Origin of the sequence: Demequina lignilytica, from assembly GCF_030418375.1 — a bacterium.
GTDB lineage: Bacteria > Actinomycetota > Actinomycetes > Actinomycetales > Demequinaceae > Demequina > Demequina lignilytica.
On the sequence record NZ_JAUHPZ010000002.1, the window covers coordinates 393,426 to 451,096 of the forward strand.

The following is a 57,671-nucleotide window of genomic DNA, read 5'->3' on the forward strand; positions in this document are numbered from 1 at the left end:
CCGGCAAGACCGCGATCGCGATCGACACGATCATCAACCAGAAGGCGAACTGGGAGACCGGTGACCCGACCAAGCAGGTGCGCTGCATCTACGTCGCCATCGGCCAGAAGGGCTCGACCATCGCCTCCGTGCGCGGTGCCCTCGAGGAGGCCGGCGCGCTCGAGTACACGACCATCGTCGCGGCCCCCGCGTCCGACCCGGCCGGCTTCAAGTACCTCGCGCCCTACACCGGCTCGGCCATCGGCCAGCACTGGATGTACGACGGCAAGCACGTGCTGATCATCTTCGACGACCTGTCGAAGCAGGCCGAGGCCTACCGCGCCGTGTCGCTGCTGCTGCGCCGCCCGCCGGGCCGCGAGGCGTACCCCGGCGACGTGTTCTACCTGCACAGCCGTCTGCTCGAGCGCTGCGCGAAGCTGTCGGACGAGATGGGCGCGGGCTCGATGACCGGCCTCCCGGTCATCGAGACCAAGGCGAACGACGTGTCGGCGTACATCCCGACCAACGTCATCTCCATCACGGACGGCCAGATCTTCCTGCAGTCCGACCTGTTCAACGCGAACCAGCGTCCCGCGATCGACGTCGGCATCTCGGTGTCCCGCGTCGGCGGCTCGGCGCAGGTGAAGGCGATGAAGTCGGTCTCCGGAACGCTGAAGATCGACCTCGCGCAGTACCGCTCGCTCGAGGCGTTCGCGATGTTCGCGTCCGACCTGGACGCGGCCTCGCGTCAGCAGCTGACCCGCGGCGCCCGCCTGATGGAGCTGCTCAAGCAGCCCCAGTACTCGCCGTACCCGGTGGAGGAGCAGGTCGTGTCGATCTGGGCCGGCACCAAGGGCAAGCTCGACAAGATCGCCCTGGGCGACGTGCTCCGCTTCGAGCGCGAGCTGCTCGACCACCTGGGCCGCAACACCTCGATCCTGAGCGACATCGCGTCGACGGGCCTCCTCTCGAAGGAGAACGAGGCGGCGCTCGAGAAGCACGTCGACGACTACGTCTCGACGTTCCTCGAGTCCGAGGACACCGCGCTCACCACGAGCTCCACGGTGGACGACGGCGCCGAGGTCGCGGTCGAGCAGGAGCAGATCGTCACGGAGAAGAAGTAGCCGATGGCCGGACAGCAGCGCGTCTATCGCCAGAGGATCAGGGCGACCAGCTCGCTCAAGAAGATCTTCCGCGCGATGGAGCTCATCGCGGCCTCGCGCATCGGCAAGGCCCGTCTCCGTGTGGACAAGGCGACGCCGTACACGCGCGCCATCACCCGCATGATCAGCGCGGTGGCCGCCCACTCGACGGTCGACCACCCGCTGACGACGGCCCGCACCGACACGGGACGCGCGGCGGTGCTGGTGATCAGCGCCGACCGCGGCATGGCGGGCGCCTACTCGGCGAACGTCATCCGTGAGTCGGAGCGTCTGCGCGGCCGCCTGATGGCGGACGGCAAGGAGGTCGTGCAGTTCGCCTCCGGCCGTCGTGCCGTGTCGTACTTCGCGTTCCGTCGTCGCGAGCTCGCCGGCCAGTGGACCGGCGGCTCCGACGCCCCGAGCCGCGAGACGGCGCAGGAGATGGCCAAGGCCCTCTTCGCCCGCTTCATGGCCTCGAAGGAGGACGGCGGTGTCGACGAGATCTACCTGGTCGGCACCCGGTTCGTCTCGATGGTGACCCAGCAGGCGATGGTGCTCCGCCTCCTGCCGCTGGAGCTCGTCGAGGGCGTCGAGGAGACCGAGGCGGGGGAGATCGAGCCGCTGTACGACTTCGAGCCGACCCCGGAGCAGGTGCTGGACTCGCTCCTGACGCCGTACATCGAGTCGCGCATCTACGGCAGCCTGCTGCACTGCGCGGCCTCGGAGCTCGCGAACCGTCAGCGCGCGATGAACACCGCCACCTCGAACGCCGAGGACATCATCCGTAACTACACCCGGCTCGCCAACCAGGCGCGCCAGGCAGAGATCACCCAGGAAATCAGCGAGATCGTCTCGGGCGCCGATGCGCTCGCGGCCTCGTGACCGGAAGCGAGAGATCCATGACCACCACCGCAGAGACCTCCCCGGCCAAGGCCGCGGACGCGCCCGTCGTCGGCCGCGTCGCGCGCGTCGTCGGCCCGGTCGTCGACATCGAGTTCCCGGCCGACGCGATCCCCGACATCTACAACGCGCTCACGGTCGACATCGACCTCAGCTCGCAGGGCGAGGACGAGGGCGTGCTCCACATGACGCTCGAGGTCGCGCAGCACCTGGGCGACAACATGATCCGCGCGATCGCCCTGAAGCCGACCGACGGCCTGGTGCGCGGCGCCACCGTCACGGACACCGGCGCCCCCATCTCCGTCCCCGTCGGCGACGTCACCAAGGGCCACGTGTTCAACGTGACCGGTGAGGTGCTGAACGCCAAGGAGGGCGAGACGATCGAGGTCACCGAGACCTGGCCGATCCACCGCAAGCCCCCGGCCTTCGACCAGCTCGAGTCGAAGACCCAGATGTTCGAGACCGGCATCAAGGTCATCGACCTCCTCACCCCCTACGTGCAGGGTGGAAAGATCGGCCTCTTCGGCGGTGCGGGCGTCGGCAAGACCGTCCTCATCCAGGAGATGATCTACCGCGTCGCCAACAACCACAACGGTGTGTCGGTGTTCGCGGGCGTGGGCGAGCGCACCCGTGAGGGCAACGACCTCATCGAGGAGATGACCGACTCCGGCGTCATCAAGCAGACCGCCCTGGTGTTCGGCCAGATGGACGAGCCGCCGGGCACGCGTCTCCGCGTCGCGCTGTCCGCGCTGACCATGGCGGAGTACTTCCGCGACGTGCAGAAGCAGGACGTGCTGCTGTTCATCGACAACATCTTCCGCTTCACGCAGGCGGGCTCCGAGGTGTCGACGCTGCTCGGCCGCATGCCCTCCGCGGTGGGCTACCAGCCCAACCTCGCGGACGAGATGGGCCAGCTCCAGGAGCGCATCACCTCGACGCGTGGTCACTCGATCACCTCGCTGCAGGCGATCTACGTCCCCGCGGACGACTACACCGACCCGGCGCCGGCCACCACGTTCGCGCACCTCGACGCGACCACCGAGCTGTCCCGTGAGATCGCGTCGCGCGGTCTCTACCCCGCGGTGGACCCGCTGGCGTCGACCTCGCGCATCCTCGACCCGCGCTACGTGGGCCGCGACCACTACGAGACCGCGAACGCCGTGAAGTCGATCCTCCAGCGCAACAAGGAGCTGCAGGACATCATCGCGATCCTCGGTGTGGACGAGCTCTCGGAGGAGGACAAGATCATCGTCGCCCGCGCGCGCAAGATCCAGCAGTTCCTCTCCCAGAACACGTACATGGCGACCCAGTTCACCGGCGTCGAGGGCTCGACCGTGCCGCTGTCGGAGACCGTCGAGGCGTTCTCCGGCCTGGTCAACGGCGCGTACGACCACATCTCGGAGCAGGCGTTCTTCAACATCGGTGGCCTCGAGGACCTCGAGCGCAACTGGGCGCGCATCCAGAAGGAGATCGGCTGATCATGGCCGGTTCCCTGACCGTCGACGTCGTCGCCCCCGACCAGGTGCTCTGGTCGGGGACGGCGGAGCGCGTCGTCGCGCCGACCGTGGAGGGCGAGATCGGCCTCCTCACCGGGCACGAGCCGGTGCTGTCCGTCCTCAAGGGCGGCACCGTGCGGGTGCGCGGCGGCGCGGACGGCGACGCCGAGTTCGCCATCGACTCCGGATTCCTGTCCTTCGACCGCGACGTCATCACGATCATCGTCGAGCCGCACGTCAAGAAGGCGGCCGAGGAGACCCCGGCGCCCGACGCGGCCTGACATGCGGGTGGTGATCGCGCGCTGCGCGGCCCGCTACTCCGGCAGGCTCGCGGCGCACCTGCCGCTCGCGACCCGGGCCATCATGGTCAAGGCAGACGGCTCGGTGCTGCTGCACTCCGACGGCGGCTCGTACAAGCCGCTCAACTGGATGAGCCCGCCCTGCACGCTTCGCACGGCCGTCGTCGACGAGACGGCGGCCGAGCGCGGCGTGGTCGAGCTGTGGGTGGTCCAGCACGACAAGACCGACGACCGGCTCGAGATCGAGCTCCACGAGGTCCTGTCGGACACCGAGCACGAGCTCGGCAGCGATCCGGGCCTGATCAAGGACGGCGTCGAGGCGCACCTCCAGGAGCTGCTCGCGGAGCAGATCGCCCTGCTGGGTGACGGCCACACGCTGATCCGTCGCGAGTACATGACCGCGATCGGACCGGTCGACATCCTCGCGCGCGACTCCAGCGGCGCGTCCGTCGCGGTGGAGATCAAGCGCCGCGGCGAGATCGACGGCGTGGAGCAGCTCACCCGGTACCTCGAGCTGATGAACCGCGACCCGCTGCTCGCGCCCGTGCAGGGCGTGTTCGCCGCGCAGGAGATCAAGCCGCAGGCACGCGTGCTCGCGGAGGACCGCGGCATCCGCTGCGTCGTGCTCGACTACGAGGCCATGCGCGGCGCCGAGGACCCCACCACACGCCTCTTCTGACGCCGCCCCGGCCCAGCCCGGCGCCCGCATCGTCCCCCCTCCCTCCCCCCGCGGGACACTCCGCACGGAGTCGGTCCCGGATCTGCGGTGTGTCGGCCGATGTCGCGCCGCGACACGCCGGGAAACCGGGACGCATTCCGTGCGCACTGTTCGGCGGTGGGCGTGGGGGAGGGCGAGCGCGACGGGGAGAGCCGGGGAGGGGGCCCGACTCGAATCGTTTCGGCTAGGATTCCGGCATGACGTCGACCTTCCCCGCGGGCTTCCTGCTCGGCTCCGCCACCGCCGCGTACCAGATCGAGGGCGCGGTCGCCGAGGGCGGTCGCGGCGCATCGATCTGGGACACCTTCACCCGCACGCCCGGCACCATCACGGGCGGTGACACCGGCGACGTGGCCTGCGACCACTACCACCGGTGGGAGAGCGACGTCGAGATGATGGTCGAGCTCGGGCTCGAGGCGTACCGCTTCTCCATCGCCTGGCCGCGCGTGCAGCCGGCCGGCACCGGCGCGTTCAACCCCGAGGGCATCGCGTTCTACCGCCGCCTGGTCGAGCGCCTGGTCGAGCGCGGCATCACCCCGATGGTGACCCTGTACCACTGGGACCTCCCGCAGGCGCTCGAGGACTCGGGCGGCTGGCTCAGCCGCGACACGATCGACGCGTTCGTCGTCTACGCGACGCGGATGGTCGAGGAGCTCGGCGACCTGGTGACGCACTGGGCGACCTTCAACGAGCCGTGGGTGAGCTCGTTCGTCGGCTACGCCACCGGGTCGCACGCGCCGGGACGCGTCGACGACGAGGAGGGCCTCACCGCCGCGCATCACCTGCTGCTCTCGCACGCCCGCGCCTACCGGGCGATCAAGGAGACGCGGCCCGATCTGCAGGTGGGGATCGTCAACAACTCCCACACGCCGCGGCCCTGGGACCCGTCGAACCCGGCGGACCGGGCCGCCTCCGCGCACATCGACGCGCTCGCCAACGGGATGTTCCACCAGCCGTTCCTCGACGGCACCTACCCCGAGGTGCTGCGGCCCAACACCGCGCACCTGACGGACTGGTCGTTCGTGCACGACGGCGACCTGGAGGAGATGCGGGGCGCGGTCGACTGGTTCGGCCTCAACTACTACGCGTCGCACGTGGTGCGCCACAACCCCGCCAAGGGCGCCGCGACCTCGGACGTCGCCACCCTCGCGGACGGCCACAAGGCGGGCAGCAGCTCGCCGTGGCCGGGCGACGAGGAGATCGAGTTCATGCGCCCTCCCGGCGAGCTGACGGCCATGGGCTGGAACATCGACCCCGGCGCGCTCACCGCGCAGCTCCTGCGTCTCCAGCGTGAGGCGGGCCTCCCGATCTACGTCACCGAGAACGGCAGCGCCTGGGACGACCAGGTCGACGGCGACGGCGACGGCCGCATCCGCGACCGCGACCGCACGCGCTACCTCCGTGCCCACCTGCAGGCGGTGCTGGACGCGATCGACGAGGGCGCCGACGTGCGCGGCTACATGGCGTGGAGCCTGATGGACAACTTCGAATGGGCGCAGGGCTATGCCAAGCGCTTCGGGATCGTCCACGTCGACTACGACACCCAGGTCCGCACCTGGAAGGACACCGCGTACTGGTACCGGGAGGCCATCCGGGCCCGGGGCATCGTCCCTCTCGAGGCGGGCGAGGCCGCCGCCGAGACGCCGCCGCGGACGTTCTGACCCCGACCGAGCCCGCCTAGACTGGGGCGCATGCCGTCCGGACGTCGCTCGAACAAGCGCCCGTACGGACAGCCGCACCAGGAGCTCGACGTCGACCGGGTGTGGGGCAACCGCGCACGGATCGAGCGCGGGCCCGGCGGTGAGGACTACTACGTCGCGGTGCCGCGCCCGACCGACCGGAGCTTCGTGTGCCCGGGCTGCCAGGGCGAGATCGACGGCGAGACCCCGCACGTGGTCGCGTGGGCGGTCGAGGGCATCATGGGCGCGGAGGCGGCGGCGGAGGCCCGCCGCCACTGGCACACGGGATGCTGGAGCTCGTTCGGGAGGGCGCGTGGCTGAGGACGGGACGATGCGGGAGGCGACGATGCAGGAAACGGCGGGAGACGAGCCGGTCGAGCTGCGCTCGATGAGCGTGCTGCGGGCCGACCGGGAGGACATCGAGCTGGTCACCGAGGACGGGCTGCGCCTGGTCGGCGAGCTCGCCCTGCCGGCAGACGGGCCGGTGACGGCGACGCTCATCACGCTGCATCCGCTGCCCACCCACGGCGGCTTCATGGACTCCCACGTGTACCGCAAGGCCGCGTGGCGGCTGCCTGCGCTGGCGGGCGTGGCGGTGCTCCGCTTCAACACTCGCGGCACGTCGTCGCCGCGCGGCACGTCCGAGGGCGAGTTCGGCGAGGGCGTCACGGAGGCGGCGGACGTGCGCGCCGCCGTCGACTTCGCCGTCGCGCGGGGTCTGCCGCACCGGTGGCTGGTCGGCTGGAGCTTCGGAACGGAGCTGACCCTCATGCACGGCGCCGACCTCGACGTCGAGGGGGCGATCCTGCTGTCGCCGCCGCTGCACCGCGCCACGGATGCGGATCTCGAGCGCTGGGCGGAGTCCGGCAAGCCCGTGACCGCGCTCGTGCCCGAGCACGACGACTTCCTCCAGCCCGCCGAGGCGAGGGAGCGGTTCGCGCGGCTCACGCAGCTCGAGCTGATCGACGTGCCCGAGGCGAAGCACCTGTGGGTGGGGGAGAGGTTCGTGCGCGAGGTGCTCGACGTGATCGTCGGACGCGTCGCGCCCGACCGCGCGCCGCTGCCCGTCGCGGTGCCCGCGTCCATGGTGGAATGAGACCAGGCCGCACCCGAAGGAGACGCCTGTGAGCATCGTTCCCGATGGCACGCCCCTGGTCCTGCTCAACGCGTTCCCCGTGGACCGCTCGCAGTGGGACCCCCTGGTGGACGCGCTCGCGGGCCGGGTCCCCGGCGACATCATCACCTTCGACGTGCCCGGGATCGGCGACATGCCGCTGCCCGACGAGGAGCCCTCGGTCGAGCTCATCGCGGACGCCGCGGTGCTCGCGATGCGCGAGGTGACCGGGCATCCGGCCGCGGTGTGGGTCGGCTGCTCGATGGGCGGCTACATCGCGATGGCCGTCGCGGAGCGCCACCCCGAGGCGGTCGCGGGCCTCGGGCTGCTGGGCACGCGGTCGACGGCCGACACCGACGAGGCCCGCGCCGGTCGCCTGGCGATCGCCGAGAAGGTCGACGGCGCGCCTGGCCATCCGGACCCGCGCGGCGCCGCCGAGGGGCTCGTCGGGACGCAGGGCGACGGGCGTGAGGCGCTGGTGGCCACGGTCGCGGCGAACATCGCTCTGCACGAGGGCGACGGGATCGCCTGGGGGCAGCGGGCCATGGCCGCGCGCCCCGACCGCACCGAGGTGCTGCGCGCGCTCGACGTGCCCGCGTTCGTCGCGGTCGGGGAGAACGACGGGATCGCCGGTCCCGCGGAGGCGGCCGTGATGGCCGACGCGCTCGGCGTCGACCCGGTCGTGCTCGGCGGTGTGGGCCACCTGTGCGCGCTCGAGGCGCCCGGTCCCGTCGCCGACCTGGTCACGGGGCTCCTCGACTCCGTCTGAGCGGCCGAACGCCCCCGATGTGAAGAATGTGTAAATTCTCCCGCCCTGGCGTGGTGCGCCGGGTGCCATGGTGCGACCATGGAATCCGCGGGGGTCACCTCACCCTGAGGGGGGTGTGAGGCGGCCCCCGCTTCACACGTCCGGGCGTGCGGCCCGCGTCAGGGGATCCGGCTCAGCCCGGCCAGGCCGCGCCGGCCTCGAGCCGCGCGGCGAGGGCCTCGGCCAGCGGCATCGACTCGCCGTCCCTGGCCCCCCGTCCGAGCTCGAGGGGCGCGTCGGACGCGCTCAGCGTCACGCCCCGGAACCGCTCCGCCAGTCCGCCGTGGGCCGCGAGCACGTAGAACAGGCCATCGGTGCCCACCGCGACCGACCGGTCCCGCTTGAGGTACCAGCCCTCGACCTGGGTACGGAAGCGGGTGGAGCCGCTGTACGCGCGCGCCGTGAGGCGCTCGGCCGGGATCCCGGCCTCGACCGCCTGCTCCGCGAACCTCGCGACCAGGGCGCCCGCCTCGCGGGCCTCGTGCTGACGCCGACGCTCGAGCGCGTCGGCCATCCGCAGCCGCGCGTCCCGGTCGTCGGCGTCGCTCACCGGTCGCCCGCGTCGGCGCCCACCTCGGCCTCGGCCTGGGCCGCGAGACGGCTGGCCTTGGCGAGGTTGCCCACCGGGTCGTTCGTGAGGAGGCCGCGCAGGTCGTCGAGGTAGGTGGTGATCGACTCGCGCTGGCGGTTGAGCTCGTCCACCTCGCGCTGCGCCATGGTCCGCTCGCGCTCGGCGTCGGTGACGGCCTCGGAGATGATCGCCTCGGCGTGCTCGCGGGCCTCGGACACGATCTCGTCCGCGTTGTTGCGCGCGTTGGTGAGCAGCGTCTGCGAGTGCGCCTCGGCCTCGCGGCGCACCTGCTCGGCGCGGGCGAGCGTGGCGCTGAGACGCTCCTCGGCCTCGGCGGTGCGGCGCTTGGCGTCGGCCACCATCGCGGCGGTCTCGGCCTTGGCCTCCTCGTGCCGGCGGGTCAGCTCCTGCTCGGCGCTCTCGCGGGCGTTCGCCACCTCGAGCTCGAGGTCCTCGCGGGCGCGACGCGCCTCCTCGCGGGCGGCCTCGGCGTCGGCCTGGGCCTCCTCGCGCAGCGCCGTGGTCTCCGCCTGGGCCTCCTCGCGCAGCGCGGTGGCCTCGGACTGGGCGTCGGCCAGGAGGTCCTTCGCGTCCCGCTCCGTCGAGGCGCGCAGGTCGGAGGTCTCCTTGAGCGTCTTCGCGTGAGCGGACTCGGCCTCGCGGTTGAGGCGTGCCGCCTCCGCCTCGGAGGCCGACCGGAGCTCCGCGAGCTCGGCCTTGACGGCGGCCCGCAGGTCGGCGGTCTCGCTCTCCGCGGTCTGACGCAGCTGCAGCGCCTCGGTGGTGCTGGCCGCCTTGAGCGCGGCGGCCTCCTCCTCGGCGGCACGGCGCAGGTCCGCCGCGGCGCGGCGGGTGTCCTTCTGGTGGGCCTCCGCCTGCGCACGGAGGTCGTCGGCCTCGGTCTGCGCGGCCGCGCGGAACGCGGCGATCTCGGCGTCCACGCTCTCGTGCAGCGCCTCGACCTCCTCGTCCGCGGCCTCGCGGGTCTGGGTCGCGTAGGTGTCGGCGTCGCGGCGCTGCTGGGCGGCGTAGGCGTCGGCCTCGCGGCGCTGCTGGGCGGCGTAGGCGTCGGCCTCGCGGTGCTGGTCCGCGGCGTAGCCCTCGGCGGCCTGGCGCTCCTTCACGGCGTAGGCGTCCGCCTCCCGGCGCTCGTCGGCCGCGTAGGCGTCCGCCTCGCGCTGCTGCGTGGCCGCGTAGGCATCCGCATCGCGACGGGTGTCGGCGGCGTAGGCCTCCGCCTCGCCGCGGGTCGCGGCGATCCACGCCTCGGTGTCCTTGCGCAGCTGGCCGGTCTCGGCGTCGGCGGTGCCGCGCGTCTCGGCGGCGTAGGCGTCCGCCGCGGCGCGGGTCTCACCTGCGTAGGCGTCCGCCGCGGCGCGGGTCTCACCGTCGAAGGCCTGGGCGGCCCCGCGCAGCTGCGCGGCCCACGCCTCGGTCTCCTCGCGCAGGGCGGCGGCGTCCTGGTCGGCGGTGCCGCGCGTCTCGGCGGCGTAGGCGTCGGCGGCGTCCTGCGTCTCGGTCGCGTAGGCGGCGGCGGCGCGACGCTCCTCGGCGGTGGTCTCCTCGGTCTCGGCGCGCAGCTGCGTCGCCCACGCCTCGGTGGAGCGGCGCAGCGCGACGGCCCAGCCGTCGGTGTCCTGGCGCTGCTGCGCGACCACGGCCTCGGTCTCCTGGCGGAGCTGCGCGGCGTAGGACTCGGCGCTCTCCCGGAGCTCGACGGCCTCGGTCTGCGCGGCGGTGCGGGCCGCGGCGATCTCGCGCTCGGCCGTCCCGCGCTGGTCGGCGATGTCGCGGTCGGCCTGGTGCCGGAGCTCCGCCACCTCCTGCTCGGTGGTGTGGCGCAGCTCGGCGGCGTAGGCGTCCGCCTCGCGGCGCTGGTGCGCCGTCTCGCGCTCGGCGAGGGCGCGCAGCTGGGCGGCCTCCTCCTCGGCGCGCTTGCGCAGCTCGGCGCCGTCGGCCTCGGCGCGCTCACGCGCCTCCCGTGCGTCGTCGTCGGCCTGCGCCAGCGCGGCGGCGGCGTCGTTGCGCAGGGTCGCGGCGTCCGCCTCGGCGGAGATGCGCATGTCGGAGGCCTCAGCCTCGGCGATCGCGCGGGCGTTGGCTGCCTCGCGCTGCGCCTCGTCGAGCAGGCGGGTGGCGTCGGCGTCGGCCTCCTGCTTCAGCGCGGCGGCGGCGTCGCGAGCCTCGGCTCTGACGCGGGCGGCGTCGGCCTTCAGGCGCTCCGTCTCGAGCCGCGTGGCCTCGGTGAGCTCGTCGGCCTCGGCATGCGCGGCCGCGAGGAAGCTGGCGGCCTCGTCGCGGAGACGCGAGGACTCCTGGTGCGCCGCGGCGAGCTTCTGCTCGGAGTCGGTGCGGGCCGAGTCGACCAGGTCGGCCGCGTCGCGCTGCGCGGTGACGCGCAGCTCCGTGGTCTCCCGCTCGACGGAGGCGCGCAGCGCGTGGGCCTCGCGCTCGCCGGTGGCGCGGACCTCCGCTGCCTCGGCCTCGGCGCCCGACCGCAGGCGGTGGGCCTCGCGCTCCGCCTTCTCGATCGACTCGGCGGCCTGGCGCTCCGCGGCCTCCTTGACCGCGCCGGCGGCGTGCTCGGCCTGGGTCTTGATCTCGTCGGCCTCACGGCGGCTCTGGGCGAGGATCTCCGCGACCTCGTTGTCCGCACGGGCGCGCAGCTGCTGGGCCGCCACGTTGGCGCGCGCGACGGTGTCCTGCGCGTGGGTGGTCGCCCGGGCGACCACATCCGACGACTGCTCCTCCGCGGAGCGCAGGAGCTGCTCGACGCGGGCACCGAGGCCCTTGTAGGTGGGCTGCTCCGCCTCCCGCAGGGCGCGCTGGCTGTCCTCCAGCGAGGAACGCGCCTGCTGGGTCTCCCGCCGCGCGGTCTCGGCGGCGGTGGTCGCCTCCTTGACCGACTCCTCCAGCCGCGAGATGTGGGCGGCGACGGCCTCACGGTCGTACCCCCGCATCGTCACAGGGAACGGCAGGTTCTCTTCAGCCATGGCTCTCCTCGATTGCGTCGGCGGTGACGCCGACACGGTCACGCACTCGCCCTCAGGGTAGTGCGACCCCCGACGATGGAACAAAGCGACGAGAGGCGTCGTTGGTGCCATGTCTCGTAGAGTGAAGGTCGACGAACGGAGAGAACAGGTGACATTGCGGACCACGGCGCTGATCGCCGGCGCGCTCGGGCTGCTGCTGTTCATCGGCGGTCTGATCGCGGATGCGGTGCGCCCGTCCGATGTCGGGGAGCCCCGCGCCACGCTGGATACCTCGGTCGTCGTGCTCGAGCCGGACATCCTCGCGCTGTCGCCCGAGGCTCAGCTCACCGTCGAGGGCAGCGGCGAGATCGCCGCGTACGTGGGCCGCACGTCCGACGCCGAGGCCTGGATCGCGACGCGCGATGTGACGTTCGTCACCGGCGTGCCGGTGTGGGAGGAGCTCGCCGTCGAGGCCCGCGACGCACAGCCCGTGGAGAGCTCCGCGAGCCCGTCTCCTAGCGCCTCGGCCTCGGCCTCGGCGGAGCCGACCGCCGGCGCGTCGCCCTCCGCCAGCCCGTCCGCCTCGCCCGCGCCCTCCGAGGCGCCGGTCGCGGACATCTGGCGGCAGCACTGGACCGCGACCGGCACGCTGGAGATGCCCGTCGCGCAGGTGCCGGTCGGCAACACCCTGGTCATCGAGTCCGTCGACGGCACCCCGCTCGAGGCGGTGCAGCTGACCATCCCCCGCGCGATCGACGACGCCTGGGTCGCCCCCCTCAAGTGGTGGGGAGCGATCCTCGCGGTCATCGGCATCATCGCGCTCGGCTCGCTGATCTTCGACATCCGCGCCGCCCGCGGTCGAGGGGAGTCGTGGGCCGCAGCCCGGCGCCAGGCCAGCCCGGCGCGTCCGGGAGGCCGGCGGCACCGCCGCGAGGAGCTCGCGGCAACCGGCGGGATCCCGGTGGTCGCCGAGGGCGACGTCGCCGAACCCGCTGTCCATGCCGACGGCGAGGACGATGCGGACCGAGGCTCCGAGGCACCGGAGCCGGAGGCGGCGGCACCGGATGGCGACGACGACGAGGACGGGGAGGTGACACGATGAGGCGCAGGAGCGTGATCCTGGCGGCGCTCGCGGTCGCACCCGCGCTCGCGCTCGCGGCGTGCACCCCCTCGGTGCCGCAGCCCGTGGCCGCGGTGCCCGCGCAGGAGACGTCCGCCGTGACCCAGGTGCAGATCGACAGGATCGTGCCTGAGACCTTCGCCGAGCTCGCCGCCGCGGACGAGGCGGCGGATGCCTCGCTGCTGGGTGAGCGGATCACCGGCGACGCGGTCACGGTCCGGACCATGGAGTACGCGATCGCGGAGGTCGACGGCGCAGGCGATCCCGATGTGATCCCCGAGGACATGCAGGCGGTGTACGTGACCGACGCCGAGACGTGGCCCCGTGTGATGGTGGGTGTCACCGAGGCGCCCGACGAGTCGACCACGCCCGTGGTGGTGCTCTGGGTCCAGGAGGACGTCGAGAGCGACTACCGGATGGTCGGCTGGGCCCACATGATCCCGGGCGCCACCCTGCCCGCCATGCCCGGCGTGAGCGTCGGCGCCCCCATGGTCGACCTTCAGGACGCGGAGCTGCAGCCGCAGGAGGTGCTCCACGGCTACCTGGACTACCTGCGCAAGGGCAACGGGTCCGACTACAAGGACGCCTTCGAGGACGACAGCTACCGCGACCAGATCTTCGCGAACCGCAAGCAGCTGCGTGAGACCGCCGAGAAGGCGAGCGGCACCTACAAGGAGACCTACGAGCCGAACCTCGAGTCGACGTATGCGATCGGCACCTCGGACGGCGGCGCCCTGCTGTTCGCACCGGTGACCGTCGAGGGGCTCTTCACCGTGGAGGACGGCGCCACCGTGACGCTGTCCTCGCTGGACAAGTCGCTCATCTCCGGCAGCGTCGAGGACACCGTCCGTCATACGTACACCGACCTGCTGGTGATCAGCATCCCCGCGGACGCCGATGCGCTGCCCGTCGCGGTCGCGGCCGACCACCAGCTCACCGCCGTCAGCGCCAAGTAGAGGAGACCATGTCCGAGACCCCGCTGCCGCTCCGCGGCGCCGTCGATCTTGCCGCGCTCGCGGCCCAGTCCAAGCGCGAGGAGAGCGGCCTGGCCACCGTGGACGAGGCCGGTCTGCAGGCGCTGGCCGAGCAGTCGCTCCAGGCGCCGGTGATCATCGCGTTCGTCTCGAGCCGGGTGCCGGCCAGCGACCAGGTCGCGACCCAGCTGGACCGGCTCGCCAGGAGCCAGGGCGGGATCTCCGTCGCGGCGTGCGACGTGGACGCCGAGCCGGCGATCGCCCAGGCCTTCCAGATCAGCACCGTGCCTGCGGCGGTCGCGCTGATCGGCGCGCGGCCCGCCCCGCTGTTCCAGGGCGCGGCGACGGCCGAGCAGCTCGAGCAGCTGGTCGGCCAGGTCGCGCAGGTGGCGCAGCAGGCCGGTCTCGGGGGAGCGGCCGCCGCAGAGCAGCCCGCGGCGCCCGAGGAGCCGCCGCTCCCGCCGCTCATCCAGGAGGCGTACGACGCGGTCGAGCGGGGCGACCTCGCCGCCGCGGAGGCCGCCTTCGACAAGGCGCTCACCGAGAACCCGAAGGACGAGGAGGCGCGCGCCGGTCGTGCCCAGGTCCGTCTGATGGCCCGGTCGCGGACCGCGGACCTCGGCGCGGTGCGCGCCGCGGCGGCCGCGGCGCCGGACGACGTCGACGCGCAGCTGGCGGTCGCCGACATGGACGTGCTCGGCGGGCAGGTCGAGGACGCCTTCGTGCGCCTGATCGACGTGGTGAGGGTCACGGCCGGCGACGACCGCGACCGGGTCCGCGCGCGCCTGCTCGAGCTCTTCGACGTGGTCGGGGGCCAGGACCCGCGCGTGCTGCGCGCGCGCCAGACGCTCGCCTCCGCCCTGTACTGAGGCACGCCCCCGGACAGCCCGCACGGAACGCGGGACGACACGCCGGTCGGCACCGCGCATCGTCCCCGCCCTCGCGGCGTGTCGCCGCGAGATCCGTGCGCAGCGTCCGGTGCCGTGACCGGCGGGGGGTCAGCCCGCCGGTCGGAGGATGACCGCGCCGAGCGGCGGCACCCGCAGGCGGGCTGTCGCCGGGAAGCCGTGGCGCTCCTTGGCCTCCGCCTCGACACGGCCCATGTTGCCCACGCCCGAGCCGCCGTAGACGTCGGCGTCGGTGTTGAAGACCTCGTCCCAGGCGCCGGCACGCGGAAGCGACAGCCGGTAGTCCTCGTGCGGCACGCCCGCGAAGTTCACCACGACCGCCACCGGCTCGCCCGCATCGTCGAACCGCAGGAAGGCGAGCACGTTGTGGACGGTGTCATCGGCCTCGATCCAGCGGAAGCCCGCGGGGTCCGAGTCCCGCTCGTACAGCGGCGGGAGCTCGCGGTAGAGCCGGTTGAGGTCCCCGACCATGCGGCGCACGCCCTCGTGGAGGCGGTCGTCGAGGTGCCACCAGTCGAGCGACCGGCCCTCCGACCACTCGGCGTACTGGCCGAACTCGCACCCCATGAAGAGCAGCTGCTTGCCCGGGTGGGTCCACTGGTAGGCGAGCAGCGAGCGCAAGGTGGCCATCTTCTGCCAGTGGTCGCCCGGGAAGCGGTCGACCAGCGAGCCCTTGCCGTGCACGACCTCGTCGTGGGACAGCGGCAGCATGAAGTGCTCGGAGAAGGCGTACATGAGCGAGAACGTCACGGTGTGGTGGTGGTACGAGCGGTGCACGGGCTCCTCGCCCATGTACCGCAGCGTGTCGTTCATCCAGCCCATGTTCCACTTGAGCCCGAAGCCCAGGCCGCCGGCGTTCGTGGGCGCCGTCACGCCCGGCCACGCGGTCGACTCCTCGGCGACCATCACCACGCCGGGCGCGTTGCGGTAGGCCGTCGCGTTGGCCTCCTGCAGGAACGCGATCGCGTCGAGGTTCTCGCGGCCGCCATGGATGTTGGGCCGCCACTGGCCGGCCTCGCGCGAGTAGTCCAGGTAGAGCATGGACGCGACGGCGTCGACGCGCAGGCCGTCGGCGTGGAACTCCTGCAGCCAGTACACCGCGTTGGCCACCAGGAAGTTGCGGACCTCCGCGCGACCGAAGTCGAAGATGAAGGTGCCCCAGTCGGGCTGCTCCCCGCGCAGCGGGTCCGGGTGCTCGTACAGCGGCGTGCCGTCGAAGCGCCCGAGCGCCCACTCGTCCTTGGGGAAGTGCCCCGGCACCCAGTCGAGCAGGACGCCGATGCCGGCCTGGTGGAGACGGTCGATCAGGAAACGCAGGTCGTCGGGCGACCCGAAGCGCGAGGTCGGGGCGTAGTAGCCCGAGACCTGGTAGCCCCAGGAGCCGCCGAAGGGGTGCTCCATGACGGGCAGGAACTCGACGTGCGTGAAGCCCATCTCGGTGACGTAGTCGACCAGCTGGTCCGCAAGCTCGCGGTAGCCGAGCCCCTGGCGCCACGAGCCCAGGTGGACCTCGTACACGCTCATCGCGCTGCGGTGCGGCTGCGACGTCGCCCGGTGCTCGAGCCAGGCCGCGTCGCCCCACTCGTAGGCGGGCTCGTCCACGACCGAGGCGGTCGCCGGCGGCACCTCGGTGCGGCGCGCCATCGGGTCGGCCTTCTGGCGCCAGTGCCCGTTCCGGTCGAGGATCTCGAACTTGTAGGCCGTGCCCGGGCCCACCCCGGGGATGAAGAGCTCCCACACGCCCGAGGCCCCCAGCGTGCGCATCGCGTGCGTGGCGCCCTGCCAGTGGTTGAACTCGCCGACGACCCTGACGGCGCGGGCGTTGGGCGCCCACACGGCGAAGTCCGTGCCCTCGACCTGGCCGAGCGAGGACTCGAAGCGGTGCACGTTCGCGCCCAGCACGGTCCAGAGCCGCTCGTGGCGTCCCTCCCGGATGAGGTGGAGGTCGAGCTCGCCGAGCAGGGGCAGGAACCGGTACGGGTCGTCGCCCGTGGCGGTGTGGTCCCCGTACGTGGTGTGGATGCGGTAGTCGGGGATGTCGGTGCCGGGGACCAGCGCCGTCCACACGCCCTCGTGCTCGTGCGCCGCGGGGAAGGTGCCCGCGAGGGTCTCGATCTCGACCGCGTCCGCGAGCGGCCGCAGCACGCGGACCGTCACCCCGGACGGGCCGGGGTGCGGGCCGAGCACGGCGTGAGGGTCGTGGTGCATGCCGCGCGCGATGTCGCTCAGCACCGCCGTGTCCACCTTCTTGGTCATCGGGTCACCGCCTGCTGGTCGTGGGTGGAGGGGGAGGGGAGGGACGATGCGCTCATCATGGCCTCACGGCGGCCACGTGGGCCATGGTGACGGCCGGGTCGAGCCGGACGTAGAAGTCGCGGCCCCAGGTGTAGGTCGCGCCGGTGAGCTCGTCGTCCACCACGATCCTGGCGTCGTCCTCGAGCCCCAGCGCCGCCATGTCGAGCGTGACGACGCCCGACTGCACGTGATGCGGGTCCAGGCTCGCGATGACGATCACCGTGTCCGCCTTGCCGGACGGCGACTCCTCGGCGGGGACGTGCCGGGTGAAGCACAGGAACTCGGGGTTGGTGGTGCGGTGGAGCGTGAGGCCGCGGAGGCGGCGCAGCGCGACGTGCCGACGCCGCGCATCGTTCAGCCGCGTCAGCAGCGTCTGGATCCCGTACCGGTCCGCATCGTCCCAGTCACGCGCCTTGAACTCGTACTTCTCGTTGTCGATCTGCTCCTCGACGCCCGGCCGTGGCACGTTCTCCACGAACTCGTAGCCGGTGTAGATGCCGTAGGAGGGGGCGCCGGTCGCGGCGAGCACGGCACGCGCGCGGTAGAGCGCCGGCCCGCCGTGCTGCATGTCGGGGGTGAGGATGTCGTGCGTGGTCGGCCAGAAGTTGGGCCGCATGTAGAAGGACGCGTCACCCGAGACCTCCTCGAGGTACTCGCCGAGCTCGGCCGCGTTCTGCCGCCACGTGAAGTACGTGTAGCTCTGGTGGAAGCCGATCTTGGCGAGCGTGTGCATCATCGCGGGCCGCGTGAACGCCTCGGAGAGGAAGATCACCTCGGGGTGGTCCTGGGCGATCTCCCGCAGCAGCCGCTCCCAGAACGTCAGGGGCTTGGTGTGCGGGTTGTCGACGCGGAACAGCGTCACCCCGGCGTCGATCCAGACCTGGAGCATGTCCCGGATCGCGTGGTAGATGCCCTCGGGGTCGTTGTCGAAGTTCAGGGGGTAGATGTCCTGATACTTCTTGGGCGGGTTCTCGGCGTACGCGATGGTGCCGTCGAGGCGCTGGGTGAACCACTCGGGGTGCTCCGTCACCCACGGGTGGTCGGGCGAGCACTGGAGCGCGACGTCGAGCGCGACCTCGAGGCCCGTCTCCCTGGCCTTCTTCACGAACGCCTTGAACGTGCGCATCGTCCCGAGCTCGGGGTGGATCGCGTCGTGGCCGCCCTCGGCCGCACCGATCGCGTACGGACTTCCCGGGTCGCCCGGCTCCGCCTTGAGCGAGTTGTTGCGGCCCTTGCGATGGGTGATGCCGATCGGGTGGATCGGCGTGAGGTACACGACGTCGAAGCCCATCGCGGCGATCGCGGGCAGGCGCTTCGCGGCGGTTGTGAAGGTGCCCGAGTGCCACTCGCCCGTGCGCTTGTTCCGCCGCGCCCCCTCCGAGCGGGGGAAGATCTCGTACCACGCGCTGACGAGCGCCTTCTCGCGCTGGATCAGGATCGGGTACTCGCGGGACGTCGACACCGAGTCGCGCAGCGGCGCCGCGGTGAGGATCGCCTTGAGCTCGGGGGAGAGCGCGGGCTGCAGGCGCGCCTCGGGGTTGACGGAGCCGTCCCGCAGCGCGTCGATCGCGGACTGCAGGACCGCCTGCTTCGCGGGCGCGCGGCGGACCTCGGTGAGCGCGCGGGTGAGGACGTTGACGCCCTCGTCGAGCATCAGCTGGACGTCGACCCCCGCGTGGATCTTCACCTCGGCCGCGTGGGCCCAGGTGGCGACCGGGTCGGACCACGCCTCGACGCGGAACGTGTGGAGGCCCTCCCGCCGCGGGATCCATGGCGCCCGGTAGGTGCTCGTCCCCCAGTCGTCGAGCGGCATCGGCAGGCGCTCGCGGCGGCCGTCGGGCCGGGTGATCACCACGGTGGCGCCCTCGGAGTCGTGCCCCTCCCGGAAGATCGTGGCGGTGATCGGCACGGCCTCGCCGACCACCGCGCGGGCGGGCCAGCGCCCTTCCTCCAACGCCGGGCTCACCCCCACGATCGGGATGCGGCCGACAGACGTCTCGGGAGAGGGGTCCATGGTCCGAACCTACTCGTAAACATGCGCGGGTGGGTACCCGCCCCGCACCCGCGGGACGGCGCGGTCGCACGGGTCGCGACGATGCGCCGCACGGGCCCGTCGGCGTCGCGCGGTCCGGCCGACGGGGGCGGGCGAGGTCGCGTGGTGGACCGGCGTCCACGGGGGAGCTCAGGAGGCCCGCGCTGTGTGCGGTCACAGATTGATAACGCTCGGATACGAATGGGTCACGAGCGGATCTCCGGTTTGCCTGCGGCTCGCGTCCTGTGTGAGACTGTGAACGGTCCCAGTGAAGTGGTGGGGGCGTGCGGAGCGCCTCCCGACGCGTGGGCTCGACGGCGAGACCGCGGACGCGGCTCGGATGCGAGCCCGAAGGAGCAGCATGACGGCAGCAGCGGGGTGGCCCCGTATCGACGGTCTCGTCTACGGCGGCGACTACAACCCCGAGCAGTGGCCCCGCGAGACGTGGGACGAGGACATGGCGCTGATGCGCGAGGCCGGGGTGACCCTGGTCTCGGTCGGGATCTTCTCCTGGGCGATGCTCGAGACCAGCGAGGGCGAGTTCGACTTCGGCTGGATGGACGACCTGCTCGACCTGCTGCACGCGAACGGCATCGCCGCGGACCTGGGCACGCCGAGCGTCTCCCCGCCCGCATGGTTCTTCCATCGCTACCCGCAGGCCCGCGTCGTGGACAAGGACGGCACCGTGATGGGCTTCGGGTCACGCGGGATGGCCTCGCACGCCTCGCCCGAGTACCGGGAGGCGATCGTGCGCGTCGCGACCGCGCTGGCCGAGCGCTACGCGGATCACCCGGCGGTGGTGATGTGGCACGTCCACAACGAGTACGGCGTGCCGGTCGCCGAGGACTTCTCTCCCCGCGCGGTCGCCTCGTGGCAGGCGTGGCTGCAGCGGCGCTACGGGGCGCTCGACGCGCTGAACGCGGCCTGGGGCACGGCGTTCTGGGGCCAGCGCTACGCGGAGTGGGAGCACGTCGTGGCGCCCGCCGCGACGCCGTCGATCGCGAACCCCGCGATGAAGCTCGACTGGGCGCGCTTCACCGACGACCAGCTGCGCGAGTGCTTCCGCCTCGAGCGCGACGCGATCCGCGCGCACGCCTCGCAGCCGGTCACCACCAACTTCATGGCGCACCAGTCGTGGAACACGGATCTCTGGAAGTGGGCGCAGGAGGTCGACGTGGTCGCCGACGACCACTACCTGTGGTCGCCCGACCCGGACGCCCACGTCGGGCTCGCGCTGTCCGCGGACCTGACCCGCTCGGTCGCGGGCGGGAAGCCGTGGATGCTCATGGAGCACTCGACCTCGGCCGTGAACTGGCAGGGGCGGAACACCGCGAAGCGGCCCGGCGAGATGCGCCGGAACGCGCTCACGCACCTCGGTCGCGGCGCCGACGCGATCATGTTCTTCCAGTGGCGCGCGTCCCGGTCGGGCGCGGAGAAGTTCCACTCGGCGATGCTGCCCCACGCGGGTCCGCGGTCGCGGGTGTTCCGCGAGGTGGTCGAGCTCGGCGGCCACCTGAAGGACCTCGCCGAGGTGCAGGGCTCCGAGACCGTCGCCGACGTCGCGATGCTCTACGACTGGGAGTCCCTGTGGGCGCAGGACCTGGAGTGGCGCCCGTCGGACGACGTCCAGTTCCGTGAGCGCATGCGCGCGTTCTACGAGCGCCTGTGGCGCGACAACGTCACCGTCGACTTCGCCCACCCCGAGCACGACCTCTCGCGCTACCGCATGGTGGTGGCGCCGGCCTCCTACCTGCTGACCGAGGCCGCGGCGGCGAACCTGACCCGCTACGTGGAGTCGGGCGGGACGCTGGTGGTCAACTTCTTCTCCGGCATCGTGGACGAGCACGATGCGGTCCACGCGGGCGGGTTCCTCGCCCCGCTGCGGGACGCGCTGGGAGTGACGGTCGAGGAGTTCCTCCCGCTGCGCGAGGGCGAGACGGCCACCGTGGTGTGGGGCGACGACGGTCCCGTCGTGGGGTCCGATGTGTGGCAGGAGGACGTCCAGGTGCACGGCGCGGAGGTGCTCGCCACCAATGCGAGCGGGCCGGGCGCCGGGATGCCCGCGGTGACGCGCCACGCGCACGGCTCCGGGGCCGGCTGGTACGTGGCCACGCGGCTCGGTGTCGACGCGCTCCGCACGGTCTTCAGCGGCGCGTACCGGGACGCCGGCATCGTGCTCGACGGCGCACCCGAGACGCTCGAGGTGGTCACGCGGCGCGGACCGGACGCGGACTTCGTGGTCGCCGCGAACCACGCCGACGAGGAGGCGCGGCTGCCGGTGGCGGGCGTCGACCTGCTCACGGGGGACGGATCGGACGACGGGTTCACGGTTCCGGGGGGCGGCGTCGCCGTGGTCCGGGTCGTGCGCGCGTCCGAGGGAACGGGGGCATGAGGACAAAGGTTTCCAAATCGTGATCCGCAGATGTCGCGTTTGTGACCTCGACGGCTCTGCAAGCGCTTACACTAGGCTGCACGGGGTCGCTGACAACCCCACCCACGCACCACCCAGTCGCAAAGACGCGAACTCGCCAGAGGCGCGCGATGTGGCCCTCTCTCTGGAAGGAAGATCCATGCGTAAGAAGATCGGAATGGCGGCCGCGATGGCCACCACCGTTGCCCTGCTCGCCGCCTGCTCGTCGGGCGGCTCCACCGAGGAGACGTCGTCGCCGGCGGCCTCCGAGACCACCCCCGCCATGTCCGGTGGCGAGCTCACCATCTGGGTCGACGAGAACCGCGAGCCCGCGGTCGCCGCCGCCGCGGAGACCTTCAAGGCCGAGACCGGCGCGACCGTCACCCTGATTCAGAAGAACTTCGAGGACATCCGCGCGGACTTCCTCGCCCAGGTCCCCACCGGTGAGGGCCCGGACATCACCATCGGCGCGCACGACTGGCTGGGCGCGCTCGTCGAGGGCGGCGTGGTGAACACGGTCGACCTCGGCGCCAACGCCTCGAGCTTCGCCCAGGTGGGCCTCGACGCCATGAGCTACGACGGCCAGCAGTACGGCATGCCGTACGCCCTCGAGGCCATCGCGCTGGTCCAGAACGTCGACCTGGTCGGCGAGGAGGCTCCGGCCACGTGGGACGAGATGATCCAGAACGGCATCGACTCCGGCGCGGAGCGCCCCTTCTGCATCACCACCAACGGTGAGGTGGGCGACGGCTACAACATGTACCCGTTCCAGACCTCGTTCGGCGCCCCGGTGTTCGTCCAGGAGGGTGGCTCGTACACCTCCGAGGTCGGCATGGGCGGCGACGCCGGCACGGCCTTCGCGACCTGGCTCTCGGAGAACGGCGAGGCGGGCGAGGGCTACCTCTCGACCACCATCGACTACGCCATCAACAACGAGCTGTTCAACTCGGGCAAGTGCGCGTACACGATCCAGGGCCCGTGGGCGCTCGGTGACTTCACCGACGTGAACTTCGTGGTCAACCCCGCGCCGTCGGCCGGTGGCGAGACCGCCGCTCCGTTCGTGGGCGTCCAGGGCTTCTACGTCTCCTCGCAGTCGGCGAACGCCCTCCTGGCGAACGAGTTCCTGACCAACTACGTCGCCACCACCGAGGCGATGCAGGCGCTCTACGACGCCGACCCGCGTCTCCCCGCCTTCGAGGGCGTGGACACCGCCTCGGCTCCCTACCCGGACGCGATCGCGGGCTTCCAGGCCTCGGCCGAGAACGGCGTCCCGATGCCGAACATCCCCGAGATGGGCCAGGTGTGGGACTTCTGGAACGCCGCCGAGTCGGCGATCATCAAGGGCGCTGACCCGGAGGCGACCTGGACCAAGATGGTCGACGACCTGACCGCGGCCCTCGCGGGCTGACACTCCATCGCCGTGGGGCGGGGCGGCTTCCGCCCCGCCCCACGGTCGCGGTGCAGGCAGGCATCGCACCCCATAGGCTGAGGATGATCGAAGGAGACGGGATGTCCACCGGACAGGACGTGGCTCAGGCGGAGCCGCAGCAGCGGCCGCGCGAGTCGCATGCGAGGCAGATCAGCGGCTTCGGCGTCGGCTTCATCGTCAAGCTCGTGCTGATGATGCTGGTCAACGCGCTCGGCGTGGCGATCATCATGTCCGCGTGGAACGCGCAGGCGTGGAACATCCTCGCCATCTCGGTGATCTTCCTGATCGTCGCCGACTGGGTGTACTTCTCGAAGCGGATGCTGCCGCTCAAGTACATCTACCCGGGCCTGGTGTTCCTCCTGGTCTTCCAGGTGTTCGTGATGGCGTACACCGCGTACGTCGCGACCACCAACTACGGCGCCGGGCACAACGTGTCCCAGGCGCAGGCCGTCGAGTCGGCGCTCATCCAGGACGAGCGCCAGGTCGAGGGCTCGCCCGTGTACCCGATCGCCGTGGTCCGCGACGGCGACACCCTCGGATTCGCGATCGGCGACGACGGCACGGTGAGCGTGGGCACCGAGGAGCAGCCCCTGTCCGAGGTCGCCGACGCCACGGTCGACGACTCGGGACGGCCCGCGTCGGTCCCGGGCTGGGAGATCGTGCCCCGCGCCGAGCTGCTCTCGGACCAGGCCCTCGCGCAGGAGGTGACGGCGCTCCGCGTGCCGGTCTCGGATGAGGCCGACGACGGCTCGCTGCGCACCCGCGAGGGATCGACCGCGTCGATCTACCGCTCGTCCCTGGAGTGGGACGCTGAGACGGAGACGCTCACCAACACGGACACCGGCGTGGTCTACACGCCCAACGAGGAGGGCACGTTCGTCGGCGACGACGGGTCGACCCTCCCGGTCGGCTACATCGTGAACGTCGGCTTCGACAACTTCGTGCGCGCCGTCACGGACTCCGACCTCGCGAAGCCGCTGCTGAGGGTCACCGTGTGGACCTTCGCCTTCGCGTTCCTCACCGTCGCGACCAGCTTCCTGCTCGGCCTCTTCTTCGCGCTGATCTACAACGACGACCGCCTGCGCGGCAAGAAGACCATGCGCATGCTCTTCATCCTGCCGTACGCCTTCCCGGCGTTCCTCACCGCGCTGCTGTGGCGCGGCATGCTGAACCCCGAGTTCGGCGTGATCAACAAGTGGTTCTTCTTCGGCGCCGACATCAACTGGCTCGGCGACCCGTGGCTCGCGAAGTTCTCGCTGCTGTTCGTGAACCTGTGGCTCAGCTACCCGTACTGGTTCCTGGTCTGCACGGGCGCGCTCCAGTCGCTGTCCTCCGAGACCATCGAGGCCGCGAAGATCGACGGCGCGGGCAAGTGGCGCCAGTTCCGCTCGATCACCTTCCCGCTGCTGATGGTGTCGACCGCGCCGCTGGCCATCGCGTCGTTCGCCTTCAACTTCAACAACTTCACCATCATCTACATGCTGACCAACGGCGGTCCACGCTTCCCTGATACGAGCGTGCCGCTAGGCGCCACCGACATCCTCATCTCGGCGATCTACCAGATCTCCGGCGTCGCCGGAGGCCGGGCCGACTACGGCCTCGCCGCCGCCCTGTCGGTCGTCGTGTTCATCGTGGTGGGTGCCGTCTCGGCGATCGCCTTCCGTCAGACCAAGAAGCTGGAGGAGTTCTGATGAGCGCCACCGCCACCGAGCCCACCGCCCCCGCTGCCAAGCGTCGCGCACCGAGCCGGCGCGGACGCTGGTGGGCCGAGGTCGGCTGGAAGTACCCGTTCGCGCTGCTGATCATCTTCTACTCGGCGTTCCCGCTGGTGTTCGTCCTCTCGGCCTCGCTGTCGCCGCGCGGCAGCCTGGCAGGCACGGAGCGCCTGTTCGCCTCGGTCGGCTTCGACAACTTCGCGGCTCTGAACGACACGCTGTTCTGGACCTGGGTCGGCAACACCCTGATGATCGGCATCGCCGCCGCGATCGGCGCGGTGCTCATGGGCGCCGCCGCGGCCTACGCCTTCTCGCGCTTCCGGTTCAAGGGACGCCGGTTCTCGCTCACCGGCCTGCTGATCCTGCAGATGTTCCCGCAGACGGTCGCGTTCGTCGCGGTCTTCCTGCTGCTGCTGGCGCTCGGCAACGTGGTGCCGGCCCTCGGCATCGACTCGAAGCTGGCGCTGATCTGCGTGTACCTGGGCACCGCGCTGGGCGCGAACACGTTCCTCATGTACGGCTTCTTCAACTCCATCCCGCAGGAGATGGACGAGGCCGCGAAGATCGACGGCGCGACGCACTCGCAGATCTTCTGGCAGATGATCATGCCGCTCGTCCGCCCCGTGCTCGCGGTGGTCGGCCTGCTCGCCTTCGTGTCCGCGTTCGGCGACTTCATCCTGGCCCGCATCATCCTGGTCAAGCAGGAGAACTGGACGCTCGCGGTGGGCATGTACCAGTGGGTGTCGGACCAGCTGACGGCGCGCTGGGGCATCTTCTCCGCGGGCACGATCATCGCGGCGACGCCCGTGCTGATCCTGTTCCTGGCGCTGCAGAAGTACATCGTCGGCGGCCTGACGGCGGGATCCGTCAAGGGCTGACCGCAGCGGTCCACGGGCTCCGGCCTGCGTCGAGCCGCCTCCCGCGCGGCGCTTCGCGAGCGTCATGGAGGATCGGCGCACGAAACCGACGGGTCTCGTGCGCCGATCCTCCATTTCGCTGAGCGTGTGTGGCGAGGGACGATGCGCGGGTCCCTATCGTTCGCCGCGCTCGTGTGGGACCGGTAACAGTATGGTCACGAATGTGCGGCCTCACCCCGTGAGCGGTCACAGTTCCGTGTTACGTTGGGAACGGTCACAGGCCGGGAGCGGTCGCACACGGTCGTGCGATCACCCCCGGGCCCGCCGCACGCTCCACCCGCTGCCGGGGACACTCCTCGGCAGCCGCGCCCCTCAGGGCGCTCGATCACCGTCGATCACAGGGAAGGCAACATGAGACGACAGCTCACGTCAGGGGCGGCCGCCGCCGCGCTCGCGCTGGGAGGACTGGTCGCGGTCTCCGGACCCGCCACCGCGGAGGTGGACGAGCCGGTCGCGGCCGGCATCACCGTGCCGAAGGTCGAGAACCTGCCCGCGGACTTCATGAACGGCGTCGACGTCTCGTCGATCCTCTCGCTCGAGGAGTCGGGGGTGACGTTCACGGACTTCGACGGCCAGGAGGCCGACCTCTTCGACGTGATGGCCGACGCCGGGATCAACTACGTCCGCATCCGGGTGTGGAACGACCCGTACCTGAGCACCGACGCCACCAAGGGCTACGGGGGCGGCAACGTCGACCCGGCTCGTGCGACCGAGATCGGGAAGCGCGCCACCGCCGCGGGCATGAAGGTGCTGGTCGACTTCCACTACGCGGACTTCTGGGCGCACCCCGGCCAGCAGCCGGTGCCGAAGGCGTGGGTCGGGATGACCGCCGCCGAGAAGGCCGATGCGCTCTACGCCTTCACCCAGGACACCCTGCAGATGATGGCCGACGAGGGCGTCGATGTGGGCATGGTGCAGATCGGGAACGAGACCTCCAACCTGCAGCTGTCGGGCGAGAGCTGGCCCGCGTCGGCGCCGCTGTTCGACGCCGGGTCGCGGGCGGTCCGCGACACGCTCGGCGGGGACGTCAGGATCGCGGTCCACTTCACCAACCCCGAGCGCGGCAACTACGGCAGCCTCGCCGCGAGCCTCGCGAGCTACGACACGGACCCGGCGACCGACGGTGTCCAGCCCATCGACTACGACGTGTTCGCGAGCTCCTACTACGCCTACTGGCACGGCACGCTCGAGAACCTCACCGCGCAGCTCCAGGGCGTCGCCGACACCTACGGCAAGGACGTGATCGTCGCCGAGACCTCCTGGAACTACACGCTCGAGGACGGCGACGGCTGGGAGAACACCATCCGGGAGGCGACCCGGAGCGACAAGTACAGCTCGACCGTGCAGGGGCAGGCGCTCGCGGTGCGCGACGTCATCGACGCCACGGTGAAGGTCGGCGACGCTGGCCTGGGCGTCTTCTACTGGGAGCCCGCGTGGCTGCCGGTGGGCGCACCCGACCAGCTCGCCGCCAACCAGGCGCTGTGGGAGGAGTTCGGCTCGGGGTGGGCATCGTCCTACGCGGGCGAGTACAGCACCGATGCGGGCACCTGGTACGGCGGCTCCTCCTGGGACAACCAGGCGCTGTTCGACTTCGAGGGCCACCCGCTGGAGTCGCTCCGCGTGTTCGACTACGCGCGCTACGGCACCGTCGCTCCCCGCGAGGTCGACGCGATCGGCGCGCCCTCCCTCACGGTGATCGACGGCGACCCGATCACTCTCCCCTCCACCGTGTCCGTCGCCTACACGGACGGCACCTCCGAGGACCAGCCGGTCACGTGGGGAGCCAAGGCGGAGTGGATCGTCGGTCCCGGCACCTACGAGGTGCCCGGCACCACCGCGGACGGGTTCGCGACCACCGCGACCGTGACCGTCCTGGGCTCGGCGACCGAGGGCGTGAACCTGGTGGTCAACCCCGGATTCGAGGACGGCGTCGCGCCCTGGACCGGGACCGGATCCGGGTACACCATCAGCGCCTCCGACGACCCGCACGACGGCAGCACCCGCTCGACGCACTTCTACAGCGGGTCGGCCTTCACCTTCACGATCGAGCAGGAGATCACGGGCGTGCCCGCGGGCGACTACCGGCTCTCGGCGTTCGCCCAGGGACGGACCGCGGTCGACGGCGAGCACACCTACATCACGGTGTCCTCGGGCATCGCGTCCGAGAGCGCCGACTTCACGCTGGCGAACTGGACCAACTGGCAGAACCCCGTCACCGACGTGATCTCGGTGGTCGAGGGAGCGACCGTCACCGTCTCCGCGACGTTCGACCTCACGGCCGGCGCATGGGGCACCATCGACGACTTCCAGCTGGTCGCCGAGTCCGAGTCGGCGGTGGCCGACACCGCCGCCCTGGAGGCCGCGATCGCCGCGGGCGGGGGCTACGACGCCGCGGACCACACCGCCGAGTCGTTCCTCGAGCTCACCCGTGCGCTCGCGCGCGGCGAGTTCATCCTCGAGTCGTCCGCGCCCGGCCAGGCCTCGGTCGACGGGGCCACGGGCGCGATCCTCGCCGCGATCGACGGCCTCGAGGACGGCGACGGCACCATCCCGACCCCCACCGTCGACCCCGTGAGCGTCGCCGTGGTGCTCGGGGACGCGATCGAGCTGCCCGGCACGGTCACGGTGCGCGCGTACGACGACACCACCTCCACGGACACCGTCACGTGGGCGGACGTGCTCGACCTGATCACGTCGCCCGGCACGTACCCGGTGCCTGGCGTCACGGCCGGCGGTCTGGACGCCGTGGCGGCGGTGACCGTCACCGCGCCGGTGCTCATCGCGAACGGCGGTTTCGAGAAGGGCGACTCCGACGTCACGCCGTGGGAGCTGGTCGCGAGCCCGTGGCCGGACAGCACGGTCGCGACGTTCTGGGTCACCGGTAACGGGCCACACGAGGGGTCGTACTCGCTGAACCTGTGGAACGGCTATGGCGCGGACATCGCCGTCAGCGCGACGCAGGGCATCACCGGGCTCGCTCCCGGCGACTACCGGCTCACGGCGCAGCTCCAGGGCGGCGGCACCCACACGCTCGCGCTGATCGCGGGTGACCGGTCCGTGCCCGTGGTGTTCGGCGCCTGGGACGCATGGATGCCGCACGCAGTCGAGGTCACGGTCGGGGCCGACGGGACGCTCGTGGTCGGGCTCGCGGGCGGCCTCGCCGATGGCGCGTGGGGCTTCGCCGACGACTTCGTCCTCGAGCCGCTCGACGGCCCCGTGGCGGGCGACCCCGCCGCGCTCGAGGTCGCGCTGGCGGACGCCGCGGCCGTCGACCGCGCCGTCCACACGGCGGAGTCGGTGGCGGTGCTCGACCTCGCCGTCGCGCGGGCGCGGGTGGTGCTCGGCGCGGACGCGCCGACCCAGGTCGCGCTGGACGCCGCGACCGTGGAGATCGAGAACGCGCTCGCGGCTCTCGAGATCGCGCCGGCGGACGTCGAGGAGCTGACGGCGGTGCTCGCCGTGGCGGACGCCGTCGGACGGCCCCTGTACACGCCGGCCTCGCTGCGGCACCTCGATCAGGCGGTCGACGCGGCGGAGCCGCTGCTCGCGGCGAGCGCGCTCGATCAGGGCGCCGTCGACGCGGCCGCGGACGCCGTCTCCGCCGCAGTGGCGGACCTGGTCCTCAAGCCGCAGTTCGAGGACCGCACGCCGCCGGGGCTCGCGAAGAAGGGCTAGCGGACCCGAGCGGCCGAGGTCCCCGGGGCAGGCGCTCCGGGGACCTCGGCCGTCGTCCGCGGGTCAGGGCCTCGTCAGGTACAGCCGCAGCGACAGCGCCTCGAGGGTCTGCGTCGCGCCCGGCGCGACCTCCGCGCCGTCCCGCTCGTCCAGCGCATCCCACGCGCTGTCCCAGGCGAGGTGCCAGGGCGCGCCCTGGTCGGACGGGATGGTCACGTCGACCTCCTCGTCGTCTCCGTTGATGATCACCAGCGCATCGGCCTCCTCGGGCCGCGACAGCGAGCGCATGAACTGCACGACGCGGGTCTCGGGGCTCTCCCACCAGTCCTCGTCCTCGTGCTCGCCGTCGGCGCGGAACCAGGCCGAGTCCGCGCGGAAGAGCGCGTCGGTCGGGTCGCGGTCGACGCCGTCGTAGAAGCGCCCGGGCTTGAGCACCGCGTGCTCGCGGCGGAGCCGGATCAGCTCGGCGATCGACTCCCGCAGGCGCACCTGCCAGTCGTCGTGCTCCCAGTCGAACCACGAGATCTCGTTGTCCTGGCAGTACGCGTTGTTGTTGCCGCCCTGGCTGCGCCCGAACTCGTCGCCGCCCAGCAGCATCGGTGTGCCCGCAGAGATGAGCAGGGTGCCCAGCAGGTTGCGCAGCGAGCGACGACGGGCGTGCAGGATCGCCTCGTCGTCCGTCGCGCCCTCGACGCCGTGGTTGAAGGACCGGTTGTTGTCGGTCCCGTCGCGGTTGTCCTCGCCGTTGGCCTCGTTGTGCTTGCCGTTGTAGGCGGTGAGGTCGTGGGCGGTGAAGCCGTCGTGGGCCGTCACGAAGTTGATCGACGCGATCGGGCCGCGCATCCCGTAGGGCGCCGAGTGGCCGAACAGGTCGGAGGAGCCCGCGATCCGGGTGGCGAGCTCGGGCGCGCTGGGGTGATGGCGCTGCCCGGCGTGGGCGGCCCCCTGCTGCAGCCAGAAGGAGCGCGCGTAGTCGCGGAAGCGGTCGTTCCACTCCGTCATCGGCTGCGGGAAGTTGCCCACCTGCCAGCCACCGAGGCCGATGTCCCAGGGCTCCGCGATGAGCTTGAGGCTGCCGAGCACGGGGTCGGTCGCGAGGCCCACCAGGAACGGATGGTTGCTCGAGAAGCCCTGACCCGTGCGGCCCAGCGTCGCGGCGAGGTCGAAGCGGAAGCCGTCGACGCGCATCTCGGTGGCCCAGTAGCGCAGCGAGTCGAGCGCCATCTTGGTGACGATCGAGACGCCGAAGTCGAGGGTGTTGCCGGTGCCCGTGGTGTCGTCGTAGTGCTGCGGCGCGTGCGGCTGGCTGCGGTAGTAGAGGTGGTTGTCGAGGCCCTTCCAGGACAGCACCCGGTCCGAGCTCGACCCTTCGCAGGTGTGGTTGTAGACCACGTCGAGGATCACCTCGAGGCCCGCCTGGTGCAGCAGGTCGACCATGCCGCAGAACTCGTCCTGGACGGCCTGCGCGCCGGCGGCGCGGGCGGCCTCGGTCGCGTAGGGCGCGTGCGGGGCGAAGAACCCGAGCGTCGAGTAGCCCCAGTAGGAGCTCAGCCCGCCGTGCTCGAGGTGCGGCTCGGGTGCGAACGCGTGGATCGGCAGCAGCTCGACCGCGGTGACCCCGAGCCCCTGGAGGTACTCGATGGCGGCGGGGTGGGCGAGGCCGGCGTACGTGCCGCGGAGCTCCTCGGGCACGCCCGGCATGAGCTTGGTGAAGCCCTTGACGTGCGTCTCGTAGATGACCGTGTCGGTCCACGGCACGCGCGGGTGCGGCGTCTGCCAGGGGCCGGACGGCTTCTCGGTCACCACGGACCGGGGCATCAGCGGCGCGGAGTCGGTCGCGTCGCGGCTGCTGAGCAGCGCCTTCGAGCCCATCTCCGTCATCGCCGCCATGCGCCCCTCGATGCCGCGGCCGTACGGGTCGAGCAGCAGCTTCGCGGGGTTGTAGCGGTGGCCCTGCTTGGGCTGCCACGGGCCCGAGGCCCGGAACCCGTAGCGCTGCCCCGCCCTGATGCCGGGGACGAACGCGTGCCAGATGCCGTTGACCGGGCCGTGGAGGGCGATGCGGGTCTCGGTGCGGTCGTCGCCCTCGAACAGGCAGAGGTGGACCGCCGTCGCGTGCGCGGCGAAGACCGCGACGTCGGCGCCGCCCTCGACCAGGTGGACACCCAGGCGATGCGGGTTCGGGGAGGGGGCGACGGTGGGGGAGGTCATGGGCCTATTGTGCATGGTGGCTGTGACGCTTCCCAGGAGGGGCGACAACGATGTTGTGGGGGTGGGTCGCGTCAAAGCCGTGCGGGCACTAGGATTTAGGGACGGGCCCGGCGGCCCGCGACCCGAGGAGACAGTCGATGGCGACCTTCACGCTCACGGACGGATGGACCTGCGGTCCCTTCCGCGGACCCTTCGCCGCGATCGGCGGCCCGGCGGACGATGCGGCGGTGTCCCTGCCGCACGATGCGATGCGCGGGCTCGAACGATCGCCCGACGTGCCGGCGCGCGGCGCCGCCGCCTACCACCCGGGCGCCGCCGTCAGCTACCGGCGCCGCCTCGACGTCCCCGCCGCCTGGGCGGACCGGGTGGTCCGCCTCGAGGTCCAGGGCGCCTTCCGGCACGCGCAGGTGTTCGTGAACGACCAGCTCGCCGGCTCGCGGGCGGAGGGGTACGCGCGCTTCTGGGTGGACCTCACGCCGTTCCTGGTGGAGGGCGCCAACGAGCTGCGCATCGAGACCCGGGCCGGCGAGGACTCCCGCTGGTACTCGGGCGCCGGCCTGCATCGGCCGGTGGTGCTGCACGTCGACCCGCTGATCCATGTCGCCCCCGACGGGGTCCGCGTCACCACGCTCGGCGTCGACGCGGGCGTCGCCGCGGTGGAGGTCGCCGTGACGGTCGCGAACGCGGGCCATCGCACTGCGACCACCCGCGTGGAGAGCGCGATCGATGCGCCCGACGGCGCCGGCCTCGACGCCGACTCCAGCCCCGTCACCCTCGCCCCGGGAGCGGTCACCACGGTCCGGCACCGGTACCACCTGGTCGACGCCGCGCTGTGGAGCGCGGACAGTCCGTCGCTCCACGTCGCGACCGTCTCCCTCGACAGCGACGCGTCGCCGGAGGTCGACCCCGACCCGCGCATCGTCCCGTTCGGCATCCGCACCGTCACGGTGGACCCGCGCCGCGGCCTGCGCATCAACGGTGAGAGCGTGCTGCTCCGAGGCGCCTGCATCCATCACGACAACGGGCCGCTCGGTGGCGCCGCGTTCCCGCGCGCGGAGGAGCGCAGGATCGCGCTGCTCAAGGAGGCCGGCTTCAACGCGATCCGCACCGCGCACAACCCGGCGTCGCCGGCGATGCTCGACGCGTGCGACCGGCTCGGCATGCTCGTGATGGACGAGGCCTTCGACATGTGGACGCGCGGCAAGACCACGATGGACTACTCGCTGGACTTCCCGCGGTGGTGGCGCGAGGACCTCGACGCGCTGGTCGCGAAGGACTACAACCACCCCAGCGTGATCATGTACTCGATCGGCAACGAGATCGTCGAGGTCGGCACCCCTCACGGGGCCGCCCTCAACCGCGAGCTCGCGGAGCACGTGCGCGCGCTCGACCCGACCCGGCCCGTCACCAACGGGATCAACGTCGCGCTCGCCGTGCTCGACGAGGTCGCGACGAACGCCGGGCTCAACGAGGGCATGGCGAACCCCGACCAGCCGTTCAACGCGCTGTCCGCCTCGGAGTCCGCGACCCGGCGCATCGAGGAGTCCGCGGCGGCGCTCGACGTGGTCGGGCTGAACTACGCCGACTCGCGCTACGCGCTCGACGCGGAGCTCCACCCGCACCGCGTGCTGGTCGGCTCCGAGACCTTCCCCGCGCAGATCGGGACGCTGTGGCCGCTGGTCGAGGAGCACCCGCACGTGATCGGCGACTTCACCTGGACCGGGTGGGACTATCTGGGCGAGGTCGGCATCGGCGCGGTCGCGTATGCGGAGGACAAGCCCGAGCTGGTCGGGCTCGAGCGGGAGTACCCCTATCTCACCGCGTGGTGCGGCGACCTCGACCTCACCGGCTGGCGGCGCCCCGTGTCCTTCTACCGCGAGATCGTGTTCGGGCTGCGGACCGAGCCCTGCATCGCGGTGCGGCGTCCCTCGCGCGCGGCGCATACGGTGGCGCTCGCGACCCCGTGGGCCTGGTCGGACACCGTGTCGAGCTGGACGTGGCGGGGCTTCGAGGGCGCGGCCGTGGCCGTCGAGGTCTACGCCGACGCCGACGAGGTGGTGCTCGAGCTCGACGGCGTCGAGGTCGGCCGTGCCCCCGTCGGGGAGCGCATGCCGCGCGTCGCGGACCTGGACATCGAGTACCGCCCCGGCACCCTGGTCGCCGTCGCCCTGCGCGGAGGGGCGGAGGTCGGGCGCACGTCGCTGGTCACCGCGGCCGAGCCGGCGCTCACCGCGTCCGCCGACCGCACCGCGCTCGCGGCGGGCGCGCGCGATCTCGCGTACGTCGCGATCGAGCTGCGGGACGCGGCGGGGGTGCTCGTGATGGACGCCGATGTGCCCGTCACCGTGACCGTGGACGGGGCCGGCACGCTCGCGGGCATGTGCAGCGCGAACCCGTCGACGGAGGAGCGCTTCACCGATGCGACCTGGGACACCTTCGACGGCCGCGCGCTCGCGGTGATCGAGGCCGGGGAGCAGGGGGAGATCGTGGTGACCGCGACGGCGCCGGGCATGGAGCCCGCCCGCGTCGTGCTCGCCGTCCGCTGATCGCCGATGCCCTGGGGAGGATGCGGTTCGCCCGCCCGCGGCTAGGCTGGCACCTATGCGCATCCTGGTGACGGTCAAGTTCGTCCCCGACCTGCAGTCCCAGCGGTCCTTCACGGACGGCGCGGTGACGCGGACCGGCGACGACGGCACGATGAACGAGCTCGACGAGAACGCCGTCGAGGCGGCCCTCCAGCTCAAGGAGGCCGCGGGCGAGGGCGAGGTCTACGCCCTCACCGTGGGCGGGGACGATGCGGTGGCGGCGGTCCGCAAGGCCCTGCAGCTCGGCGTCGATCACGCCATCCATGTCTCCGACGCGGGCATCGCGGGCTCCGACGTGTTCGGCACGGCCGCGGTGATCGCGGCCGCCGTCCGCAAGGTCCACGACGGGGCGCCGCTCGACCTGGTCATCACGGGCATGGCCGCACTCGACGGGCTCACGTCCATGCTGCCCACCGCGCTCGCGGCCGACCTGGGCTGGTCGCAGCTCACGCTCGCATCGGGGCTCACGGTGGAGGACGGGACGGCCACGATCGTGCGCCACCTGCCCGACGCGCACGAGAACGTCGCCGCGCCGCTGCCCGCGGTCGTGTCCGTGACCGACGAGGCGAACAAGCCGCGCTACCCCAACTTCAAGCTCATCATGGCGGCGCGCTCCAAGCCCGTCGCCACCTGGACGCTCGCGGACCTGGGCGTCGACGCATCGTCCGTCGGCGCGGGCGCCGCCCGCACCGTGGTGGTGGACGCCTCGCCGCGCCCGCCGCGGGAGAACCGCGTCACCGTCACCGACACGGGGGAGGGCGGCGTCGCGCTCGCCGACTTCCTCATCGAGAAGGGGCTCGCATGACCACCGTCGCCGTCCTGGTCGAGGCCCGCGGGGGAGAGGCCACCCAGCCCACCCACGAGGCCATCACGCTCGCGCGCACGCTCGGCACGCCCGTCGCCGTGTGGCTCGGCGGCGCGCCCGATCCCGCGCAGAACGCCAGGCTCGGCATTCACGGCGCCGCCGAGGTGCGCGTGGTGCCCGCCGCCGATGAGGCGCGCCAGCCCGCGCGTGCCGCTGCGGCGCTCGCGGCCGCAACGCAGGACGCTGACATCGTCCTCATGATCTCGACATTCGTGAACAAGGAGATCGCGACCCGGCTCGCGCTGCTCACGGGCGCGGGCGTCGTGGTCGACGCCGCGGGCGTGGAGCTGGTCGACGGTCACGTCGAGACCCTGCAGACCGTGTTCGCCGCGACCTGGGACGTCCGCACGCGGATCGCGGCCGACAAGGCGATCGTCGCGGTGCGACCGAACACGACTCTCGCCTCGCCCGCCGAGGAGACCGGCGCCGCGACCACCGTCGTGGTCGACGTCGAGCTGCCGGAGGTCGCCGAGACGATCGTCTCCGTCGAGCCCGTGCCGGCGTCCGAGGGCGTGCCGCTCGCCGAGGCCCCCGTGGTGGTCTCGGGCGGTCGCGGCACCAACGGCGACTACGCGCTGGTGAGCGAGCTGGCGGAGCTGCTCGGCGGCGCCGTGGGCGCGTCCCGCGACGCGACGGACGAGGGCTGGATCTCCCACGAGCACATGGTGGGCCAGACCGGCACCACGGTCACGCCGGCGCTCTACGTGGCCTGCGGCATCTCGGGCGCGGTCCATCACCGCGGCGGCATGCAGGCCTCGGGCACCATCGTGGCGGTCAACATCGATCCCGACGCCCCGATCTTCGAGATCGCGGACTTCGGTGTGGTGGGCGACCTGAACGACGTGCTGCCGCAGGCGATCGCCCGCATCGAGGAGCACCGCCGCGGCTGAGCGGCCTCAGAACAGCGAGTCCTGCTCCCCGAGGTAGCCCGGGTTGCCGATCGGCTCGACCTTCGCCCCGACCGGGGTGTGGCGCTGGATGAACACGTGCGAGCGGGGCTGTCCCACCTCCTGGGCGAGCACGTACACCGCGTGGTGGTCCTCGTCGCCGGCCTTCACCATGCCGTCCCACCGGACCGCGACGCGCTCGGCGCCGCTCGCGCCCGCGCCCTTGCGCGCCGCGCGCACGCCGGCCTCGACGGTCGCCGCCTCGTAGCGGGTGATGGTGCTCTGACCCGTGCCCTTCTCCGCGATCATCGCCGGATCGAGCGTCGCGCCCGACGCGAGCTCCTGCATCGCGCGCTCGAGCACGGAGAAGACCAGGCGGTGCAGCGACTCGCCCCCGGGGATGCCGGCCATGGTCAGTCCTTCCTGTCGATCGAGAGGGAGAGATCCTCCCACGCGTCGACCTCGGCGCCGAGCCGGTCGAGCTTGGCGCGGGTCTGGGTGACGGCGTGCGCGCCGCAGATCAGGTGCAGCGGCGGATCGGGCTCCTCGGCGAGCCGGAGCATGGCCTCCGCGGTCGCCGCGGGCGAGCCCGGCTGGTTCCCCGGGAGCGCGTGGATGCGGTCCCAGAACGGCTTCATCACGGGCTCATAGTCGGGAAGGATCTCCTGATTCTTCGCCCCCGACGGGATCCACAGCGTGCGGATCGGGCCCGGCTCGAGCACCGTGACCCGGATCCCGAGGTGTGAGACCTCGGCGCTGAGCGCCTCCATGAACCCCGACACCGCATGCTTGGCGGCGCAGTAGTAGCCGAGGCCCGCGGAGCCGCGCACTCCCGCGATCGAGGAGACGGTGAAGATGTGGCCCGAGCGCTGGGCGCGCAGATGCGGCAGCAGCGCGGTGGTGACCTTGGCGGCGCCCCAGAAGTTCGCGTCCATGACCTCCTGGGCATCGTCCTGGCCAGACTCCTCGATGGTCGAGAAGAAGCCGATCCCCGCGTTGTTGACCAGCACGTCGACGCGTCCGAACCGTGCGAGGGCGGCGTCCACCGCCGCGGCGACCTGGGAGTCGTCCCGCACCTCGAGCGGGAGCGTCAGGACGGTGTCCGGGTAGGACGATGCCAGGCTCGCCAGGCTCTCGGGGCGGCGCGCTGTCGCCACGACCTGGTGGCCCGCGGCGGCGGCCGCCTCCGCGGTCGCCCGGCCGATGCCGGTGGAGCAGCCGGTGATGAACCAGACGGACACGTGACCTCCTCGTAGGTGTCTCCCCTCACGGTAGCGGGCGAGGGTCCCGGGTCGGTCCGCGGCTAGGGTCGCGGACGGCGCGACGCGCGGGCGCCGAACGCTGTGATGTTGACGTCACGAAGAATTAACCAGGGATTTACGTGCCTGTTCCTCTACAGGAAGGTTCGTGACACTCGGTGCTCCTAACGTGGCGTGGTCCCTACCCATGAAGGAGAAACCCATGCGACGTCGCATCACCGCGACAGCTCTGCTGGGAGCCTTGGCAGGCTCCATCCTGGTCGCGAGTCCCGCGACCGCGGACACCCCCACCGACCTGTTCTTCTCGGAGTACGTGGAGGGATCGAGCGGCAGCAACAAGGCCGTCGAGATCTTCAACGGCACCGGAACCGACGTCGACCTCGCCGGCTACTCGGTCGAGCTCTACTCCAACGGTCGCCTCGAGAGCGCAGGCGCGACCTCCACCCTGAACCTTGCCGGCACCGTCGCCGACGGCGATGTCTGGGTGGTCGCGAACGGCTCGGCCAACCCGAGCATCCTCGATGTCGCGGACGTGACCTCGGGGGTCGCGAACTTCAACGGCAACGACGCCGTGGTGCTGCGCCACGACGGCGCGATCATCGACATCCTCGGCACCCTCGGGGATGACACGGTCTGGGGCGCTGACGTGTCGCTGCAGCGAGGCACGACCATCTGCACGGGTTCGACCACGTACGTCGCCGGCGAGTGGACGGACGCGGGCGACATGGTCCACTCGGGTCTCGGGACCCACACGACCACGTGCTCCGGCACGGTGCCGGTCGACGCCGCTCCCACCGTGTCGAGCGTCTCGCCCGTGGACGGCGCGCTCGGCGTCCCGACCACGGTCGCGCCGGTGGTGACGTTCTCGGAGCCGGTCGCCGTCAACGACGCGTTCACGCTCATGTGCGGATCCGATGACCTCGCGGTCACCGTCACCGGCGGCCCGACGGAGTACACGGTCACCCCGGACGCCGCGCTCGCGCTCGGTGCCGAGTGCACCCTCTCCGTCGAGCCGACCAAGGTCGAGGACCTCGACGGCGACGCCGACCAGATGGCTGCGGCGTTCGAGTCGACCTTCTCCGTCACCGAGGGCGTCATCCCGATCGGTCAGATCCAGGGCGACTCCGACATCAGCCCCTACGCGGGCCAGGTCGTGTCCTTCGAGGGTGTCGTGGTGGCCGACCACGAGGGCGCGAGCCCCGCGCTGCGCGGCTTCTTCGTGCAGTCGCGTGACGGCGAGGGCGACGGCGACGCCGCGACCTCCGAGGGCATCTTCGTGTTCAACGCCGGCGCAGACGAGGTGTCCCTGGGCGACGAGGTGGCCGTCACCGGCACCGTCTCCGAGTACTTCGGCCAGACCCAGGTGAGCTACGCGGACGTCGAGGTCCTGGCGACCGGCGCGACGGTGACCCCGGCCGCGCTCGCGCTGCCGTTCGACTCCGCCGACGAGCCCGAGGCCTACGAGGGCATGCTGGTGACGTTCGAGGAGACGCTCACCGTGACCGAGATCTACCTGCTCGGGCGTTTCAACGAGGTGACCGTGTCCGGGGCGGGCCGCCTCGACCAGCCCTCGGCCGTCGTGTCCCCGGGCGAGGACGTCATCGCGCTGCAGGCCGCCAACGACCTGAACAAGATCAAGGTCGACGACGGGTTCGACGCGCAGAACCTCGACCCGATGGGACGCGGAGGCGACCCGCTGAGCGCGGACAACACGCTGCGCGGCGGCGACACCATCTCCGGCCTCACCGGCGTCCTCACCTACACCTGGGCGGGCAGCTCGGCCTCGGGCAACACCTGGCGCGTGCGCCCGGCCGCCGAGGAGTTCGTGTTCGACGCGACCAACCCGCGTCCGACCGAGGCCCCCGAGGTCGGCGGCGACATCACGGTGGCGAGCTTCAACGTGCTCAACTACTTCCTGACCATCGACGAGGGCTCGGACGTGTGCGGCCCCGTCGGTTACGAGCAGGGGTGCCGCGGAGCCGACTCGGTGCTCGAGCTCGAGCGCCAGACGGCCAAGCTGGTCCAGGCGCTCCTCGCGCTCGACGCCGACGTGATCGGCATCATGGAGATGGAGAACTCGCCCGGCGTCGAGCCGCTCGCGGCCCTCGCCGCCGCCATGAACGAGGAGCTCGGGGCCGAGGTCTACGACTACGTCGACACCGGCGTGGTGGGCACCGACACCATCCGGGTCGGCTTCCTCTACGACGCCACGACGGTCGCGGAGGAGGGCGCGTTCGCCGTCCTCGACAGCTCCGTCGACGCGAGGTTCGACGACGACCGCAACCGCCCGTCGATCGCGCAGTCCTTCGTGGATGGCGAGGGCGAGGTGCTGACGGTCGTGGCCAACCACTGGAAGTCCAAGAGCTGCACCGAGGCCACCGGCCTCGACGCGGACCAGGGCGACGGCGCGAGCTGCTGGAACGCGACCCGCACCGCGGGCGCGGAGGCTCTGGTCGACTGGCTCGGCACGGACCCGACCGGCGTGGACGACCCCGACGTCATCGTCATGGGCGACCTCAACTCGTACGGCATGGAGGACCCGATCCAGGTGCTGCGCGACGCCGGTTACGTCGAGCTCGGCGGCGGCGACTACTCCTACGTGTACGACGGCCAGTGGGGCTCGCTGGACTACTCCTTCGCCTCGGCCTCGATGGCGGAGCAGGTCACCGGCTCGGCCCACTTCCACATCAACGCTGACGAGCCCAGCGTGCTCGACTACAACACGGACTACCAGACCGCGGAGCAGATCGAGAGCCTCTACGCGGCCGACATGTACCGGACCTCGGACCACGACCCGGTGCTGATCGGCCTGTCGCTCGGGGACACGGAGGAGCCGACCGGCCCCTCCGGCGTCACCTTCCGCGACATCTCCGGCGTGACGGGCGCCGAGGACTTCACCGCCTTCTTCGACGAGATCACCTGGATGGGTGCCGTCGGGATCTCGACCGGGTGGAAGAAGTCGGACGGCACCTACGTGTTCCGTCCGCTGGCACAAGCCTCGCGCGAGGCCGTGGCGGCGTTCCTCTACCGCCTCGCCGGGTCGCCCGAGTTCACCGCTCCCACGACGCCGACCTTCACCGACGTCACCACCTCGAACCCCTTCTACACGGAGATCGAGTGGATGGCGGCCGAGGGCATCACCACCGGCTGGGCGGACGGCACGTACCGCCCGAAGTCGTCGATCAGCCGCGACGCGGTGGTCGTCTTCCTGTACCGCTACCTGGGGGTCTCGGGATACACCGGGCCGTCCACGCCCACGTTCTCGGACGTGCAGCCCGGCAGCACCTACTACACGGAGATCGAGTGGGCCGCCGCGGCGGGCATCACCACGGGCTGGTCGGACGGCACGTTCCGTCCCACGGCCAAGATCACCCGTGACGCGATCGCGGCGTTCCTGTACCGCGTGGCGCACGCGACCATCTGATCGCATCGACACCGACGGCGCCCGTCCCCAGCTCGGGGGCGGGCGCCGTCCGCGCCCCCGGCATCGTCCCGGCCTACGCTGGGAGCCGTGCACTACCTCGACCACGCCGCGACCGCCCCGCTGCGCGACAGCGCCCGCGCGGCGTGGATCGACGCCGCCGGCAGGCTCGGCAACCCGTCGTCGCTTCACGCGCCGGGACGGGCTGCCCGCGCGATCGTGGAGGACGCGCGCGAGCGGATCGCCGCCGCGCTCGGCGCCGACCCCGCGGAGGTCGTCCTCACCTCGGGGGGCACGGAGGCCGACAACCTCGCGGTCAAGGGGCTCCACTGGGGCCGGTCGGCGGCCGACCCCGCGGCGCGCCGGCTCATCGTCTCCGCGGTCGAGCACCACGCCGTGCTCGACGCCGCGCGGTGGCTCGCGTCCCGCGGCGACGCCGAGCTGATCGAGATCCCGGTCGACGCCCACGGCGCGATCGACCTCGACGCGCTCGACACCGCGCTCGATCACGAGTCCTCGGCGGTGTCGATCATGTGGGCCAACAACGAGGTCGGGACCGTGCAGCCGGTCCGCGCCGCCGTCGAGCTCGCGTCCGCCCACGGGGTGCCGGTGCACTCGGACGCGGTCCAGGCGATCGCGCACCTCGACGTCGACTTCCGCGACTCGGGTCTCGCGGCGCTGAGCGTCTCGGCGCACAAGTTGGGCGGTCCCGTGGGGGTCGGCGCGCTGCTCGCCCGACGCGGGCTGCCGCTGGTGCCCACCGCCCACGGGGGAGGGCAGCAGCGGCAGGTGCGGTCCGGCACGCTCGACGCGGCCGGGGCCGCGGCCTTCGCGGCGGCGCTGGACGATGCGGTGGCGGAGCGGGTGGCCGAGCGCGACCGTCTCGAGGGTCTGCGGGAGAGGCTGCTCGACGGCCTGCGCGCCGCCGTCCCCGGGGCGACGGTGTCGGGACCGGACGATGCGGGTCGTCGCCTGCCCGGGATCGTCCACGCGGTGATCCCCGGAGCCCGGGCCGAGTCGGTGCTGTTCCTGCTCGACGCCGGCGGGATCGCCGCGAGCTCGGGCTCGGCGTGCACGGCGGGCGTGGTGCAGGCGAGCCACGTGGTCGAGGCGATGGGCTGGTCGGCGGAGGACGCCGCCTGCACGCTGCGGCTGTCGATGGGGCGCACCACCACGGCCGACGACGTCGACGCGGTGCTGACGGCGCTGCCCGGCGCGGTCGAGCGTGCGCGTGCGGCGACGGGCGCCTGAACGGGTGGCCCACGTGAGCGTGGTACTGCTAGTCGCATGACCCTCGAGACCCGCACCGTCCTCGCCAACGCGCGCGACGTGGCCGCGGCGGTGCCCGGACTGCGCGCCGGCATCGTGTGGCGCTCCGATGCGCCGTTCCTGGGCGACGCCGCGCCCGCGGGGCTCGCGCCGTGGCCGCCCACCACCGTGGTCGACCTGCGCGACCCCGTCGAGGCCGGCGACCGGCATCCGCTCGCGGCCACCTCCACGGTCCACGCGATCCCCGTGCTCGCGGACGCCGCGGCGGCGGGCTCCCGGGCGGGCGCCAGCCTGACCGAGCTCTACCGGGGCATGATCACGGGGGATGCCGGGCGCGCGGTCGCCGCCGTCGCGATCACCATCGCCGTGGAGGACGGACCGGTGCTGGTGCACTGCTCGGCGGGCAAGGACCGCACGGGGGTCTCCGTCGCGCTGATCCTCGCGCTGATCGGCACGGCGCGCGACAGCATCGTCGCCGACTACGTGGTCACGGCCGCCAACATGGGAGGCGTCGTGGACCGCATGGCGGCGGCGTGGGCGGGCGAGGCCACCGGCTCCCCGACGGGCGTCGACGTCTCCCGCATCCCCGCGGCGTACCTCACCGCACCGGCGGACGCCATCGAAGTGGTGCTCGACGCGTGGGACGCCTACGGCGGCGCGGAGACCTGGTTCCTCGCGCACGGAGGCAGCGCCGCGCACGTCGCCGCGCTGCGGGAGCGGCTGCTCGGCTGACGGCTCAGCCGTCGCGCCACGTGCGGGTCTCGACGCCGCCGCGCCACACGCGCGACACGAGCGGGACGCCCGGCCGGTACGCGAGGTGCACCGGGTCGGGGGCGTCGAGCAGTGCCAGGTCGGCGCGCGCGCCGACCTCGATCCGGCCGACGTCCGTGCGGCGGAGCGCCGCGGCGCCACCCGCGGTGGCGGCGCGGATCGCCTCGCCCGGGGTCGCGCCCATGTCGCGCACCGCGAGAGCGATGCAGAAGGGCAGGCTGGTGGTGAAGCTCGACCCGGGATTGCAGTCCGAGGCCAGCGCCCACGTCACGCCGGCGTCGCGCAGGCGGTCGACCCGCGGATACGGCTGGCGGGTGGAGAACTCCGCGCCGGGCACGAACGTCGCGACAGTGTCCGAGCCCGCGAGGGCGTCGACGTCCTCGTCGGACAGGAACGTGCAGTGGTCGATGCTGGCCGCGCCCAGCTCGACGCCGAGCGCCGCCGCGCCGGACCGCGTCAGCTGGTTGGCGTGGAGCCGCAACCCGAGCCCGGCGTCGCGTCCCGCGGTGAGGATCCGCCGGGTCTCGTCGACGTCGAACGCCCCCTCCTCGCAGAACGCGTCGATCCAGCGCGCGAGGGGCGCCGCGGCCTCGAGCATCGGCCCCGCGACCAGGTCGACGTAGTCGCCGCGGCGGGCGGCCATCTCGGGCGCGACCACGTGCGCTCCCAGGAACGTCACCTCGTCCGTGAACCGCGCCGCGACCTCGAGCAGCCGGCGCTCGGTGGCGACGTCGAGGCCGTAGCCCGACTTGATCTCGACCGTGGTGGTGCCCTGGCGGAGCGCCTCGTCGAGCAGGTGTCGGGTGCGCGCGGCGAGCTCCTCGTCGGATGCGGCGCGCGTGGCCGCGACCGTCGAGCGGATGCCGCCCGCGGTGTACGGCGCGCCGGACATGCGGGCGTCGAACTCGGCGGCGCGGTCGCCGCCGAACACGGCGTGGGTGTGGGAGTCGACGAAGCCGGGGATCATCGCGGCGCCGCCCGCGTCCGTGCGGAGGTCCGCGGCGGGCGCGTCGGCGGCCGGGCCCACCCATGCGACCCGGCCGGCGTCGATGACGACGGCGGCGTCGCGGCGCAGGCCCATGGCACCCTCGCCCTCGCCCATGGTCGCGAGGACGCCGATGTTGACGATCGCCTCAGCGGGCATGGGCGGGCTCCCGGCGCAGCAGGGCGTCGACCGCGAGGCGACGCCGGTCGGACGATGCGTGGTGGACTCCGCGCACGACCGTGCCGAGGACGTCGGCCGCCGTGGCGGTGAGGGCCAGCGCGTGCGGGTCGGAGCCGGCGGTGCGGGCAGACGCGGCGTCGAGCAGGACCAGGTCGCACGGGTGTCCCACGGCCGGCGCCTGGCGGGTGGCGCCGACCGGCGTGAGCGCGGCATGCCCGTCGGAGGTGCCGGCGCGCCAGATCTGCTCGGGGGTGAGCACGCCGCGCCTGCCCGAGACCAGCCGCGCCCCGCCCTCGAGGCGTCGGAGCTCGTCGAACGGGTCGATCACCACGTTCTGGTCGGACCCGACCGTGAGCCGGGCGCCGGCGGCGGCGAGGTCGGCGGCCCGGCCCAGGCCGTCGCCGAGGTCGGCTTCGGTGGTCGGGCACATCGACACGGAGACGCTCGCCGCGCCGAGCGTCGCGACGTCGCCGTCCGTCAGGTGCGTCGCGTGCACCACGGTGGTGCGGGCGTCGAGCACGCCGGCGCGGTCGAGCAGCACCGTCGGGGTGAGCCCGGTCGCCGCGCGGCACTCGGCGTTCTCCGCGGGCTGCTCGGACAGGTGGACATGGAGAGGGATGTCGGTCGGGAGGCCCGCCACCGCGGCCGCCAGGCGGTCCGGGTCGATCGCGCGCACCGAGTGGAGCGCGGCGCCGAGCGTCACCTCGGGGTGGGTGACGGCCAGGTCCGCGCGCAGCGCGTCCCAGCGGTCGTGCCAGCGCTCGACGGTGCCGTCGGTGAAGCGCCGCTGCGCCCCCGTGACCTCCGTGCCGAAGCCGCCGCGCAGGTACACCGTGTCCAGCAGGGTGAGGCGGATGCCGGCCGCGGAGGCGGCGTCGGCGAGCGCCCGCTCCATCGCGTGACCCGGGTAGGGGGTGCCGTCGGGCGCGTGGTGGAGGTAGTGGAACTCGCCCACCGCGGCGTAGCCCGCCGCGACCATCTCGGCGTACGCCGCCGTCGCGGCCGCGCGCAGCCCGTCGGGATCCAGCGTCCCCGCGACGGCGTACATGGCCTCGCGCCAGCGCCAGAAGTCGCCGCCGTCCGCGTGGGTGCGGCCGCGCAGCAGCCGGTGGAACGCGTGGCTGTGGGTGTTCGCGAAGGCGGGTGCGGCGACCTCGACGGCCAGATCGGCGGGCGCGCTCGCGGCGTCGGGCCCGATCGCCGTGACCACGCCCGCGCCGTCGAGCTCGATCCGGACGTCGCTCAGCAGGCGGTCCGGGAGCACGAGCGTGCCGATCGCGATCCTCACGTCAGCGCCCTCAACGCGTCGGCGAGCGCGTCCACGCCCGCACGGATGTCCGCGTCTGAGGCGCCCTCGAGCGGCGAGTGGGACACGCCGTCGGGGTTGCGCACGAAGATCATCGCGGTGGGCAGGTGCGCCGCCAGGATGCCGGCGTCGTGACCAGCACCGGTGGGGATCCGGGGAACGCCGCCCAGCGCCGAGTCCACGAGGTCGGTGAGCGTGGCGTCGAACTCGACGCGCGTGCTGAAGGACTCCTCGGCGACGGCGACCTCGCATCCCTCCTCGCGCGCGACAGCCTCCGCGTCGGACAGGATGCGCGCGACCAGGTCGTGCACGTCCGCGTCGTGCTCCGCACGGGCGTCGAGCCACAGCCGGACCTCCGACGCGATCGCATTCGAGCCGCCGGGCACGACCTGGAGCTTGCCGACCGTCGCGCGCGCACGGGTCGCGGGGTTCGCGCCCGCGGCGCGGTTGCGCGCCGCCCGGATCACGGCGGCGGCGACCAGCATCGGGTCCCGGCGGGAGCCGAGCTCGGTGGCGCCGGCGTGGTCGCCACGGCCGGTGACGGTCACCCGCCAGCGGCCGTGGGCGAGGATGCCTGTCGCGACGCCGACCGGCACGCCCAGCGGCGCGAGCTGGCGGCCCTGCTCGACGTGCAGCTCCAGGTAGAGCGCGAGGTCAGCGAGGCGGGCGTCGTCGCGGCCGATCGCTTCGGGGTCCAGACCCGCGGAGGTCAGCACCTCCGCGACCGAGGCGCCCGACCCGTCGGTCAACGCACGCACGCGGTGCGTGTCGATGTCACCGGCGAGCAGCTGCGACCCCAGGCACGGCACGCCGAAGCGGGCGCCCTCCTCCTCCGCGAAGTTCGCGATCCGGACGGGCCGGGACGCCGCGTGGCCCTCGGCCATGAGGCGCGACACCGCGGCGAGCGCCGAGACCACGCCGAGCGGCCCGTCGAGCGGCCCGCCGCCGGGCACCGAGTCGAGGTGCGAGCCGGTGCCCACGGCGGGCCCGGTCGCACCGTCGGGCGCCCAGGTCGCCCACTGGTTGGCGTTCGCGTCGGTCTCCACCGCGAGGCCCAGGGCGGCGGCCGTCCGCGCGAACCAGGCGCGCATCTCGCCGTCCGCCTCGTCCAGGAGATGCCGCGACCAGCCGCCCCGAGCATCGTCGCGGCCGATGCAGGCGAGCTCGGCGAGCGCCGCGACGGCGTCCAGCGTCGCCGGCGCCACGGGTGCCTCGACGGGCGTCATCACGCCTCCATCATGGGCACGCGCAGCCCGCGCTCGCGGGCGACGTCCTTCGCGTGCGCGTAGCCCGCGTCGACGTGGCGCATGACGCCGGTGCCCGGATCGTTGACCAGGACGCGGGCGATCTTCTCGGCCGCCAGGTCGGTGCCGTCGGCGACGATCACCTGGCCCGCGTGGATGGACCGGCCGATGCCGACGCCGCCGCCGTGGTGGAGCGACACCCACGTGGCGCCGGACGCCGTGTTGAGCAGCGCGTTGAGCAGCGGCCAGTCGGCGATCGCGTCCGAGCCGTCCTTCATGCCCTCGGTCTCGCGGTAGGGCGACGCGACCGAGCCCGAGTCGAGGTGGTCGCGGCCGATCACGATCGGGGCGGAGAGCTCCCCGCTCGCCACCATCTCGTTGAACTTCAGGCCGGCGAGGTGACGCTCCTGGTACCCCAGCCAGCAGATGCGCGCCGGCAGGCCCTCGAAGTGGACCTTCTCCCCGGCGGCGGTGAGCCACCGGTGGAGCGACTCATGCTCGGGGAACAGCTCCATGAGCGCCTTGTCGGTCCTCGCGATGTCCTCCGGGTCGCCCGAGAGCGCGGCCCAGCGGAACGGGCCGCGACCCTCCTCGAACTGGGGGCGGATGTACGCCGGCACGAAGCCCGGGAAGTCGAAGGCACGGCCGTAGCCGCCCAGCCTCGCCTCGGCCCGGATCGAGTTGCCGTAGTCGAACACGTCCGCGCCCGCGTCCTTGAAGCCCACCATCGCCTCGACGTGCGCGGCCATCGCGGCGCGAGCGTCCCGGGTGAAGCCCTCGGGGTCGGCCTCGGCGCGGGCGTGCCACTCCTCGACGGTGTACCCGAGGGGCAGGTAGCTCAGGGGGTCGTGCGCGGAGGTCTGGTCGGTGACCAGGTCGATGGGCACACCGCGGCGCAGCAGCTCGGGGAACACCTCGGCGGCGTTGCCCACCACCCCCACGGAGAGGGCGCGGCCCTCGGCCTTCGCCGCCAGCGCCTGCGCCACCGCATCGTCCAGGTCCGCGCCGACCACGTCGAGGTAGCCGTGCTCGACGCGGCGGGTCAGCCGCGACGCGTCGACGTCGACGATCAGGCAGGCGCCCTCGTTGAGGGTGACGGCGAGCGGCTGGGCGCCGCCCATGCCGCCGGCGCCGCCGGTCAGCGTGAGGGTGCCCTTCAGGGAGGCGGTGCGCGGGTCGCGGCCCTCGCGCGCGGCGCGCTGGCGTGCGGCCGCGGCGAAGGTCTCGTACGTGCCCTGGAGGATGCCCTGGGTGCCGATGTAGATCCACGAGCCGGCCGTCATCTGGCCGTACATCATCAGGCCCTCCGCCTCGAGGCGGCGGAACTCGGGCCAGGTCGCCCAGTCGCCCACCAGGTTGGAGTTCGCGATCAGCACGCGGGGTGCCCACTCGTGGGTGCGGAACACGCCCACCGGCTTGCCGGACTGGACCAGGAGGGTCTCGTCGGTTTCGAGGTCGCGGAGGGTCGCGACGATCGCGTCGTACGCCTCCCAGCTGCGGGCGGCGCGGCCGGTTCCCCCGTAGACCACCAGGTCCTCGGGCCGCTCCGCCACCTCGGGGTCGAGGTTGTTCATGAGCATGCGCAGCGGCGCCTCGGTCTGCCAGGACTTGCAGGTGAGCTCGGTGCCGCGCGCGGCGCGGACCGTGCGGCGGGTCTCGGTGGCGGTCATGATGTCTCCTTCGGGGGTCAGGCGAGGGGGCCGACGACCGACTCGACCGCGGCCCGGACCTCGCCGGTGCGCACGGCCGCGGCGGCGGCGTCGATGTCGGGGGCGAGGAAGCGGTCCGGTCCGGGGGCGGCGTGATCGCCGAGGGACGATGCGGCGGCCTCCGTGGCGGGGGAGGGCGCGAGGGGCGCGCGCAGCGACTGCGCGCGTGCGGCGGTCATCGCCTCGATGCCGAGCACGCGCGCGAGGCCGTCGATCGCCGTGCGCAGCTTGCGTGCGGCGTGCCACCCCATCGACACGTGGTCCTCCTGCATCGCCGAGCTCGGGATGGAGTCGACCGAGGCGGGCGCGGCGAGGCGCTTGAGCTCGGACACGATCCCGGCCGCCGTGTACTGCGCGATCATCAGGCCGGAGTCGACGCCGACCTCGTGGGCGAGGAATGGCGGGAGGCCGTGGCTGCGTGAGGGGTCGAGCATGCGGTCGATGCGGCGCTCGGACATGCTCGCGAGGTCCGCGACCGCGATCGCGAGGAAGTCGAGCACGTAGGCGACCGGCGCGCCGTGGAAGCTGCCGTTCGACTCGACGCGGCCGTCGAGGGTCACCACGGGGTTGTCGACGGCGGCCGCGAGCTCGTGACCGGCGACCTCGCGGGCGTGGGCCATGGTGGCGCGGACGGCGCCGGCGACCTGCGGGGCGCAGCGCAGCGAGTAGGCGTCCTGCACGCGGGTGCAGTCCGCGGTGCGGTGGCTGGCGACGATTCCCGAGCCGGCGAGGACGCGGCGCATGTTCTCCGCGGCGGCGCCGATCCCGGGGTGGGGGCGCAGCGCCTGCAGGTCGGGCGCGAAGGGGGAGTCGGACCCGAGCAGCGCCTCGACGCTCATCGCCGCCGTGATGTCCGCGGTGCCGACGAGCGTCTCCAGGTCGGTCAGCGCGAGCGCGAGCTGTCCGAGCATGCCGTCGGTGCCGTTGATGAGGGCGAGGCCCTCCTTCTCCTCGAGGACCAGGGGCGCGATGCCGGCCGCGGCGAGGGCGTCGCGGGAGGTGCAGCGCGCGCCGTCGGGGTCACGCACCGGGCCCTCGCCGATCGCGGCGAGGGCGACGTGCGACAGCGGGGCGAGGTCGCCCGAGCAGCCGAGCGAGCCGTACTCGTGGACCACGGGCGTGATCCCGGCGTTGAGGATCGCGGCGTAGGTCTCGGCGACCACGGGGCGCGCGCCGGTGCGGCCGGTCAGCAGCGTCGACAGGCGCAGCAGCATGAGCGCGCGCACCACCTCCCGCTCGACCTCGGGGCCGGAGCCGGCGGCGTGCGAGCGGACCAGGCTGAGCTGGAGCTGCGCGCGGCGCTCGCGATCGATGAAGGTCGTGGCGAGCGCCCCGAAGCCGGTTGAGACGCCGTAGTGAGGCGCCGGGTCCGCGGCGAGCGCGTCGACCACGGCGCGCGAGTCGCGCATGGCGGCGAGGGACGCGGGGGTGAGCGAGACGGGTGCGTCGTGCCGGGCGACCGCGACCACGTCGCCGATCGTGAGGGCCTCGAGGCCGACGCGGACCGGTGCGAGCGTGCTGAGGAGGGTCATGCCTTCATGGAACTGCGGCCGGGTCCGGCGCGGGGCGCCCGCCCCGGAGAATCTGTCTCACATGTGAGACAGTGGCGCCATGGACGGTTTTTCGGCCTCGCGCCCGGCGCCGTCCCCCGCCCTCGATCAAGGCCTGCGGATCCTCGCCCACCTCGCGACGCAGCGCGGCCCGGTCGCGGCGAGCGCGATCGCGGGTGCGCTCGACCTGCCGCGGTCGACCGTCTACCGGCTGCTCGGGGTCATGGCCGAGCGGGGCTTCGTGGTCCACCTCGCGGAGCAGCGCCTCTACGGACTCGGGCTGGTCGCCTACGAGCTCAGCTCGGGGTTCGCGCGCCAGCAGCCGCTCGCGCGCCTGGGCGCGCCGGTGCTCGGCGGGCTGGTCGACCGGGCGGGGGAGTCGGGGCACCTGGCGGTGCTGCACGGGACGGACGTGGTGTACATCGTCGAGGAGCGGGCGCCGCGGCGGCCCACCCTGGTCACGGACGTGGGGGTGCGCCTCCCGGCGCTCGCGACCGCCACCGGGAGGGCGATCCTGGCGGCGCTGCCCGACGCGCAGCGGCGCGCGGTGTTCCCCGGGCGTGCGGCCTTCGAGGCCGTGCCGGAGGGCTCGCCGCGGTCGCCGGCCGAGCTCAGGGAGCTGGTGCGCCTGACGCGCGAGCGGGGCTTCGCCGAGGAGGACGGGTCGGTCACGCCCGGGCTCGCGTCCGTCGCGGTGGCGGTGCGCGACCACACCGGATGGCCGGTCGCGGCGATCGCGGTCACCTTCCCCTCCGAGCGCGATCCGGCGTCGCGCGAGGCCCTGGTGGGAGAGGTCGCGCGCGCGGCCACGGAGCTCGAACGGCGCGTCGGCGGCGCGCGGCGCTGAAGCGGCGCCCGCATCGTCCCACCCACCCCCTCGCATCGTCCCGCCCACCCACCCGGCGCGCTGCGGGGATGTGAGTGCCGCTCCTGCCCGATCCGCGCGCGCTGCGGGGAAGTCCGCGACGCTCAGTTCCCCGCAGGAGGCTGCAACTCCGCGAAGGCGACGCTCAGTTCCCCGCAGGGGGATGGGGGAGGGGCGGGAGGCGACGCCACGTACCCTTGTCGGGTGCGTGTCCTGGCAGCCCTGTCCGGCGGAGTCGACTCCGCCGTCGCCGCCGCGCGCGCCAAGGACGCCGGCCACGACGTGGTCGGGGTGCACATGGCGCTGTCGCGGTCGCGCGCCGAGCACCGCGAGGGGTCCCGCGGATGCTGCTCGATCGAGGACGCGAACGACGCCCGCCGCGCCGCGGACAGGCTGGGCATCCCGTACTACGTGTGGGACCTGTCCGACGAGTTCCACGACACGGTGGTGAGCGACTTCCTGGCCGAGTACCAGGCCGGACGCACCCCGAACCCCTGCGTGCGCTGCAACGAGCACATCAAGTTCGACACCCTGCTCGAGCGCGGCCTGGCGCTCGGCTTCGACGCCGTGTGCACCGGCCACTACGCGCGCATCGACCTGCGCGAGGACGGCACGCGCGAGCTGCATCGCGCCGCCGACGCCGCGAAGGACCAGTCCTACGTGCTGGCCGTGATGGGGCCCGAGCGCCTCGCGCGGGCGATGTTCCCCCTCGGCACCGTGGCCTCGAAGGCGGAGGTGCGGGCGGAGGCGGTCGCGCGCGGCCTCGGCGTCTCGAACAAGCCGGACTCCTACGACATCTGCTTCGTCGCCGACGGCGACACCAAGGGCTTCCTCACCCGCGCCCTGGGGGAGCGACCGGGCGAGATCGTCGACGAGACGGGCGCGGTGGTCGGCGCGCACGAGGGCGCCTACGCCTTCACGGTGGGCCAGCGCAAGGGCCTGCGGCTGCCGCGCCCGGCCGCGGACGGCGCGCCGCGCTACGTCACCGGCATCGACACCGCGCGCAACGTCGTCACCGTGGGCCCGGAGACGCTGCTGAGCGTGCGCGAGCTGGTCGGCGAGGACGTCGTGTGGCTCGCGCCCGACGTGCCGTGCACGTCGGCGACGGCGGTCGAGGTGCAGGTGCGCGCCCACGGCGCGCCCGTCGCCGGGGTCGCGACGCGGGACGATGCCCGGGTCACGGTCACGCTCGAGGAACCGATGCGCGGGGTCGCCGCGGGGCAGTCCCTGGTGCTCTATCGGGGCTCCCGCGTGCTCGGGCAGGCGACCATCGCGCGCTGAGCGGCGCGCGCCTCAGCCGCCGTACGGCTCGAGGTCGGGCGACTGGACGTGCATGACCTCGCCCCAGGCGTCGGGCTCGCACGCCTCGGGGATGGTCATGGCGGAGGTCGGCGGCCCCCAGCCGCCGCCGGCGCTCACGGGGTCGCCGAGCGCGTAGTCGCGGCCGGCGTAGGTCAGGACGCGGCTGTCCGCGTCCCAGCTGGTGAGCGACCGTGAGAAGACCGGCACCGTGATGAGCCCGTCGGTCTCGCCCGCGCCGACGATACAGAGGCAGCCGTCGATGAGCTCGAGCGTCCCCTCCATGAGCGCCGAGTCGCCGCCGTCGGCGGGATCCCAGTCGTACCGCGCGACGGGGGAGTCGTCCGCGTCGAGGTCGCCGACGTCGTGCGCCGACCCGCACGACGCTAGGGCCACGAACGCGAGAGCCAGCCCGAGACCAGGGGCGATGCGTCGGTGCGTCATGCCCGCATCGTCCCCGGCGGTTGGCGCTCCTGTCCACCCCCGCGGCCCGGACAGCCCGCACGGAAATGGCGGCGGCACGCCGTTCGAGGGGTCCGTGTGGGCTCTCGTCGGCGGTGTGTCAGAGCCGGATCCGTGCGCACTGTCCGGGCCGGGGGTGAGGCGCGGGAAGCGGGGACGCGCGATCGTAACGTTTCGGCAACGAAGTGGCGGCGCACGTGAGACGCGGTTTGACAGCGCATGCGGCCGGTCATACGGTGGTGCCGATTCGAGAGAGCGCTCTCTCAGGGAGAGCGCTCTCAGAGGGTCGGCCATCCATTTGACGGACACAAAGGAGTGAACGTGAGCCTCTCACGTAAGGCATCGCTGGGCATGGTCGCGGGCACCGCGGCCTTCGCTATCGCACTGACCGGCTGCGGCGGGTCGAGCAGCCCCGAGGGCAGCTCGTCGGCCGACGGCGACACCACCGGGGGTGAGCCGGTCACCCTGACCGTCGCCACCTTCAACGACTTCGGCTACACGGACGCGCTGCTCCAGGAGTACATGGACGCGAACCCGAACGTCACGGTGGTCCAGAACATCGCGGCGACGTCGAACGACGCCCGCACCAACTACTTCGCCAAGCTGGGCGCCGGCGGCCTCGCGGACGTCGAGGCGATCGAGGTCGACTGGCTCCCCGAGGTCATGCAGTATGCGGACCTGGTCGAGGACCTGTCGAGCGCGGACGTCGAGGGCCGCTGGCTCGACTGGAAGACCGAGGCCGCGACCGACCCCGACGGCCGCCTGATCGGCTACGGCACCGACATCGGCCCCGAGGCGATCTGCTACGACGCCGCCAAGTTCGAGGCCGCGGGCCTCCCGACGGACCCGGCCGAGGTCGCGTCGCTCCTCGAGGGCGACTGGGCGCACTACTTCGAGGTCGGCGAGCAGTACCAGGCCGGCGGCGGTGGCGCGTGGTTCGAGTCCGCCAACGCGACCTACCAGGGCATGATCAACCAGGTCGCCGCGGCCTACGAGGACCCGGACACCGGTGAGATCATCGCCACCGACAACGCCGAGGTCAAGGACCTGTTCATGCAGGTCACCGAGGCCGCGGGCGACCTGTCCGCGCACCTCCCGCAGTGGTCGGACGACTGGTTCGCCGGTCTCGCGCAGTCCGAGTTCGCCACCCTCCTGTGCCCGGGCTGGATGCTCGGCGTGGTCCAGGGGGCGGCCCCCGACACGACCACCTGGAACGTCGCGGACGTCTTCCCCGGCGGCGGCGGCAACTGGGGCGGCTCGTACCTGACCGTCCCGTCCTCGGGTGAGAACCTCGAGGAGGCCAAGAAGCTCGCCGCGTGGCTGACCGCCCCGGAGCAGCAGCTCAAGGCCCTCGCAGCCGCGGGCACGTTCCCGAGCCAGACCGACGCGCTGGCCGACCTGGACGCGATCAACGCCGCGTTCGCCTCGGGCGACTCGCCCACCAAGGCGGAGTACTTCAACACGGACTCGCTCGGCGACATCTTCTCCAGCCGTGCCGACGCCGTGTCGGTCGCCCCGTTCAAGGGGGAGTTCTACTTCCAGGTGAACGACATCATCCAGAACGCGCTCACCCGCGTCGAGGACGGTTCGCAGGACGCTACCACCTCGTGGGACCAGGCGGTCGCCGAGATCTCCGCGCTCGGCTGATGACCTGACCGGTCCGGGTCGCCTCCGCCACGGCGGGGGCGACCCGGACCGCGAGGCCGGCATCACGTCCTAGGAAGAAGAGACCCTCCTCATGACCACCACCCCTGTGCGGCGCGAGACCCGCTCGCTGACCGCGCGACAGCGGCTCGGCAGGCTCGACGTCAAGCTGTCGCCGTACCTCTACATCGCGCCGTTCTTCATCGTCTTCGGCATCGTCGGCATCTTCCCGATCCTCTACACGGCGTACATCTCGCTGCAGGACTGGGACCTGGTGCGCAACACCGGCGAGTACATCGGCTTCGAGCACTTCACGTGGGTGCTGCAGGATCGCGAGTTCTGGATCGCCCTGCGCAACACGTTCTCGATCTTCCTGCTGTCCTCGGTGCCGCAGATCCTGGTCGCGACCTTCATCGCCTACCAGCTCGACCACAACCTTCGCGCGAAGACCTTCTGGCGCATGGGCGTGCTGCTGCCCTACGTGGTGGCACCGGTGGCCGTGGCGCTGATCTTCTCCAACATGTTCGGCGACAAGTACGGCCTGGTGAACACGGTCCTGAACGACCTCGGCCTGAACAGCATCCTGTGGCACACGGACGTGATCCCCAGCCATATCGCGATCGCGACCATGGTCAACTTCCGCTGGACGGGCTACAACGCCCTGATCCTGCTCGCCGCGATGCAGGCCATCCCGCGCGACCTCTACGAGGCGGCGGCGATCGACGGCGCCAGCTCCCTCCGCCGGTTCTTCTCCGTCACGGTGCCGCAGATCCGGCCCACGCTGATCTTCGTGATCCTGACCTCGACCATCGGCGGCCTGCAGATCTTCGACGAGCCCCGCATGTACGACCAGACCGGCACCGGCGGCGCGAACAAGCAGTGGCTGACGCTGACGATGTACCTCTACAACACCGGCTGGGGCAAGTTCGACTTCGGCCGTGCCGCCGCGATCGCCTGGATCCTCTTCCTCATCATCGTGGCGTTCTCCCTGATCAACTTCTTCATCACCCGCCGGCTCGTCGCCGACGACGCGAGCGGAGGCAAGCGATGAGCACCGCGACCACCACCCCCACGCCGGTCACGGCGGAGCCCCAGGCGCCCGCGCCCAAGCGTCGGTTCCGCTCGACCGCCATCACGTCGCGCCGGCCCGGCTGGTTCACCTACGGGTCGCTCGGCATCGTCCTCGTCGCCGCGATCTTCCCGTTCTACTGGTCCTTCCTGATCGGTTCGGGCGACCAGTCGACGATCTACCGCGACCTCACGTGGATCCCGGGCGGCAACTTCCTCGCCAACGCCGCGACCGTGATCGACAACCCCGCGATCAACTTCTGGAAGGCGCTGTCGAACTCGGTGATCGTCTCGACCACCACCGCGGTGTCGACCGTGGTGCTGTCGACGCTCGCCGGCTACGCGTTCGCGAAGCTCCGCTTCAAGGGCTCGGGCCCGCTGCTGGTCGCCGTGATCGCGACCATGGCGGTCCCCGTCCAGCTCGGCGTGGTGCCGCTGTACATCCTCATGCAGGAGTACGGATGGACCGGCCACCTGGGCGCGGTGATCGTGCCGGGCCTCATCACGGCCTTCGGCGTGTTCTGGATGACCCAGTACCTGCAGCAGTCGCTCCCGACCGAGCTGATCGAGGCGGCACGTGTCGACGGCTGCTCGATGATCCGCACGTTCTGGCATGTAGGCCTGCCCGCGGCGCGACCGGCGGCCTCGATGCTGTTCCTGTTCACGTTCGTGACCAGCTGGAACAACTTCTTCTGGCCGTTCATCGTGCTCGACCAGCAGAACCCGACGCTGCCCGTCGCGCTGTCGCTGCTGCAGGCGAACTACTTCGTCGACTACTCGCTGGTCCTCGCCGGCGTGCTGCTCGCGACGGTCCCGCTGATCCTGCTGTTCATCTTCACCGGACGGCAGCTGGTCTCGGGCATCATGCAGGGGGCCGTCAAGGGCTGACGGGCTCCTGCCCCACGAACCGTTTCCGCGCCATGGGGCCGTCTGGAACGATGGTCCCATGGCTGCGGGCAAGGGAACGAGTGACATGACGACGACGTCACGGGCTCACGCCCCCACGCTCGAGGCGGTCGCCGCGCGGGCGGGAGTCTCGCGCGCGACGGTCTCGCGCGTCGTCAACGGCTCGCCGACGGTCTCCGCGCCGATCGCCGAGGCCGTGCGGCAGGCCATCACGGAGCTCGGCTACGTGCCCAACCGCGCCGCGCGCTCGCTCGCGAGCCAGCGCGCGCAGGCGATCGCGCTGATCGTCCCCGAGGATGTCGGGCGGTTCTTCGGCGACCTGTTCATCTCGGACGTGGTGGCGGGCATCGACGAGCGGCTCGAGGACAGCGACTACGTGCTCAACCTCATGATCGCGAACCACGACCCGACCGGGAAGACGATGCGCTACCTCGCGGGCGGCGCGGTGGACGGCGCGATCGTCGTGTCGCACCACACGAGCGACAAGTTCCTCGGCCGCCTGGTCGAGACTCTGCCCGTCGTGTTCTCCGGCCGCTCCACCATGGGGGACGACCAGGTCAACGTGGTCGACGTCGACAACCGCCACGGCGGATGGCTGGCGACGCGCCGCCTGATCGAGCGCGGCTGCCGGCGGATCGGCATCATCACCGGACCCTTGACGATGCAGGGCGCGACCGACCGCCTGGCCGGCTGGCGGGACGCGCTCGACGAGGCAGGGCTCGAGCCCGGCCCGGTCGCCGACGGCGACTTCACGATGGTGGGCGGGGTGCGCGCGATGCGCGAGATCCTCGACACCCATGGGCACGTCGACGGGATGTTCATCTCCTCGGACCTGATGGCCTCCGGCGCGATCCCGGTGCTGCTGTCCCGTGGTCTGCGGGTGCCGGAGGACGTCGCCGTGGTCGGCTTCGACGACAGCTCGGCGGCGACGAGCACGGCGGTGCAGCTCACCACCGTGCGACAGCCGTCCCGCGAGATGGGGCGGCTCATGGCGCAGATGCTGTTCGACGTTCTCGACGGCCGCATCGCGAGCCCGAACGAGCTGATCCTGCCGACCGAGCTCGTGGTGCGCGACTCCGCCTGAGCGCCCGGCGCGGTCAGCGCGGCGCGAGCCCGTCCATGAGCAGCCGCCACGAGGCGGCCGCGCGCGCGTGTCGGGCGCCGGGCGGCGTGGTGGTGATCACGGCGGTCACGAGCCCGACCGCGAGCATCAGGTCGTCCATGGTGGCGTCCCGGCGCACCTCGCCGGCGGCGATCGCGCGCTCGAGCACGGGCTGCAGCGCGAGGCGGATGCGGCGCGTGAGCTCGCGCTGCGCGGGAGCCTCCTCGTCGACCGCGAACAGTGCGATCACGGCGGCGGAGCCCTCGATCTGATGGGTGATGAGGTCGGTGACCTCCCGCAGGCGCGCGTCGGGGCGGGCGGCCAGCTCCTCCACGGCCTCCATGTTCTGGTCGAACACGGCCATGGCGATCGCCTCGCGGGTGGGGAAGTGGCGGTACAGCACCGCCTGGCCCACGCCCGCGGTGCGCGCGATCGCGGACAGCGGCGCCCGCGCGCCCTGCTCCGAGAACACCTCGCGCGCCGCAGCGAGCAGCGCCGCGCGGTTCTCCGCCGCCGCTCCTGGTCCCCGGTTGGTTCTCACCGCCATGAGACGAATCTATAGTGGAACCTATCCGGACAACGATGTCCGGACCTGGCTCAGCGCGGAGCCGACGCCGTCGGCGGTCGCGCCCGATCAAGGAGCACGCATGTCCCCCACCAGCACCTCCCTCACCGGCCTCAGCGGCGACACCAAGATCGCCGACTGGCTCTCCCACCCGTACGGCGGCCCCGTGATCCGCCAGATGCTCGTCGACTCGGGCCAGAGCGAGAAGGCGATGAACCCCGTCAAGCGCTTCTCGATGAACAAGCTCATCAAGATCAGCGGCGGACGCTTCACCCAGGACACGCTCGACGACCTGATCGCGCGGGCGGAGGCGGCCGCGGCCGCCGATACCGGCGCGCCCGCGGCGCCCGCCGGCGCCGTCGACG

General features: G+C 72.4%; 44 protein-coding genes (2 of these 44 cut by a window edge). 30 read left to right on the plus strand and 14 right to left on the minus strand.

All coding sequences use genetic code 11. From position 1 onward, the window contains the following. The 9 genes from atpA to QQX13_RS05495 form a co-directional block, all read left to right on the plus strand. Positions 1–1,103, plus strand: the 3' portion of a protein-coding gene (gene atpA / locus QQX13_RS05455) for a F0F1 ATP synthase subunit alpha (RefSeq protein ID WP_301121734.1). It extends 529 nt beyond the left edge of the window; only the last 1,103 of its 1,632 coding nucleotides appear in the window; its start codon lies off the left edge, out of view; the stop codon is at positions 1,101–1,103. A 3-nt stretch (positions 1,104–1,106) separates the two neighbouring features. Beyond that, on the plus strand, positions 1,107–2,003 hold the full coding sequence (locus tag QQX13_RS05460) for a F0F1 ATP synthase subunit gamma (protein ID WP_301121732.1): 897 nt from the start codon (positions 1,107–1,109) through the stop codon (positions 2,001–2,003). Between the two features lie 17 nt (positions 2,004–2,020). Further along, the gene (atpD, locus tag QQX13_RS05465) at positions 2,021–3,499 is read left to right on the plus strand and encodes a F0F1 ATP synthase subunit beta (RefSeq protein WP_301121730.1); all 1,479 of its coding nucleotides are present in this window, start codon (positions 2,021–2,023) and stop codon (positions 3,497–3,499) included. 2 nt (positions 3,500–3,501) lie between these two features. Further along, positions 3,502–3,798: a F0F1 ATP synthase subunit epsilon gene (locus tag QQX13_RS05470; RefSeq protein WP_301121728.1), complete on the plus strand. Its 297-nt coding sequence runs from the start codon at positions 3,502–3,504 to the stop codon at positions 3,796–3,798. Between the two features lies 1 nt (position 3,799). Beyond that, entirely contained in the window at positions 3,800–4,495 is a 696-nt protein-coding gene (gene nucS / locus QQX13_RS05475; protein WP_301121726.1) for an endonuclease NucS, read from the plus strand. 236 nt (positions 4,496–4,731) lie between these two features. Next, positions 4,732–6,195: a glycoside hydrolase family 1 protein gene (locus QQX13_RS05480; RefSeq protein ID WP_301121724.1), complete on the plus strand. Its 1,464-nt coding sequence runs from the start codon at positions 4,732–4,734 to the stop codon at positions 6,193–6,195. 30 nt (positions 6,196–6,225) lie between these two features. After that, positions 6,226–6,534: an Rv1322 family protein gene (locus QQX13_RS05485; protein ID WP_301121722.1), complete on the plus strand. Its 309-nt coding sequence runs from the start codon at positions 6,226–6,228 to the stop codon at positions 6,532–6,534. Between the two features lie 10 nt (positions 6,535–6,544). Beyond that, the gene (locus QQX13_RS05490; protein WP_301121846.1) at positions 6,545–7,309 is read left to right on the plus strand and encodes an alpha/beta hydrolase; all 765 of its coding nucleotides are present in this window, start codon (positions 6,545–6,547) and stop codon (positions 7,307–7,309) included. Between the two features lie 28 nt (positions 7,310–7,337). After that, on the plus strand, positions 7,338–8,096 hold the full coding sequence (locus QQX13_RS05495) for an alpha/beta fold hydrolase (protein WP_301121720.1): 759 nt from the start codon (positions 7,338–7,340) through the stop codon (positions 8,094–8,096). A 172-nt stretch (positions 8,097–8,268) separates the two neighbouring features. Here the strand turns inward: QQX13_RS05495 and QQX13_RS05500 are convergent, their stop codons facing one another. Then, positions 8,269–8,685: a hypothetical protein gene (locus QQX13_RS05500; RefSeq protein ID WP_301121718.1), complete on the minus strand. Its 417-nt coding sequence runs from the start codon at positions 8,683–8,685 to the stop codon at positions 8,269–8,271. Continuing rightward, a complete protein-coding gene (locus tag QQX13_RS05505; protein ID WP_301121716.1) occupies positions 8,682–11,699 on the minus strand; it encodes a hypothetical protein in 3,018 nt (1,005 codons plus the stop codon). The genes QQX13_RS05500 and QQX13_RS05505 overlap by 4 nt, the downstream gene beginning before the upstream one ends. Before the next feature lie 148 nt (positions 11,700–11,847). Between QQX13_RS05505 and QQX13_RS05510 the strand changes: the two genes are divergently transcribed. From QQX13_RS05510 to QQX13_RS05520, 3 genes are read left to right on the plus strand one after another with little or no spacing between them, the layout of a single operon-like run. Next, positions 11,848–12,780, plus strand: coding sequence for a hypothetical protein (locus QQX13_RS05510; protein WP_301152731.1), 933 nt, complete (start codon positions 11,848–11,850; stop codon positions 12,778–12,780). Further along, positions 12,777–13,754, plus strand: coding sequence for a DUF8094 domain-containing protein (locus QQX13_RS05515; protein WP_301121712.1), 978 nt, complete (start codon positions 12,777–12,779; stop codon positions 13,752–13,754). Before QQX13_RS05510 ends, QQX13_RS05515 begins: the two co-directional genes overlap by 4 nt. Before the next feature lie 8 nt (positions 13,755–13,762). Then, entirely contained in the window at positions 13,763–14,641 is an 879-nt protein-coding gene (locus QQX13_RS05520; protein WP_301152732.1) for a co-chaperone YbbN, read from the plus strand. 129 nt (positions 14,642–14,770) lie between these two features. Here the strand turns inward: QQX13_RS05520 and glgB are convergent, their stop codons facing one another. Beyond that, the gene (glgB, locus tag QQX13_RS05525; protein ID WP_301121708.1) at positions 14,771–16,936 is read right to left on the minus strand and encodes a 1,4-alpha-glucan branching protein GlgB; all 2,166 of its coding nucleotides are present in this window, start codon (positions 16,934–16,936) and stop codon (positions 14,771–14,773) included. 55 nt (positions 16,937–16,991) lie between these two features. Then, complete coding sequence (locus QQX13_RS05530) at positions 16,992–18,989, minus strand: alpha-1,4-glucan--maltose-1-phosphate maltosyltransferase (RefSeq protein WP_301121706.1); 1,998 nt, start codon at positions 18,987–18,989, stop codon at positions 16,992–16,994. 379 nt (positions 18,990–19,368) lie between these two features. On the opposite strand from QQX13_RS05530, the gene QQX13_RS05535 reads away from it, so the two are divergent. The 5 genes from QQX13_RS05535 (at position 19,369) to QQX13_RS05555 (ending at position 29,153) form a co-directional block, all read left to right on the plus strand. Continuing rightward, positions 19,369–21,399, plus strand: a complete 2,031-nt coding sequence (locus QQX13_RS05535) for a beta-galactosidase (protein WP_301152734.1) — start codon at positions 19,369–19,371, stop codon at positions 21,397–21,399. Positions 21,400–21,577: 178 nt separating this feature from the next. Beyond that, positions 21,578–22,825, plus strand: a complete 1,248-nt coding sequence (locus QQX13_RS05540; RefSeq protein ID WP_301152735.1) for a sugar ABC transporter substrate-binding protein — start codon at positions 21,578–21,580, stop codon at positions 22,823–22,825. A gap of 101 nt (positions 22,826–22,926) precedes the next feature. Then, complete coding sequence (locus QQX13_RS05545) at positions 22,927–24,537, plus strand: ABC transporter permease subunit (protein ID WP_301121000.1); 1,611 nt, start codon at positions 22,927–22,929, stop codon at positions 24,535–24,537. After that, a complete protein-coding gene (locus QQX13_RS05550; protein WP_301121002.1) occupies positions 24,537–25,439 on the plus strand; it encodes a sugar ABC transporter permease in 903 nt (300 codons plus the stop codon). Before QQX13_RS05545 ends, QQX13_RS05550 begins: the two co-directional genes overlap by 1 nt. A 390-nt stretch (positions 25,440–25,829) precedes the next feature. Further along, a complete protein-coding gene (locus tag QQX13_RS05555; protein ID WP_301152736.1) occupies positions 25,830–29,153 on the plus strand; it encodes a glycosyl hydrolase 53 family protein in 3,324 nt (1,107 codons plus the stop codon). Between the two features lie 63 nt (positions 29,154–29,216). Here the strand turns inward: QQX13_RS05555 and glgX are convergent, their stop codons facing one another. Then, positions 29,217–31,364: a glycogen debranching protein GlgX gene (gene glgX, locus QQX13_RS05560; RefSeq protein WP_301152738.1), complete on the minus strand. Its 2,148-nt coding sequence runs from the start codon at positions 31,362–31,364 to the stop codon at positions 29,217–29,219. 137 nt (positions 31,365–31,501) lie between these two features. Here glgX and QQX13_RS05565 point away from each other — a divergent pair, with 137 nt between their 5' ends. Genes QQX13_RS05565 through QQX13_RS05575 form a run of 3 tightly spaced genes read left to right on the plus strand, consistent with a single transcriptional unit; the run spans position 31,502 to position 35,704 of the window. After that, positions 31,502–33,910, plus strand: coding sequence for a glycoside hydrolase family 2 TIM barrel-domain containing protein (locus QQX13_RS05565; RefSeq protein WP_301152739.1), 2,409 nt, complete (start codon positions 31,502–31,504; stop codon positions 33,908–33,910). Positions 33,911–33,965: 55 nt separating this feature from the next. Next, positions 33,966–34,754 (plus strand): electron transfer flavoprotein subunit beta/FixA family protein, encoded by a 789-nt coding sequence (locus QQX13_RS05570; protein ID WP_301152740.1) that lies wholly within the window; start codon positions 33,966–33,968, stop codon positions 34,752–34,754. Further along, the gene (locus QQX13_RS05575; RefSeq protein ID WP_301121012.1) at positions 34,751–35,704 is read left to right on the plus strand and encodes an electron transfer flavoprotein subunit alpha/FixB family protein; all 954 of its coding nucleotides are present in this window, start codon (positions 34,751–34,753) and stop codon (positions 35,702–35,704) included. The genes QQX13_RS05570 and QQX13_RS05575 overlap by 4 nt, the downstream gene beginning before the upstream one ends. Before the next feature lie 6 nt (positions 35,705–35,710). Here QQX13_RS05575 and QQX13_RS05580 read toward each other — a convergent pair whose 3' ends face one another. Continuing rightward, on the minus strand, positions 35,711–36,112 hold the full coding sequence (locus QQX13_RS05580) for a hypothetical protein (RefSeq protein WP_301152742.1): 402 nt from the start codon (positions 36,110–36,112) through the stop codon (positions 35,711–35,713). 2 nt (positions 36,113–36,114) lie between these two features. Then, positions 36,115–36,942 (minus strand): SDR family NAD(P)-dependent oxidoreductase, encoded by an 828-nt coding sequence (locus QQX13_RS05585; protein ID WP_301152744.1) that lies wholly within the window; start codon positions 36,940–36,942, stop codon positions 36,115–36,117. Between the two features lie 220 nt (positions 36,943–37,162). On the opposite strand from QQX13_RS05585, the gene QQX13_RS05590 reads away from it, so the two are divergent. From QQX13_RS05590 to QQX13_RS05600, 3 genes are all read left to right on the plus strand, one after another. Further along, positions 37,163–40,384: an ExeM/NucH family extracellular endonuclease gene (locus QQX13_RS05590; protein WP_301152745.1), complete on the plus strand. Its 3,222-nt coding sequence runs from the start codon at positions 37,163–37,165 to the stop codon at positions 40,382–40,384. Between the two features lie 87 nt (positions 40,385–40,471). After that, positions 40,472–41,632 (plus strand): cysteine desulfurase family protein, encoded by a 1,161-nt coding sequence (locus tag QQX13_RS05595; RefSeq protein ID WP_301152747.1) that lies wholly within the window; start codon positions 40,472–40,474, stop codon positions 41,630–41,632. Between the two features lie 36 nt (positions 41,633–41,668). Continuing rightward, positions 41,669–42,382, plus strand: a complete 714-nt coding sequence (locus tag QQX13_RS05600) for a tyrosine-protein phosphatase (protein ID WP_301152749.1) — start codon at positions 41,669–41,671, stop codon at positions 42,380–42,382. 4 nt (positions 42,383–42,386) lie between these two features. On the opposite strand, the gene hutI is transcribed toward QQX13_RS05600, so the two are convergent. From hutI to hutH, 5 genes are read right to left on the minus strand one after another with little or no spacing between them, the layout of a single operon-like run. After that, positions 42,387–43,565: an imidazolonepropionase gene (gene hutI, locus QQX13_RS05605; RefSeq protein ID WP_436968559.1), complete on the minus strand. Its 1,179-nt coding sequence runs from the start codon at positions 43,563–43,565 to the stop codon at positions 42,387–42,389. Next, positions 43,555–44,874, minus strand: coding sequence for a formimidoylglutamate deiminase (locus tag QQX13_RS05610; protein WP_301152751.1), 1,320 nt, complete (start codon positions 44,872–44,874; stop codon positions 43,555–43,557). The genes hutI and QQX13_RS05610 overlap by 11 nt, the downstream gene beginning before the upstream one ends. After that, positions 44,871–46,118 carry an allantoate amidohydrolase gene (locus QQX13_RS05615; RefSeq protein WP_301152824.1) on the minus strand — a complete coding sequence of 416 codons (1,248 nt, stop codon included), beginning with the start codon at positions 46,116–46,118 and terminating at the stop codon, positions 44,871–44,873. The genes QQX13_RS05610 and QQX13_RS05615 overlap by 4 nt, the downstream gene beginning before the upstream one ends. Beyond that, entirely contained in the window at positions 46,118–47,806 is a 1,689-nt protein-coding gene (hutU, locus tag QQX13_RS05620) for a urocanate hydratase (RefSeq protein WP_301152752.1), read from the minus strand. Before hutU ends, QQX13_RS05615 begins: the two co-directional genes overlap by 1 nt. A 17-nt stretch (positions 47,807–47,823) precedes the next feature. Further along, positions 47,824–49,377, minus strand: coding sequence for a histidine ammonia-lyase (hutH, locus tag QQX13_RS05625; protein WP_301152754.1), 1,554 nt, complete (start codon positions 49,375–49,377; stop codon positions 47,824–47,826). Between the two features lie 79 nt (positions 49,378–49,456). Here hutH and QQX13_RS05630 point away from each other — a divergent pair, with 79 nt between their 5' ends. After that, complete coding sequence (locus QQX13_RS05630; RefSeq protein ID WP_301152755.1) at positions 49,457–50,242, plus strand: IclR family transcriptional regulator; 786 nt, start codon at positions 49,457–49,459, stop codon at positions 50,240–50,242. Between the two features lie 222 nt (positions 50,243–50,464). Next, positions 50,465–51,541, plus strand: a complete 1,077-nt coding sequence (gene mnmA / locus QQX13_RS05635) for a tRNA 2-thiouridine(34) synthase MnmA (protein ID WP_301152756.1) — start codon at positions 50,465–50,467, stop codon at positions 51,539–51,541. A gap of 12 nt (positions 51,542–51,553) precedes the next feature. Here mnmA and QQX13_RS05640 read toward each other — a convergent pair whose 3' ends face one another. Further along, positions 51,554–52,003: a hypothetical protein gene (locus QQX13_RS05640; protein ID WP_301152757.1), complete on the minus strand. Its 450-nt coding sequence runs from the start codon at positions 52,001–52,003 to the stop codon at positions 51,554–51,556. Between the two features lie 369 nt (positions 52,004–52,372). Between QQX13_RS05640 and QQX13_RS05645 the strand changes: the two genes are divergently transcribed. The 4 genes from QQX13_RS05645 to QQX13_RS05660 all read left to right on the plus strand — a co-directional run bounded on the left by QQX13_RS05645 (position 52,373) and on the right by QQX13_RS05660 (position 56,723). Continuing rightward, positions 52,373–53,668 (plus strand): ABC transporter substrate-binding protein, encoded by a 1,296-nt coding sequence (locus QQX13_RS05645; RefSeq protein ID WP_301121235.1) that lies wholly within the window; start codon positions 52,373–52,375, stop codon positions 53,666–53,668. A gap of 91 nt (positions 53,669–53,759) precedes the next feature. After that, the gene (locus QQX13_RS05650; RefSeq protein WP_301121036.1) at positions 53,760–54,716 is read left to right on the plus strand and encodes a carbohydrate ABC transporter permease; all 957 of its coding nucleotides are present in this window, start codon (positions 53,760–53,762) and stop codon (positions 54,714–54,716) included. Then, on the plus strand, positions 54,713–55,621 hold the full coding sequence (locus QQX13_RS05655; RefSeq protein WP_301152758.1) for a carbohydrate ABC transporter permease: 909 nt from the start codon (positions 54,713–54,715) through the stop codon (positions 55,619–55,621). Before QQX13_RS05650 ends, QQX13_RS05655 begins: the two co-directional genes overlap by 4 nt. A gap of 85 nt (positions 55,622–55,706) precedes the next feature. Continuing rightward, positions 55,707–56,723: a LacI family DNA-binding transcriptional regulator gene (locus QQX13_RS05660; protein WP_301121040.1), complete on the plus strand. Its 1,017-nt coding sequence runs from the start codon at positions 55,707–55,709 to the stop codon at positions 56,721–56,723. 13 nt (positions 56,724–56,736) lie between these two features. Here the strand turns inward: QQX13_RS05660 and QQX13_RS05665 are convergent, their stop codons facing one another. Continuing rightward, positions 56,737–57,288: a TetR family transcriptional regulator gene (locus QQX13_RS05665; RefSeq protein WP_301152759.1), complete on the minus strand. Its 552-nt coding sequence runs from the start codon at positions 57,286–57,288 to the stop codon at positions 56,737–56,739. A 100-nt stretch (positions 57,289–57,388) separates the two neighbouring features. Between QQX13_RS05665 and QQX13_RS05670 the strand changes: the two genes are divergently transcribed. Then, positions 57,389–57,671, plus strand: the start of a protein-coding gene (locus QQX13_RS05670; RefSeq protein ID WP_301152760.1) for an SDR family NAD(P)-dependent oxidoreductase. The gene runs 800 nt beyond the window's last position; the window shows 283 of its 1,083 coding nt (coding positions 1–283); it begins with the start codon at positions 57,389–57,391; its stop codon lies off the right edge, out of view.

Excerpts from the sequence above, each read along its gene's own strand:
- QQX13_RS05460 (WP_301121732.1), top strand. The coding sequence starts at position 1,107 with ATGGCCGGACAGCAGCGCGTCTATCGCCAGAGGATCAGGGCGACCAGC.
- atpD (WP_301121730.1), top strand. The coding sequence starts at position 2,021 with ATGACCACCACCGCAGAGACCTCCCCGGCCAAGGCCGCGGACGCGCCC.
- QQX13_RS05470 (WP_301121728.1), top strand. The coding sequence starts at position 3,502 with ATGGCCGGTTCCCTGACCGTCGACGTCGTCGCCCCCGACCAGGTGCTC.
- nucS (WP_301121726.1), top strand. The coding sequence starts at position 3,800 with ATGCGGGTGGTGATCGCGCGCTGCGCGGCCCGCTACTCCGGCAGGCTC.
- QQX13_RS05480 (WP_301121724.1), top strand. The coding sequence starts at position 4,732 with ATGACGTCGACCTTCCCCGCGGGCTTCCTGCTCGGCTCCGCCACCGCC.
- QQX13_RS05485 (WP_301121722.1), top strand. The coding sequence starts at position 6,226 with ATGCCGTCCGGACGTCGCTCGAACAAGCGCCCGTACGGACAGCCGCAC.
- QQX13_RS05490 (WP_301121846.1), top strand. The coding sequence starts at position 6,545 with ATGCGGGAGGCGACGATGCAGGAAACGGCGGGAGACGAGCCGGTCGAG.
- QQX13_RS05505 (WP_301121716.1), bottom strand. The coding sequence starts at position 11,699 with ATGGCTGAAGAGAACCTGCCGTTCCCTGTGACGATGCGGGGGTACGAC.
- QQX13_RS05515 (WP_301121712.1), top strand. The coding sequence starts at position 12,777 with ATGAGGCGCAGGAGCGTGATCCTGGCGGCGCTCGCGGTCGCACCCGCG.
- QQX13_RS05520 (WP_301152732.1), top strand. The coding sequence starts at position 13,763 with ATGTCCGAGACCCCGCTGCCGCTCCGCGGCGCCGTCGATCTTGCCGCG.
- glgB (WP_301121708.1), bottom strand. The coding sequence starts at position 16,936 with ATGACCAAGAAGGTGGACACGGCGGTGCTGAGCGACATCGCGCGCGGC.
- QQX13_RS05530 (WP_301121706.1), bottom strand. The coding sequence starts at position 18,989 with ATGGACCCCTCTCCCGAGACGTCTGTCGGCCGCATCCCGATCGTGGGG.
- QQX13_RS05535 (WP_301152734.1), top strand. The coding sequence starts at position 19,369 with ATGACGGCAGCAGCGGGGTGGCCCCGTATCGACGGTCTCGTCTACGGC.
- QQX13_RS05540 (WP_301152735.1), top strand. The coding sequence starts at position 21,578 with ATGCGTAAGAAGATCGGAATGGCGGCCGCGATGGCCACCACCGTTGCC.
- QQX13_RS05545 (WP_301121000.1), top strand. The coding sequence starts at position 22,927 with ATGTCCACCGGACAGGACGTGGCTCAGGCGGAGCCGCAGCAGCGGCCG.
- QQX13_RS05550 (WP_301121002.1), top strand. The coding sequence starts at position 24,537 with ATGAGCGCCACCGCCACCGAGCCCACCGCCCCCGCTGCCAAGCGTCGC.
- QQX13_RS05555 (WP_301152736.1), top strand. The coding sequence starts at position 25,830 with ATGAGACGACAGCTCACGTCAGGGGCGGCCGCCGCCGCGCTCGCGCTG.
- glgX (WP_301152738.1), bottom strand. The coding sequence starts at position 31,364 with ATGACCTCCCCCACCGTCGCCCCCTCCCCGAACCCGCATCGCCTGGGT.
- QQX13_RS05565 (WP_301152739.1), top strand. The coding sequence starts at position 31,502 with ATGGCGACCTTCACGCTCACGGACGGATGGACCTGCGGTCCCTTCCGC.
- QQX13_RS05570 (WP_301152740.1), top strand. The coding sequence starts at position 33,966 with ATGCGCATCCTGGTGACGGTCAAGTTCGTCCCCGACCTGCAGTCCCAG.
- QQX13_RS05575 (WP_301121012.1), top strand. The coding sequence starts at position 34,751 with ATGACCACCGTCGCCGTCCTGGTCGAGGCCCGCGGGGGAGAGGCCACC.
- QQX13_RS05580 (WP_301152742.1), bottom strand. The coding sequence starts at position 36,112 with ATGGCCGGCATCCCCGGGGGCGAGTCGCTGCACCGCCTGGTCTTCTCC.
- QQX13_RS05590 (WP_301152745.1), top strand. The coding sequence starts at position 37,163 with ATGCGACGTCGCATCACCGCGACAGCTCTGCTGGGAGCCTTGGCAGGC.
- QQX13_RS05600 (WP_301152749.1), top strand. The coding sequence starts at position 41,669 with ATGACCCTCGAGACCCGCACCGTCCTCGCCAACGCGCGCGACGTGGCC.
- hutI (WP_436968559.1), bottom strand. The coding sequence starts at position 43,565 with ATGCCCGCTGAGGCGATCGTCAACATCGGCGTCCTCGCGACCATGGGC.
- QQX13_RS05615 (WP_301152824.1), bottom strand. The coding sequence starts at position 46,118 with ATGACGCCCGTCGAGGCACCCGTGGCGCCGGCGACGCTGGACGCCGTC.
- hutU (WP_301152752.1), bottom strand. The coding sequence starts at position 47,806 with ATGACCGCCACCGAGACCCGCCGCACGGTCCGCGCCGCGCGCGGCACC.
- hutH (WP_301152754.1), bottom strand. The coding sequence starts at position 49,377 with ATGACCCTCCTCAGCACGCTCGCACCGGTCCGCGTCGGCCTCGAGGCC.
- QQX13_RS05630 (WP_301152755.1), top strand. The coding sequence starts at position 49,457 with ATGGACGGTTTTTCGGCCTCGCGCCCGGCGCCGTCCCCCGCCCTCGAT.
- QQX13_RS05640 (WP_301152757.1), bottom strand. The coding sequence starts at position 52,003 with ATGACGCACCGACGCATCGCCCCTGGTCTCGGGCTGGCTCTCGCGTTC.
- QQX13_RS05645 (WP_301121235.1), top strand. The coding sequence starts at position 52,373 with ATGGTCGCGGGCACCGCGGCCTTCGCTATCGCACTGACCGGCTGCGGC.
- QQX13_RS05650 (WP_301121036.1), top strand. The coding sequence starts at position 53,760 with ATGACCACCACCCCTGTGCGGCGCGAGACCCGCTCGCTGACCGCGCGA.
- QQX13_RS05655 (WP_301152758.1), top strand. The coding sequence starts at position 54,713 with ATGAGCACCGCGACCACCACCCCCACGCCGGTCACGGCGGAGCCCCAG.
- QQX13_RS05660 (WP_301121040.1), top strand. The coding sequence starts at position 55,707 with ATGACGACGACGTCACGGGCTCACGCCCCCACGCTCGAGGCGGTCGCC.
- QQX13_RS05665 (WP_301152759.1), bottom strand. The coding sequence starts at position 57,288 with ATGGCGGTGAGAACCAACCGGGGACCAGGAGCGGCGGCGGAGAACCGC.